We start from the raw sequence: 57,671 nt of genomic DNA on the forward strand, positions 1-57,671 counted from the left end.
TGGGGGCGACGCGCAACGAGGCTCCGCTGTGCCGGTACGCGGCTCCGCCGCGGGGCTCGTGGCGCTCGTACCAGACGACGTCCCATTCGGAGCCGTTGGCGATCCGCTCCGCCACGTCATGCACGCTCTCCACCGAGGCCAGCGCCTGTTTGCGGACCGCGTCCTCGTCCTGGACGGACTTGTCGCGGGTGTTCCCGATGGCGGAGATGACGGTCCGGCAGGCGTCGCGCAGCGCCATCAGCGCGTATCCGAGGTCCTCCGGGATCTCCTCGAGCCGGCCGGGGAGGGCCAGCTCCATCAGGCGTTCGAAGCCCTCGGCCGCGGTCTGCAACTGGTCGGCGGCCTTCTCGTCGACGAGTTTCGCGGCACGGCGCACCGCCCGGTTGACCTGGCCGGGGGTGAGTTCCCCCGTGGCGACCCCGGTGACCCGGGAGACCAGCTCATGGGCCTCGTCGACGATCAGCACCTCGTGCTGCGGCAGCACCGGAGCGCCCTCGATCGCGTCGATCGCGAGGAGCGCGTGGTTGGTGACGACGACCTCGGCCAGTTTGGCCCGCTCACGGGCCGTCTCCGCGAAGCACTCCGCGCCGTAGGCGCACTTCGTGGCGCCCAGGCACTCCCGGGACGACACCGACACCTGGGACCAGGCCCGGTCGGAGACGCCCGGCGTGAGGTTGTCCCGGTCGCCGGTCTCCGTCTCGTCCGCCCAGTCACGCAGGCGCAGCAGGTCCTGGCCCAGCTTGCTGGTGGGGGCGGCCGCCTCGAACTGGTCGAAGAGGCCCTCCTCCTCGTCCTGCGGTACTCCTTCGTGGAGACGGTGCAGACACAGGTAGTTGGACCGGCCCTTGAGCATCGCGAACTCCGGGCGGCGGCGCAGCAGCGGATGCAACGCCTCCACCGCGCGCGGAAGGTCGCGCTCCACGAGCTGGCGCTGCAGGGCCAGCGTCGCCGTCGCCACGACGACTCGCTCCCCCTGGGCGAGCGCGGGCACCAGATAGCCGAGCGACTTTCCGGTGCCGGTGCCGGCCTGGACCAGCAGATGAGAGGCGCCGTCGATCGCTTCGGCGACGGCTTCGGCCATGGTCACCTGGCCGGGGCGCTCCGTGCCGCCGACGGCGGTGACGGCGGCCTGCAGGAGTTCGGGGAGTGAGGGCTTCGTCATAGCGCGACCACCCTACGGCCCGGCACCGACAATCATGCCCTCCGTGACCACCGGAGAGGTGCCGACGCCGGGCCGGGCGGAGCGATCCCACCGCGAAGTCCGGGTAACCCGGCGGTCGTTGCTCATCGCACGGGGGACGGCAGACCGTGCCCGGTAAGACGTCACAGTGGTGGGTCCCGAAGACCGGCCAGGTCAGAATGCTCGTAGCGAAACCGTTGCCGTTCCGTCGGCCGCCCCTCACGGCGAGCGCATAGTCTGTGGTGCCGTTCCCGGTGGTCGTGTGTTCGCTCCGTACTCCGCTCGAGTCCAGGATGTGAGCACGGCCGAAGCACCACGTTCGTCCTCAGCAGGGGGAGTCAGATCATGCGATCCATACGGCCGTCGTCCACCATTCGCCGAAACGGGAGGGCGCGCCGCGGAACCTCCCCCGTACTGACCGCCGTCGCGCTCGCCTCGGTGCTCGCGCTCACGGCGACCGCCTGCGGTGCGGGCGACGACACCGCGGGCGGCGACGCCTCCGCGACCGCCGCGGCCGGCGACGGCAAGATCACGATCCCGGACGACATCAAGGACCGGCTCAAGGAGCACGGGATCGATGTCGACAAGTGGCGTGACGGCGAGTGGAAGAACTGGGACCAGGACGACTGGCTGCGTGAGGCCAACGACTACATCAACCCGATCATCGAGGACCTGTGGGACCCGGACCGCATGCGGGAGGCGGAGGAGCCGGAGCAGGAGGTCGACGAGAGCGACATCTCCGGTGACCAGGGGGTGACCGACCCGACGCCGGAGCCGGTGCAGGCGCAGGCCGTGCCGCCTTCCTACCACGCCAACGCCCCCACGGCCGGCAAGGTGTTCTTCGACTCCCCGGAGGGCACCATGGTGTGCTCCGCCACCGTGGTGCAGGACCCCGCCAACCCGGGCAAGTCCAACATGGTGTGGACGGCCGGCCACTGTGTGCACGCCGGCAAGAAGGGCGGCTGGTACCGCAACATCGCCTTCGTGCCGTCGTACAACGACGCGGGCAAGCCGACGGCGGAACTCGAGGGCGCCGCCAAGGAGGAGGTCGCTCCGTACGGTGTCTGGTGGGGGGACTGGGCGCAGACCTCCGACCAGTGGATCGAGCAGGGCGGTCCGACCGGTGGCGACGGCGCCTCGTACGACTTCGCGGTCATCCATGTGACGCCGGAGAAGGGCGGTGACGGCAAGTCGCTGGAGGAGACGGTCGGTTCGGCGCTGCCGGTGGACTTCGACGCTCCGGCGGTGCCCGACACGGAGAGCGTGACCGCGATCGGTTACCCGGCCGGAACCCCGTACGACGGCCAGAAGCTGTTCCGTTGCGAGGACCGGCCGGGCCGGCTCTCGCTCCACACGTCCGAGCCGACGATGTACCGGATCGGGTGCAGCATGACGGCCGGTTCGTCCGGTGGCGGCTGGGTCGCGGCGGGCTCGGACGGCCGGCCCGCTCTGGTGTCCAACACCTCCATCGGCCCGGTGACCTCGGGCTGGCTGGCCGGTCCCCGGCTGGGCGACGATGCCAAGGGCGTCTACGACGCGGTCAGCGACAAGTTCGCCGGACAGTGACCGACGGGCCCGTTCCCGGGTGCGCGGCGCATCCGGGAACGGGCATCGGTCCGATCGACGGCACCTGGCTCGCGGGCCCGCGGTCGGGCCGGGACGCCGAGTCGCTGTGCCGGAACCCGGGCAGGAGCCACGGCGGCCGGTGACCGCCCACGCCGACGGCCCGCCCCCTGCCGGAGCAGGGGGCGGGCCGTCGGCGTCACACTGCGGGTGGCCGGCTCAGTGGGCGGCCGACGTGAGCAGGTACGGCGTGAGTTCCGCCGCCAGTTCCTCGTGCACCCGCACCTTGAGCAGGGTGCCCTCCGGGGTGTGCTCCTCGGAGATCACCTCCCCCTCGTCATGGGCGCGGGCGACCAGCTTGCCCTGGGTGTACGGCACGAGTGCCTCGATCTCCACCGCCGGGCGGGGCAGCTCGTCGTCGATGAAGGTGAGCAGTTCCTCGATGCCCTGACCGGTGCGGGCCGAGACCGCGATGGAGTGCTTCTCCGTCCGCAGCAGCCGCTGGAGCGTCAGCGGGTCGGCCGCGTCGGCCTTGTTGATCACGACGATCTCGGGTACGTCGGTGGCGCCGACATCCCTGATCACCTCGCGCACGGCAGCCAGCTGCTCCTCCGGGGCGGGATGCGAACCGTCCACCACGTGCAGGATCAGGTCGGCGTCGCCGACCTCCTCCATGGTGGAGCGGAACGCCTCGACCAGATGGTGCGGCAGATGGCGGACGAACCCGACGGTGTCGGCCAGCGTGTACAGCCGTCCGCTCGGCGTCTCGGCCCGGCGCACGGTCGGGTCGAGGGTCGCGAACAGGGCGTTCTCGACCAGTACGCCCGCGCCCGTGAGGCGGTTGAGCAGGGAGGACTTGCCCGCGTTGGTGTAGCCCGCGATGGCGACGGACGGCACCTTGTTGCGCCGGCGTTCCTGGCGCTTGATGTCGCGGCCGGTCTTCATCTCCGCGATCTCCCGGCGCATCTTCGCCATCTTCTCGCGGATCCGGCGCCGGTCGGTCTCGATCTTGGTCTCACCGGGGCCACGGGTGGCGAGCCCGCCGCCCGTGCCGCCGCCCATCTGCCGGGACAGCGACTGACCCCAGCCGCGCAGCCTCGGCAGCATGTACTGCATCTGCGCGAGCGCGACCTGCGCCTTGCCCTCTCGGGACTGGGCGTGCTGGGCGAAGATGTCCAGGATCAGGGCCGTGCGGTCGACGACCTTGACCTTGACGACGTCCTCGAGGTGGATCAGCTGGCCGGGGCTCAGCTCACCGTCGCAGACGACCGTGTCGGCGCCCGTCTCGAGGACGATGTCACGCAGCTCCCCGGCCTTGCCGGAGCCGATGTAGGTCGCCGCGTCGGGCTTGTCCCGGCGCTGGATCATGCCGTCGAGCACGAGGGCGCCCGCCGTCTCCGCCAGGGCCGCGAGCTCCGCGAGGGAGTTCTCGGCGTCCTGCGCGGTTCCCGATGTCCACACGCCGACGAGCACGACCCGCTCCAGACGGAGCTGTCGGTACTCGACCTCGGTGACGTCCTCGAGCTCGGTGGAGAGGCCTGCGACGCGGCGCAGGGACGCGCGCTCGGAGCGGTCGAACTGGTCGCCGTCCCGCTCTCCGTCGTTCTCGGGGCTCCAGGCGACGTCCTCTTCCATCAGGGCATCGGCCCGGAGGCCCTCGGGGTAGGTCTGCGCGAGGCGCTTGGTGTCCTGGGAGGGGGAAGAAGAGGAGGTCATTGGGTCCTTACGTCGATGGGATGTCGCGGGTGGCGGCGGAACGCGGCCGTCACCCCTCACAACGCACGAGCCTGCCGGGAGATTCCCGTCACCCGTGCCGCGGCGACCTGACGATGGTGACACGGCACGGGGCGTCTCGTCATCGTGTTTGTTCCCGGCTCCCACCCGGTCGATGCGCCATCGGCGCGAGGAGTTCCGTGGACCGGGAGCCGGGCTCGGTCGTGGACTTCCAGTCCGGGTGGCCGGGCATCGGCGGGGTCCTGGAGTCGTAGAGCCAGGGCTCCAGGAATTCCGTCAGGTCCCGTCCCGCGACGTCGGAGGCGAGCCGGACGAAGTCGGCGGTGGTGGCCGTGCCGTTCCGGTGGTGGGTCACCCAGAGACGTTGCAGGCGTTCGAAGGCGGTGCGGCCGATCTCCTCGCGCAGGGCGTACAGCACGAGCGCGGCTCCGGCGTAGACGTTCGGCCTGAAGATGCTGATCTTCTGGCCGGGTTCCGGGGCCTTGGGGGCGGCGGGGGGCCCGCCCTGCGCGCGCCAGCGGTCGGATTCCTCGTAGGCGGCCTTCATCCGGGCGTCGAGGGACGGGCCGGACCTCTCCTGCGCGTACAGCGCCTCGTACCAGGTGGCGTGGCCCTCGCCGAGCCACAGGTCGGACCAGGTGCGAGGGCTGACGCTGTTGCCGAACCACTGGTGGGCGAGCTCGTGCATCATGATCGACTCGACGTACCACGCGGGGGCGCCCGGCTCGGTGAACAAGTCCCTCTCGAAGAGGGACAGCGTCTGGGTCTCGAGTGCGAAGCCGGTGGAGGCGTCGGCCATGAGCAGGCCGTACGTCTCGAAGGGGTAGCGGCCGACCCTGGCCTCCATCCAGGCGATCTGGTCGGGAGTCCTCGCCAGCCACGGTTCGAGCCCCTCGCGGTGCTTCGTGGGCACGACGTCGCGCAGCGGCAGCCCCTGCGGACCGGTGCGGTGCAGGACCGTGGAGCGGCCGATGGACACCTGGGCGAGTTCGGTGGCCATGGGGTGCAGGGTGCGGTACGTCCAGGTGGTCGCTCCGCGTGTGCGGTCCACACCGGCCGGCCGGCCGTTGGCGACGGCCGTGTGCCCCTCGGGGGTGGTGATGCGGAAGGTGAACATCGCCTTGTCGGACGGGTGGTCGTTGCATGGGAACACCAGGTGCGCGGCGTCGGCCTGGTTGGCCATGGCGAGGCCGTCCGCGGTGCGCACCCAGCCGCCGTCACGGCCCTCGGCCGGCGCCGGATCGCTGGTGTGCCGCACGGTGACGCGGGTCCGTTCGCCCGCGTCCAGGCCGCCCTCGGGCGTGATCACGAGGTCCTCCCCGGCGGTGGTGAAGGCGGCCGGGGCCCCGTCGACCTCGACCGACCGGACCGTGCCGTGGGCGAAGTCGAGGTTGATCCGGTCCAGGTCCGCGGTCAGCCGGGCGACGATCGTCGTGGTGGCCTGGAGCGCCTTGTCGTTGGTCCCGGGATAGCTGAGGGCCAGGTCGTACGACGCCACGTCGTACCCGGGGTTGCCCAGATGCGGGAAGAGGCGGTCGCCGATGCCCAGCGGCGTGGCCGGGGCACTCGCGGCGAGGAGGCAGACGGAGACGGCCGACGCGAGCAGCGCGGCGGACGTCCGCCGTCGACGGCCCCGGGGCACCAGCGCTCGGGCGGACGGACCGGGGACGGACGGCCGGCCGGAAGCCGGACGGTCGGAGGCCGGGACAGGAGCGGCCGGGACGGAAGCGGCCGGGACGGGAGCGGCCGGGACGGGAGCGGTCGGGACGTGAGGAGCGGTCGGCATGGCCCACGGCTACCAGCGCGCACGGGCGCCCCGGCGACGGCGCGCTCCCGGCCCACCCGATCGAGTGGACCTGCGGAAGGGCGTTCGGACGGTGGGGCCGCCGCGCGGCGGGCGCTCACGGCCGGGCGGTGCTCCGCCCGCGCGTGTGCCGTCAGGCGCCCTGGGTCTGCGGCTTGGCCCGGCTCACGTCGTACACACCGGCCACGTTGCGCATCGCGCGCATGAGGGCGGGCAGGTGCGCGGCGTCGGGCAGCTGCACGGTGTACGTGTGCCGCACCTGCTGATGGGTCGGGGGCTCGACGGTCGCGGAGACGATCTCGGCGCCTTCGAGAGCCATGGCCTCGGTGAGGTCCGCGAGCAGGTGAGGCCGGACGAACGACTCGGCGACGAGCGTGACCCGGCATTCGGCTCCCTCCCCCCAGTGCACGCCGACCTCCGCGCGCCCCGCGTTCTTCATCCGCGTCACCGCGGCGCACTCGACCCGGTGCACGGTGACCGCTCCCCCGCGCACGGCGAAGCCGGTCACCCCGTCGGGCGGTACGGGCGTACAGCAGCCGGCCAGCCGTACGGTCGCGCCGGGCCGGTCGGCCAGGACCTGGGCGCCGGTGGAGGGGCCGGGCGCCGCCCCGGGTGCCTGGCCGGCGGGCTCGTCGGCGGGGCGGGGGGCCCACCGGGCCTCCTCGGGCCGGGCGTCCTCGGGACGGACGGCCGGCGGGTCGCTCCGCTCGGGGTGGGCGGTCAGCCAGCGCTGGATGGCGATCCGCGCGGCGGGCGTGTGGGCGTGATCCAGCCACTGTCTGGAGGGCTCGGAGGCGGGGTCCTGTCCCATCAGGAGCTGGACGGTGTCCCCGTCCCTCAGGGTGGTGCTCAGCGTCGCCAGGCGACCGTTGACGCGGGCGCCGATGCACGCGTGCGCGTCCTCCCCGTACTGCGCGTACGCGGCGTCCACGCAGGTCGCCCCGTCGGGCAGGCCGATCGTGCCGCCGTCGGGGCGGAACACGGTGATCTCGCGGTCCTGGGCGAGGTCCTCGCGCAGGGTCGACCAGAAGGTGTCGGGGTCGGGTGCGCCGCGCTGCCACTCCAGGAGCCGGGAGAGCCAGCCGGGCCGGGTCGGGTCGACGCGCTCGCCGTCGCTCGCGGACTGCTCCTCGGCCGGGACGGCGTACGGGTTGCCCAGGGCGACGACACCGGCCTCGGCGACCTTGTGCATCTGGTGGGTCCGGATGAGGACTTCGACGACCTGGCCGTCGTCCCGGGCGACCGCGGTGTGCAGCGACTGGTACAGGTTGAACTTGGGGACGGCGATGAAGTCCTTGAACTCCGAGACGACCGGCGTCAGGCAGGTGTGCAGTTCGCCCAGGACCCCGTAGCAGTCGGCGTCCTCGTTCACCAGCACCAGCAGACGGCCGAAGTCGGCGCCGCGCATCCGGCCGCGTTTGCGGGACACCCGGTGCACGGAGACGAAGTGGCGGGGGCGGATGCGGACCTCGGCGGGGATGTCCGCCTCGCGCAGCACCGTGCGCACCTCGTCGGCGACCTCGGCGAGCGGGTCGTCCGGGCGGGAGGCGTTGCGGAGGATCAACTCGCGGGTGTGCTCGTTCTCCTCGGGGTGCAGGATCGCGAAGACCAGGTCCTCGAGTTCCGTCTTGAGCGCCTGGACCCCGAGCCGCTCGGCGAGGGGGATGAGCACGTCCCGGGTCACCTTGGCGATGCGCTCCTGTTTCGCGGGGCGCATGACGCCGAGGGTGCGCATGTTGTGCAGCCGGTCGGCGAGTTTGATCGACATCACGCGGACGTCGTTGCCGGTGGCGACGAGCATCTTGCGGAAGGTCTCGGGTTCGGCCGCGGCGCCGTAGTCGACCTTCTCGAGTTTGGTGACGCCGTCGACGATGTAGCTCACCTCCGCACCGAACTGCTCCCGGACCTGATCGAGCGTCACTTCCGTGTCCTCGACGGTGTCGTGGAGCAGGGATGCCGTCAAGGTCGTCGTCTCGGCGCCGAGTTCGGCGAGGATCAGGGTCACGGCGAGCGGGTGGGTGATGTACGGCTCGCCGCTCTTGCGCATCTGGCCGCGGTGCGAGGACTCGGCCAGGAGATAGGCCCGGCGCAGGGGGTCGAGAGCGGCGTCGGGATGGTGGGCGCGATGGGCGTCGACCACATGGCCGATGGCGTCGGGGAGCCGGTCGCGGGAGGCTGGGCCGAGCAGCGCGGCACGGCCCAGTCGGCGCAGGTCGAGCCGGGGGCGGGCCTTCCTGCGGGTCCCTGTGGGCGCGACATGACCCGATGTCGCAGGACCTGGGGTCGCAGGATTCGCGGCCTCCGCGTTCATGGGCACCTCCGGCTGCGTCGACCGGCGGACGGGCGTGTCCCAGGGCGGACTCGGGCTCAGGGGACGGCGTTCGTCCCCCGTCCGGGCCGGTGCTTGATGCTACCGACCCCGACACGTGCGACCGACCGCCTCCCGCCGAGCGTGAAACGGATCACCCCATCGAGCGAAGCCCCGCACTACGGCGGTTTCACGCCACGGGACCGGCGGTGCGCCGTGCTCTCGAAGCCGAAACCCGCCCCGCACCCCGCGGATGCCGGTCTCCCGCCCCCGCGCGTCTGGGATACCGAGCCGGCCCGGACTTCAGCGGGGCAGGTTCTCCAGCCACTGCTCCTCGATCACTCCCTCGGCGACGATCACCGCGGGTCCGGTCATCTCGATCTCGCCGTCGGGCCGTTCGGTGATCACCAGGGTGCCGCCGGGCACCTCCACGGTGTACGTCACCGGGGTTCCGGTGACGCTCGGGTCGACGCCGTCCCGGCGGGCGGTGGCCACCGCGACCGCGCAGGCACCCGTGCCGCACGAGCGGGTCTCACCGGCCCCGCGCTCATGGACGCGCAGCGCCACGTGCCGCGGGCCCCGGTCGGCCACGAACTCGACGTTGACGCCGTCCGGGTAGGCCGAGGCGGGACTGAAGGAGGGTGCGGTGAACAGGTCACCGGCGTGCGCGAGGTCGTCCACGAAGACCACGGCGTGCGGGTTGCCCATGTTCACGTTCCGCGCCGGCCGGCTGCGCCCGTCGACGCTCACGGTGACCTCGCCGTCGGGGAGCAGCGCCCGGCCCATGCCGACGGTGATGTCACCCGCGGCGGAGCCGCCGTCGGCCCCGGTCTTGGCGATGTGCACCGTCTTCACGCCCCCGCGCGTGGCGACCGCGACGTCCCCTTCGGCCACATGCCCCGCCCGCTGGAGGTAGCGCGCGAACACCCGCACTCCGTTGCCGCACATCTCGGCGATCGAACCGTCGCCGTTGCGGTAGTCCATGAACCACTCGGCCTCGGCGGCCAGGTGCCGTGCCTCGGGATGCGCCGCGGACCGCACCACGTGCAGCAGTCCGTCGCCACCGATGCCCGCGCGGCGGTCGCACAGGGCCGCGACGGCGGCGGGGGGCAGGTCGATGGCGTTCTCGGGGTCCGGGACGATCACGAAGTCGTTCTCGGTACCGTGCCCCTTGAGGAAGGCGATCCGCGTGCTCATCCCTCGATCGTACGGGGTGGCCACGACGGCGCGTCCCCGCCGCGGCCCCGCGCGGGCGTCAGCGGAGGCGGGCCACTCGCCAGACGGCCAGTGCCACCACCGCGGCGACCATCACGGCGTAGGCGGTCACGACCCGCCAGTCGGGTCTGCGTCCGGCGCCCCGGGCCGGCAGTCCCGGCCAGGTGTGGCCCACCCTGCGGGCGGCCATCATGCCCCAGCCGGCCGCGCAGGAGCAGATCAGCAGGCCCAGCATGGCGATCACCGCGCCGCTGTCGCCGAAGTCGAAGGCGAGCGGGAACGCGAACATCAACGAGCCGAGCGCGGCCAGGCCGACGATGGGCGCGAGCTGCCAGAGGCGCAGCCGCCGCTGCGGGCGCAGCTCGACCTCGACCTCGTCGCCGCCCGCGAACATCTCGTCCGGCTCGGGGCCGTCGTCGGTCACTCCGCCCTGCGTCTCGTCCGGCCCGTCGGGGCTGAGACGGTCGGGGTCGAGACGCTCGGGTTCCTGCTCCGGTGCACCCCGCTCGGTGGTGAGGTGTTCGGTGCCGTGTGCGGTGTCGCGAGGGCCGGCCTCCATCGCCACGCGCCCTCCCAACTTGGACTCCACTTGGTCGATCGAAGCTCGATGATGGCACGGTGTCAGAGGCCCGGATGACGGCCTGGGCGTCCCGATGCCATGACGTGATCAGGCTGTAACCGGTCGTTCGACCAATGACAGCGCGAGCTGCGGAAGTTCCCTGAGGTCCGCCGCGGCCCCACTCAACCAGTGCACCCGCGGATCGCGCCTGAACCATGAATCCTGACGGCGCGCGAAGCGCTTCGTGGCACGCACGGTCTCCGACCGCGCCTCCTCCAGGGTGCACTCCCCGGCGAGCGCCGCGAGGACCTGCTGGTAGCCGAGCGCGCGCGAGGCCGTACGCCCCTCACGCAACCCCTGCGCCTCCAGTGCGCGCACCTCGTCCACCAGACCCGCCTCCCACATCCGGTCGACCCGCCCGGCGATGCGCTCGTCGAGTTCGGGGCGGGCCACGTCGACGCCGATCTGAAGGGTGTCGTAGACCGAGTCGTGGCCGGGAAGGTTGGCGGTGAAGGGCAGGCCGGTGATCTCGATCACTTCGAGCGCCCGGACGATACGGCGGCCGTTGCTCGGCAGGATGGCCCGCGCGGCCTCGGGGTCCGCGGCGGCGAGACGGGCGTGCAGCGCGCCGGAGCCACGCAGGGTGAGTTCCTCCTCCAGGCGCGATCTGACGTCGGGGTCGGTGCCCGGGAACTCGAGGTGGTCGACGGCCCCGCGGACGTAGAGGCCGGACCCCCCGACCAGGACGGGCCAGCGCCCGTCGGCGAGCAGGGCGTCGATCCGCTCCCGGGCCAGACGCTGGTACTCGGCGACGGACGCGGTGACGGTCACGTCCCAGATGTCCAGGAGGTGGTGCGGGACGCCCCCGCGCTCCTCGGGCGTCAGCTTGGCGGTGCCGATGTCCATCCCCCGGTAGAGCTGCATGGAGTCGGCGTTGACCACCTCACCTCCGAGTTGCCGGGCCAGGAACACGCCCAGATCGGACTTTCCTGCTGCGGTGGGACCGACGACGGCGATGACCCGGGGGCCGGAGGATGCGCTGCTCACCGGTCCAGTCTCGCAAACGCCGCAGCCGGGCGGGACAGCCTCCACCCGAGTACCGTATGGAGTGGATATGGGCGTTTTCGCGCATGGACCGCACCGCGAGGGAAGGTGGACCATGGGTCTCCGGGACAGCATGAAGGCCAAGCTGGGGCCTGCCAAGGACAAGGTCTCGCACCTCGCGCAACAGCACGAGGGCAAGATCCAGCACGGGCTGGACAAGGCCGCGAAGACCGTCGACAAGCGGACCAAGGGCAAGTACAGCGACAGGATCCAGACGAGCACGGGCAAGGCCAAGCACGCCATGGACCGGCTCGCCCACAAGAACGACCCGGGTCCGGACACGGGTGGCACCACGCCGCCGGCCGGGCCGCCGCCCACTTCCTGAGCGCGGTACGGCAGCGGACGGCCGGGAGTGCCAGGCGCACCTGACGCGCCTGGCACTCCCGGCCGTCCGCTGTTTCAGGCCGTTCGTTGTTTCAGGGTCCAGGGGTCCTGGGATTCAGGCGTTCAGGACCTCAGGCCGGCGTCGCACCCGGTCGGCGGCTACGACCAGGTGGCCACGATGTAGCCCACCCCGTACGGGGCGTCCTCGTACAGCAGGCGGCCCTCCAGGGCGGTGCCCTCGGCCGCGCCCGCGAGGACCTGCCAGGGCGCCCGGCCGGACACCATGAGGTCGCGCGCCAGGCCGCTGTCCAGTGCCCGCAGGGCCGCCGTGTCGACCGCTCCCAGTGCCCGTGCGGCCTCCGCGTCGAAGGGCGCCGCCCGCTCGTCGAGGTAGCCGGGGGCCTTGAGCGTGCGGCAGGCACTGGCGTCGCCCATCACCAGCAGCGCCACCCGCTCCGCACCGGCGGCGATGTCCCTTCCCTCCTGGACGCACCGCTCGGCCGCGAGCGGCTCCCCCACACCGAGCCCCTCGACCGGGACGTCCGCCCAGCCGGCCCGCTCCAGCAGCCAGGCACCCACCGCGAGCCCGGGGGGAAGTTCCCGTCCGGCCGCCGTGCCCCGGTCCGCGCCGAGCCGTACGCCGAGATCGACCCCGAAGCCGCGGAAGGACCCCGTGCTGCCCTCCGGGTGGTGCTCGGGCCCCGCGTCGCCCGGCAGCGGACCGACGACCACGAGCCGGTCGGGACGGGCGGCGGCGAGCACACCGACCGCGTCCGTGCACGCGGCCCGCGCGGCGTCCAGTTCGTGGGCGGCGCCCACGGCGACCTCGGACACGAGGAGCGGCGGGCAGGGGCAGACTGCGGCGGCGACCATCATGATCGGCAGCGTAGCCCGGGCGGGCCGCCCGCGAGCCCCCGGCCGGTCGCCGTCAGTCGCAGCCGCAGCCGCTCGCCGCGACCGGCTGGGGTTCGGGCGCACCGATCTTCGGCAGGCCCAGCATCACGCCCGCCGGCCGGGCCGCCTTCTCCGCGTTCCGCTTCTCCCAGGCGTCACCGGCGCGCGTGCGGCGCACGTCCAGGGTGGGGCCCTCGGCGAGAAGGTGGTGGGGGGCCGCGTACGTGATCTCGACGGTCACGACGTCGCCGGGGCGGACCTCCTGCTCCGGCTTGGTGAAGTGCACCAGACGGCTGTCCCGGGCGCGGCCGGACAGGCGGTGGGTGGTGTCGTCCTTGCGGCCCTCCCCTTCGGCCACCATCAGTTCCAGGGTCCGGCCGACCTGCTTCTTGTTCTCCTCCCAGGAGATCTCCTCCTGGAGGGCGACGAGCCGCTCGTAGCGCTCCTGGACGACCTTCTTGGGGATCTGGCCGTCCATCTCGGCGGCCGGGGTGCCCGGCCGCTTGGAGTACTGGAAGGTGAAGGCCTGCGCGAAGCGGGCCTCGCGCACCACCTGCAGGGTCTGCTCGAAGTCCTCCTCGGTCTCCCCGGGGAAGCCCACGATGATGTCGGTGCTGATCGCCGCGTGCGGGATGGCGGCGCGGACCTTCTCGATGATGCCGAGGTAGCGCTCCTGCCGGTACGAACGGCGCATCGCCTTCAGCACCGTGTCCGAGCCGGACTGGAGCGGCATGTGGAGCTGCGGCATCACATTGGGCGTCTCGGCCATGGCGGCGATGACGTCGTCGGTGAAGTCGCGCGGGTGCGGAGAGGTGAAGCGGACACGCTCCAGGCCGTCGATGCCCCCGCAGGCCCTCAGCAGCTTGCTGAACGCCTCCCGGTCGCCGATGTCGGAGCCGTACGCGTTGACGTTCTGGCCGAGCAGGGTGATCTCCGAGACGCCCTCCGCGACCAGGGCCTCGACCTCGGCGAGGATGTCGCCGGGACGCCGGTCCTTCTCCTTGCCGCGCAGCGCCGGGACGATGCAGAAGGTGCAGGTGTTGTTGCAGCCGACGGAGATGGACACCCAGGCCGCGTAGGCGCTCTCGCGGCGGGTCGGCAGCGTGGACGGGAAGGCCTCCAGCGACTCGGCGATCTCGACCTGCGCCTCCTCCTGGACGCGGGCGCGCTCCAGGAGGACCGGCAGCTTGCCGATGTTGTGCGTGCCGAAGACGACGTCCACCCAGGGGGCCCGCTTCACGATGGTGTCGCGGTCCTTCTGCGCGAGGCAGCCGCCGACCGCGATCTGCATGCCGGGGCGCTGCGCCTTCTTCGGGGCGAGGTGGCCGAGGTTGCCGTAGAGCTTGTTGTCGGCGTTCTCCCGCACGGCGCAGGTGTTGAAGACGATTACGTCAGCGTCGCCGTCGGCGCCCTCGGGGGCGCGGACGTAGCCCGCGTCCTCCAGCAGCCCGGACAATCGCTCGGAGTCGTGGACGTTCATCTGGCACCCGTAGGTGCGGACTTCGTAGGTGCGCGTGCCGCCCACTGACTGGCTCCGGTCGATGCTGCTCATGCCCTACAGGGTATGCGCTCGCCACGACACGCCGGGACGGCGGAGCCGGGCCCCGTCCGGGCCCCGGCTCAGGCCTCCGCGGCCGGCGTCCATCCCTGCCGGCGCAGCACCCGGGACACGTCCGGGGCCTCGTAGTGGTCCCCCTTGAGGACCTTGCCGTCGAAGCGGCGGCTGATCCGGCCGTCGGGGCCGCGCTTGGTCATGTTGGAACGGTGGATCTCGGCGATCACCGCGTCGAGGTCGATGCCGTGGACGAGTGCCGTGCCGTAGGCGACGTAGACGACATCGGCCAGTTCGTGCGCGAGCCGGTCGAGCGGGCCGTGCACCGCCACCTCCGCGACCTCGGCGGCCTCCTCGGCGAGCAGTTCGCCGCGGTGGGCGGCGAGTTCCGGGGAGACCTCGGTCGGTGTCCCGCGCGCCTCCAGCCCGAAGGCGCGGTGGAACTCACGGACCAGATCGGCGGGCGAAGCGCTCATGCCGTGACTTTAGCGGCCGCCCCCGACAGTCCCGGCGGTCCCGGCTGCGTCGTCCGGTCCGTCGCGCTGCCCGCCTTCTCGCCGGGTATGTGCGCTCTGCCCTGGTCAGCGGGGCGTACGGGCTGGCAGGATCGCGCCCATGTCCAACGCGCTGTCCCGTATCGGCAGGCGCCGGGTCCTGCGGGGCGCGGTCGCCGGCTTCGTGGCGCTCGGACTGCTGCTGTGGTGGCTGGCCCCCTGGAGCGAGGAGCCGCCCCGTGGGACGGTCACCCTGAGTACGGGGACACGCGCGGGGGTGTACCAGAAATACGGTGAGCTGCTGCGCACCTCGCTCAGCAGGAACATGCCGGACCTCGAGGTGCGGCTGCTGACGAGCGACGGGTCGCAGGAGAACGTGCGCCGGGTGGCGACCGGAGAGGCCGACTTCGCGATCACGGCGGCCGACGCGGTGGAGGCGTACAGGCTGAGCGACCGGCACGGTGCCGACCGGCTGCGCGGAGTCGCCCGTCTCTACGACGACTACGTGCAGCTCGTGGTCCCGCCCGGTTCCGACATCCGTTCCGTCGCCGATCTGCGGGGGAAGAGGGTCGCCATCGGGCCGCCCAAGTCGGGCGTGCGGCTCATCGCGAACCAGGTGCTCAGGGCGGCGGGCATCGATCCGGAGCAGGACATCAGACCCTCCGCGGACGGTATAGACACCGGCCCTGGACGGCTCGGGCGAGGGCTGGACGCGTTCTTCTGGTCGGGCGGGCTGCCCACGGACGGCCTGCAGACGCTGTCCGAGGACTCCGGTCTGCGGTTCGTGCCGATCACGGCCGACCTGGTCGCCCAGCTCCATCGGCAGAGCGGTGCCACGCGCCACTACCGGGCCACCAACATGCCGGAGTCGGCCTACACCGGCAGCCAGCACGATGCGCCCGTCCCGACGATGGCCGTGTCCAATCTGCTGATCACACGGGCGGACACGGACCCGCGGCTCACCGAATGGCTGACCCGGATCGTGCTCAAGAGCCGGGACCGCATCGGGAAACGCGTCCACTCCGCCCAGTTGGTCGACGTGCGCACCGCCATCTACACCGATCCGCTCCGGCTGCACGACGGCGCACGCCGGTACTACCGGTCCGTCAAGCCCTGACCGGTGGTCGCCCCCGCAGGGGCGCTCCGCGGCACCGTCACCGTCACCGTCAGCCCGTGCGGCTCGTGGCGGTCGTACGCGATCGAGCCGCCGCCCGCCGTGAGCAGGGCCCGGGCGATGGACAGGCCGAGGCCCGAGCCCTTGACGTTCTGGTGCCGTCCGCTGCGCCAGAAGCGGTCCCCGACGCGGGTCAGCTCCTCACCGTTCAGTCCGGGACCGTGGTCGGTGACGACGACGGTGGAGGTGTCACCGTTGGAGGAGACGGCCACCTCGACGTTCTCGCCCTCCGGCGTGAACTTCACCGCGTTGTCGATGACCGCGTCCAGCGCGCTGGACAGGGCGACCGGGTCGGCCCACGCCGTGGTCGGCGGGCAGTCCCCGGCCAGCAGGACCCCCTTGGCCGCGGCGGTGGGCGACCACGCCGCCACCCGCTCGGCGGCCAGGGCACCGATGTCGGTGACCTGGAGCTGGGCCTCACTGTGCTCGGCCAGCGCCAGGTCGAGCAGGTCGTCCAGGACGTGCGCCAGCCGCCTGCCCTCGGCCTGGACCGAGGCGATCTCCTCGTTGCCCTCGGGCAGCTCCAGGGCGAGGAGTTCGATGCGCAGCAGCAGCGCCGAGAGCGGGTTGCGCAACTGGTGCGAGGCGTCGGCGACGAAGGCGCGCTGCTGTTCCAGCACGCCCTCGACGTTGTCCGCCATCTCGTTGAACGACCGGGCGAGCCGCCGGAGTTCCGGCGGTCCGCCGGCCACCGCGACCCTGGACTTCAGCCGCCCGGTGGCGATGTCGTGGGTGGTGGCGTCCAGGACCCGTACGGGCTTGAGCACCCAGCCGGTCAGCCGCAGGGCCGCGCCGACGGCCAGCAGCATCGCCGCCCCCTCACCCACGGCGATGACCAGCCAGCCCTGGAGGATGCGTGAGCGCATCTGCCCGGTGGGAGAGTCGGTGACGACGACCGCGACGACGTCGCCGTCCCGGATGACCGGTGAGGCCACCACCAGTCTGCGCCGCTCCCAGGGCCACACCTGCTCGGGGTCATGGCTGCGGCGGCTGAGCAGCGCCTCCCGGAAGGCGTCGCGCACCTCGCCCGTCCGGGGCAGGAACCAGTCGTCCGGCGCGTGCGCCATCGGGACGCCGTTGCGGTAGAAGACACCGGCCCGGATGCCGTACACCTCGTGGTAGCTGCGGAGCTCGCTGCTGAGGGTCTCCCGGCGCTCGTCGATGTCGCCGGTCACGGGGTCGACCGGCTCGGTGACGAACTGGGCGAGGGCCGCGAAGCGCGCCGTGTCGTCGATCCGGTCGACGACGACCTGTTGCTGCTGCGCGCCCGCCAGACTGACGGCGAGCGGAACCCCGAGCGCGAGCAGTACGGCCGCCATCAGGACGATGAGCAGCGGCAGCAGACGTGTGTGCACCCGGCCACGCTATGCCGCGGGCTCGACGAGCCGGTAGCCGACTCCGCGTACCGTCTCGATGAGGGCCGGCAGGCGCAACTTGGCGCGCAGGGAGGCGACATGCACTTCCAGAGTGCGCCCCGTCCCCTCCCAGCTGGTGCGCCACACCTCGCTGATGATCTGCTCGCGGCGGAAGACGACCCCGGGTCGCTGGGCGAGCAGGGCCAGCAGATCGAACTCCTTGCGGGTCAGCTGGACGACCGAACCGTTCACGCTGACCCGCCGGGTCGGCAGCTCGATGTGCACGGGGCCGAGACGCAGCTCGGCCTCGCCGGCGGCGCCGGCGTCCTCCTGGACGGTGCGCCGGCTGACGGCGTGGATCCGGGCGAGCAGTTCGCCCGTGTCGTACGGCTTGACCACGTAGTCGTCGGCGCCGAGGTTGAGTCCGTGGATGCGGGAGCGCACGTCGGCGCGGGCGGTGACCATGATCACCGGAGTGCCGGTGCGTTTGCGGATCTTGCCGCAGACCTCGTAGCCGTCCTGGTCGGGCAGGCCCAGATCGAGGAGGACGACGCCGAAGCCGTCGGGCTCGGGGACGAGCGCCTGGAGTGCTTCCTCGCCGCTGCGCGCGTGGGTGACGTCGAACCCGTGCCTCGCCAGGATCGCCGACAGGGCGGCGGCGACGTGGTTGTCGTCCTCGACGAGCAGCAGTCTCATCCGGTCCCCCTTCGGTTCATCGGCCGTACGGTCTGCCTGTGCACGAAAACGTCTGAGCACGAAAACGTCTGAGCACGCGCGCACCTTGCAGTGACGCCGATGAACGAGGACGGCGTCAAGAGGGTTCCGGTTGCGCTTCGGTACCGTTACCCGGCCGAGATGAGCCCTGCTCACAAGTGCTACGACATGTATCCGATTGCTACCGGATCGTGATGCTCAGATTCCCCTCAGATGTGATGACGTGGATCTGAGGGATCACTACTGTCCTGCCAAACCGAGGAGGACGGAGCCCGAGAGCGATGACCGAAGTATCGGCGGCCAAGGAAGATGTGGTCGCGACCGACGAGCTGGTCGTCCTGAAGAGCGTCAACAAGCACTTCGGCGCGTTGCACGTACTCCAGGACATCGACCTGACGGTCGCCCGCGGCGAAGTCGTCGTGGTCATCGGGCCCTCCGGGTCCGGAAAGTCCACCCTGTGCCGCACCATCAACCGCCTGGAGACGATCGACACCGGTTCGATCACGATCGACGGGAAGGCCCTGCCCCACGAGGGCAAGGAGCTGGCGCGGCTGCGGGCCGACGTGGGCATGGTCTTCCAGTCCTTCAACCTCTTCGCGCACAAGACGGTGCTCGAGAACGTGACGCTGGGCCAGGTCAAGGTGCGCAAGAAGGACAAGAAGCAGGCCGAGGAGCGGGCCCGTACCCTGCTCGACCGGGTCGGCGTGGGCGCGCAGGCCGAGAAGTACCCCGCGCAGCTCTCCGGCGGCCAGCAGCAGCGTGTCGCCATCGCGCGGGCTCTGGCGATGGAGCCCAAGGTCATGCTCTTCGACGAGCCGACGTCGGCTCTCGACCCGGAGATGATCAACGAGGTTCTGGAGGTCATGCAGCAGCTCGCCCGCGACGGCATGACCATGATCGTCGTGACCCACGAGATGGGATTCGCCCGGTCCGCCGCCAACCGTGTGGTGTTCATGGCGGACGGCCGCATCGTCGAAGCCGCTTCGCCGGACCAGTTCTTCAGCAATCCGCGCAGCGACCGTGCCAAGGACTTCCTGTCGAAGATCCTGCACCACTGACGGCGCCCTCGCGCCCTGACGACTTGCGTCACCGGATGAACCGGTCCGCATCACTTCACCAGTCAAAAGGAAGTGCACCATGAAGCTTCGCAAGGCCACCGCCGCCTCGGCCGCCGTGTTCGCCCTCGCCCTGACCGCCACCGCCTGCGGGGGCGGCGGTGACAAGGACAGCGATTCGTCCTCCTCCGGGGGCGGCGGCGACAAGATCAAGATCGGCATCAAGTACGACCAGCCCGGCCTCGGCCAGAAGACCCCGCAGGGCTACGCGGGCTTCGACGTGGACGTCGCCACGTACGTCGCCAAGAAGCTCGGCTACGACGAGAAGCAGATCGAGTGGAAGGAGTCGAAGAGCGCCGACCGCGAGACCATGCTGCAGCGTGGTGACGTCGAGTTCATCGCCGCCACCTACTCGATCACCCCGGAACGCGAGGAGAAGGTCGACTTCGCCGGCCCGTACCTGCTCGCCCACCAGGACGTGCTGATCCGCGCCGACGACGACAAGATCAAGTCGCCGGAGGACCTGAACAGCGCGAAGCTGTGCTCGGTCACCGGCTCCACCTCGGCGCAGAACGTCAAGGACAAGCTGGCGCCCAAGGCCCAGCTGCAGCCGTACCCGACGTACTCGGCCTGCCTGCCCGGCCTCCAGAACGGTGCCGTCGACGCGCTGACCACCGACGACTCGATCCTCGCCGGTTACGCCGCCCAGGATCAGTTCAAGGGCAAGTTCAAGCTGGCCGGCTTCAAGATGACCAACGAGAACTACGGCATCGGCGTCAAGAAGGGCAGCGACCTCAAGGCCAAGATCAACGACGCGCTCGAGGCCATGGTCGCCGACGGCTCCTGGGAGAAGGCCGTGGACGCGAACTTCGGTCCCGCCAACTACAACAACGAGCCCGCGCCGAAGATCGGCGACATCAAGAGCTGAGGCCTCGCCTGACAGAGCGCGCCGTCCCGAAGTGCGGGGCGGCGCGCCGGGGCGGCACACCTACACGCGGAAGCGCGGGAGATCGTGTTCGACTTTCTTGAAGATTACGACCTGCTGGGGGCCTTCTGGACGACGGTGCAGCTCGCTGTGCTCTCCGCCGTCGGCTCCCTGGTCTGGGGCACCCTGCTGGCCGCCATGCGCGTCGGCCCGGTGCCGCTGATGCGCGGTTTCGGGACCGCGTACGTGAACATCGTGCGGAACATCCCGCTGACCGTCATCATCCTGTTCACGTCGCTGGGTCTGAGCCAGACGCTGGGCATCAATCTCGGCGCGGACGACTTCGAGACGATCAACTTCCGGCTCGCCGTCCTCGGCCTGATCCTCTACACCTCGGCTTTCGTGTGCGAGGCGTTGCGCTCCGGCATCAACACGGTGCCGGTCGGCCAGGCCGAAGCCGCCCGCGCGCTCGGCCTCAGCTTCAACCAGGTCCTGGGCCAGGTGGTGCTGCCGCAGGCGTTCCGCTCGTCCGTCGGCCCGCTGGCGAACGTGCTCATCGCGCTCATCAAGAACACCACGGTGGCCGCCGCCATCGGTGTTGCCGAGGCGGCCCTGCTGATGAAGGAGATGATCGAGAACGAGGCGCAGCTGCTGCTGATCTCCGCGGTCATCGCCGTCGGTTTCGTGATTCTGACGCTGCCGACCGGCCTGTTCTTCGGCTGGGTGGGCAAGAAGGTGGCGGTGAAGCGATGAGTTCCATCCTGTACGACGCCCAGGGACCTCGCGCCAAGCGGCGGAACATCGTTTTCACGGTGGTCTTCCTGGCTGCCTTCGCCGCCCTGCTGTGGTGGGTGCTCAGCACCCTCAACGACAAGGGCCAGCTGGAATGGTTCCTGTGGAAGCCGTTCTTCACCAGCGGCGAACCGTGGTCCACGTACATCTGGCCGGGTCTGCAGAACACTCTGAAGGCCGCCGCGCTGTCGGTGATCATCGCGCTGCCGCTCGGTGCCCTCTTCGGCATCGCCCGGCTGTCGGACCATGCCTGGATCCGCGTCCCGGCCGGGATCGTGGTCGAGTTCTTCCGGGCCATCCCCGTCCTGGTCCTGATGATCTTCGGTCTCGCCCTGTTCGCCGAGTACACCAGCGTCAGCTCCGACGACCGTCCGCTGTACGCGGTCGTCACGGGTCTGGTGCTGTACAACGCCTCCGTCCTCGCGGAGATCGTGCGCGCCGGCATCCTGTCCCTGCCCAAGGGCCAGGCCGAGGGAGCGATGGCGATCGGCCTGCGCAAGAACCAGGCGATGCGGCTGGTCCTGCTGCCGCAGGCGGTCACCGCGATGCTCCCGGCCATCGTCAGCCAGCTCGTCGTCATCGTGAAGGACACCGCCCTCGGCGGCGCCGTCCTCACCTTCCCCGAGCTGCTCGCCGCGGCCAACACGATGAGCGGCTACTACGGCGCCAACGTCATCGCCAGCCTCACGGTGGTGTCCGTGCTCTTCATCGCGCTCAACTTCGCCCTCACCTCCTTCGCCTCCTGGCTCGAGGCACGGCTGCGCCGCAGCAAGCGCAGCACGGGCGCGGTTCTCGGCGCCGACGACGTCGACGACCTCAACGCAGGCGAGGTCGGTGGCGCGCAGAAGACCGGCACGGGCGGCACCGCCTGACGCACACCCTGCTGTACCGACATGGCTGTGGCCCGCCCTTCCGGCGGGCCACAGCCATGTCGGAGTGCGGGACGGCACCGTCGGCGCGCGAAAATCATCCCGGTACGGGCCGGGCCTGTGTGACGAGCAGTCAAGTGGTGTGGCGGAACCGGACCGGTTTCATGATCGCCGCTCGCGCCCGTCACTTGACGCAAGCACCGGCAGTAGGTTGCATACGTTCTGTGATCGCGCACCCTGCTCCACCGTCCTGTTCCTTCCTGTCCCCCGGGACGTCACTTCGAGCAGGGAGCGCCGCGCCGTGGACCCGGTGATCATCGTCGGAGCGGGGCCCGTCGGGCTCACGCTCGCCCTGGCGCTGGCGCGTCAGGAGGTGCCGTGCGTGGTCCTCGACGAGGGTCCGGGCAAGGACGAACCGCGTCCTGCCCGGTCGGTGGTGCTGCGCGAGGACACCACGGCGCTGCTGGAGCGGCTGACCGGTGCGCCACTGGCCCGGGCCGGCTCCCGTTGGGCCGGATGGCGGTCGATGCGGCGCAAGCAGGTGACACACGAGGTCGTGTTCGACGCCACCGCTCCCGCACCCCTGCACATCGCCCAGCACGTCCTCACCGGCGCCCTGCGCGCGGCCCTCACCCGTGAACGGCTCGTCGAGGTCGCCGTGGACAGCCGTCTGGACTCCCTGGAACAGGAGCCCTCCGGTGTCACCGCGCACACCCGCGGTCCCAGGAGCACGTGGTGGCGCGGCAGTTACCTGGTCGGCTGCGACGGCCCCCGCTCCACCGTGCGCAAGCTCCAGGACATCCGCTTCCCCGGGCGCACGGCGGTGGAACGTCACGCCGTGGCCGCACTGCGTACGGAACTTCCCCGGCCCGGCGAAGCGTTGCTGCACCGGATGCCGCCGTGGCGCGCCTCCGGCCCCTTCGCCGGGGAGGTCACCGCGCGTCCGCTGCCGGACAGCGTGTGGCGTCTGGACTGGCTGCTGCCGCCGGGCAAGGACCTGGTCACCCCCGAGCTGCTGCTGACCCGGATCCGGGAGACCCTCGCCGGCTGGGCCGGCGGCCCGACTCCCCCGTACGAACTGCTCGACACCGGGGTCCACACCGTCCACCACCGGCTCGCCCGGCGCTGGCGGGCGGACCGTGTGTTCCTCGCCGGGGACGCCGCGCATCTGCTCGGCTCGCTGGGCACGCACGGGCTGGACGAAGGGCTTCGCGACGCCGACAACCTCGCCTGGAAGCTGGCTCTGGCCTGGCACCACGGCCACCACGAAGCGCTGCTCGACAGCTATCAGGCCGAGCGGCGCGCGATCGTCTCCGCCCGGCTGCGCGCCGCCGATCAGGCGCTGCCGCTGCTGCGGGGCGGTGGAGGGCTGCGTTCCTACGTGCCCGGTTCCGGCCGCGGTCATGACGCGCTCCTGGTGGACGGCCACCTGGGGCAGGGGCCACTGGGAGCGCCGGGCGGGCACCCCGGATCACCCCTCGCGCCCCGGAACCTCGAGGGCGCGGTCCCCGTCGACACGCCCCTCGGGGCGCCGGTCACCGATGTGCGGGTCACAGCGGAGGACGGCACCTTCGTCCGGCTGCGGGACCGGCTCGGCCGGGGTGCGCTGCTGGTGGTGCTGATCGCACCGGGTACCGGGGTGTGGGAGCGCAGGCACTGGGTGTCCGCCGGGATCATGCCCCGGCTGGCGGCGGCCGTGGCGGCGCTGCCGCATCCGGCCGAGCTGCTGGTCGCGGAGAGCTACCCGGGGGCGGCGGCCCACACCGTGCTGCTGGTACGTCCCGACGGTCACCTGGTCACGGCGCTCGGTGGGGTCCGTCCGGCGGACCTGTACGCGGCGGCCGAAACGGTGCTCGGCGGACCGGCGGACGCGGAAACGGCGGGAACAGCAGAGACGGCGGGAACGGCGGAAACAGCGGGGACGGAGGCCCGGACGGCGGCCGGAGCCGGATCGCGCTGAGGCGCCGGGCCCGGACGATCCGTCTCCGCATGCTCCCGGGTGGGCCCGCATGGTGACGGCGAGTTGATCCCGTGTGCGTCGTCGTGGTGTACTCCGGTCCGTGACCGACACCTGTGTGCGCCTGTGGCGGAGGGTCCATATGGACCTCGTCCGCTACGCGGGCTGCGTGTGTCGCCCGTCCTGCTGAACTCGCGTTCTCCCTTTCCCGCGCGCCGCTCGCCGCTTCCACGCCGCTGCCGTGCGCGCTCCGCGAACCTTTCTTCAGGACGGTGCACGTGTCTGCCTCCCCTGTTCTCCCCTCGTCCCCTGCGGGCTCCCCCTCTGCGGGCTCTCCCTCTGCTCCCGGCCCTTCCCAGGCAGAACTCCTCGACTTCGTACGGCACGTCGCCGCCGACGCCGAGCTGGTCGCCTCGCTTCCGTTCGATCCGGAGGGCCGCACCTGGGTACGGCTCGACGGACCCGGCGGCAGTGAGGCCTGGTTGATCGGCTGGCCGCCCGGCACGGGCACCGGCTGGCACGACCACGGAAAATCCCTCGGTGCCTTCATGACCGCGGCGGGGGAGCTGCGGGAGAACTCGCTCGCGGTGCGGCTGCCCACCGACGGCTGGAAGACGCTGGAACTGAACGCCGGCGTGGACCGGGAACGCCGGCTGACGGCCGGTGCGGGCCGCGCCTTCGGCCGGTATCACGTGCACGAGGTGCTCAACGAGTCCCCCGTCCGGCACGCGGTCTCCGTCCACGCCTACTACCCGCCCCTGCCCCTGATGCGCCGCTACAGCCGCAGCGGCCAGACCCTGCGTCTGGAGCAGGTCGAGCGCCCGGCGGACTGGCAGTGAGCGGGACACCCGAGCGGGCTGCCGGTGCCCCCGGGATCGACGCACTGCTGGAGCGGGTACGCGCGGGCTACACGCGGATCGAGGCGGTACCCGCGTACGAGGCCGCCCGCGACGGGGAAGCGCTGCTGGTCGACATCCGGTACGCGGCCCTGCGCGACCGGGACGGCCTCATCCCCGGCGCCCTCGTCGTCGAGCGCAACGAGCTGGAGTGGCGTCTCGACCCGCGAGGCAGCCACCGCCTCCCCGAGGCCACCGGTCACGATCTGCGCGTTGTCGTGATCTGCGACGAGGGGTACGCCTCCAGTCTGGCCGCGGAGTCCCTGCACCGGCTGGGGCTGCACCGGGCCACCGACCTGATCGGCGGTTTCCAGGCCTGGCGCACGGCAGGTCTGCCGGTGCGGGCGCCGGGCGGGAACCCTCAGTAGCCCCCGTCGTCCAGGAATTCGGTGTTCTCGCCCTCCTCCTCCAGGGCCTGGCGCACCACGCGCAGGGCGAGGCCCTCGGGGTAGCCCTTGCGGGCGAGCATGCCGGCGAGGCGGCGGATCCGCTTGTCGCGGTCGAGACCGCGGGTGGAGCGCAGCTTGCGGGCGACGAGTTCGCGCGCGGTGGCCTCCTCCTGCTCGGGGTCGAGCTGGGAGACGGCCGCGTCGATCAGGGTGGCGTCGACGCCCTTGGTCCGCAGCTCCCGGGCGAGGGCACGCCGGGCCAGGCCCCGGCCGTGGTGCCGGGACTCCACCCAGGCGTCCGCGAAGGCACTGTCGTTGATCAGTCCGACCTCCTCGAACCGGGACAGCACCTCCTCGGCGGCCTCGTCCGGGATCTCCCGCTTGCGCAGGGCGTCGGCGAGCTGCTTCCGGGTGCGGGGGGTCCCGGTGAGCAGCCGCAGGCAGATGGCCCGCGCCCGCTCGACCGGGTCCCCCTCGGGCTCCTCCCGCTCGGCCCTCGAAGAGGAGGAGACGTCCCCGTCCGCCGCGGTCGCCTCGCCGAAAGCCCGGCGTCCGCGCCCACCGCGCGGCCCGCCGTCACGCGAGCCGCTCCCCCGTGCGTCGCCCGCACGGCGGGACCCGGCACCGCCTCGGCGCCGGCCACCGCCCGGGACCTCACCGGGGACGCCGGCCGTACCGCCGGTGTCCCCGTCCGCCCCGTCCACGCTCGCGGCTGGGTCTGCGCCGTCACCGGTGCCTCTCCCCCATGAGGCTCCGGAGGCGGCGAACTCGTACTCGGCCCAGTCGGTTCGTCGCGTCACGGGTCAGCTCTTGGCCGCGGCGGCCTTGGACTTGGTGGTCTTGGCCGCCGGGGCCGGGCCCGCGGTCGCCTCGGCCGGAGCGGTGCTGCCGACGGCGTCCGCGCCCTGCTCGGCGGCCGACTCCTCGGGCTGGACACCGATGCCGAGCTTCTTCAGGATCTTCTTCTCGATCTCGTCGGCGAGGTCGGGGTTGTCCTTGAGGAAGTTGCGGGCGTTCTCCTTGCCCTGGCCGAGCTGGTCGCCCTCGTAGGTGTACCAGGCGCCGGCCTTGCGGACGAAGCCGTGCTCCACCCCCATGTCGATCAGACCGCCCTCGCGGCTGATGCCCTGGCCGTAGAGGATGTCGAACTCGGCCTGCTTGAAGGGCGGCGCCACCTTGTTCTTGACCACCTTGACCCGGGTGCGGTTGCCCACCGCGTCGGTACCGTCCTTCAGGGTCTCGATCCGGCGGATGTCCAGACGCACCGAGGCGTAGAACTTCAGCGCCCGGCCACCGGTGGTGGTCTCCGGCGAGCCGAACATCACACCGATCTTCTCGCGCAGCTGGTTGATGAAGATCGCCGTGGTCTTCGACTGGTTGAGCGCGCTGGTGATCTTCCGCAGCGCCTGGCTCATCAGCCGGGCCTGCAGGCCCACGTGGCTGTCGCCCATCTCGCCCTCGATCTCCGCGCGCGGCACCAGCGCCGCCACGGAGTCGATCACGATGAGGTCGAGGGCACCGGAGCGGACCAGCATGTCCACGATCTCCAGCGCCTGCTCGCCGTTGTCCGGCTGGGACAGGATCAGGTTGTCGATGTCGACGCCGAGCTTCTTCGCGTACTCGGGGTCCAGGGCGTGCTCCGCGTCCACGAAGGCGACCTGGCCGCCGGTCTTCTGCGCGTTGGCCACCGCGTGCAGGGTCAGGGTCGTCTTGCCGGAGGACTCCGGACCGTAGACCTCCACCACCCGGCCGCGCGGCAGACCACCGACACCCAGGGCCACGTCCAGCGCGGTCGACCCGGTGGGGATGACCTCGATGGGCTCGTTCGTCCGGTCACCCATGCGCATGACCGCGCCCTTGCCGAATTGTCGTTCAATCTGCGCGAGCGCGGCGTCGAGCGCCTTCTCGCGGTCGGTTCCTGCCATGGGTTCCACCCGATTTGCTTGGTTCGATCGCTTCACGTCGACGACGCTAGCGCCTGCCACTGACAACGCGCTCCGGTGCACCTCCGGCCTGTGGACAACCGGCACCCTTTCCCGCACGAACCGGGCCATAACACCCGCCGTCGGGCCTCACCGGCGCACCCATAAGAATAGATGTTCGATTTTGGTGTCAAGCGCACCACGCTGCACCCGCACAAGGCGTTCACCCCTCGGCGACGGCCCCGCCGTCGCTCAGCTGTCCTCGGTGTTCCCGGTGTCCTCGCTGCGGGGTGGCGTCGTACCCTGTCGCCGGCTCCGGAGACTGCGGGCGCGGGCTGCGAGGCTCTCCCGGCCGTCGGAGCGGTGGTGGCCGTGCACGCGGGGGTCGTCCGTGACGTCGTAGCGCTTCACGTACGCGACCAGGAACGCCTGGAGGGTGGCGACCGCGGGGATGGCTATCAGCGCGCCGACGGCACCGAGCAGGGCGGTGCCCATGACGACCGAGCCGAAGGCGACCGCCGGGTGGATGTCGACGGTCCGCGCGGTCAGCTTGGGCTGCAGCACGTAGTTCTCGAACTGCTGGTAGATCACCACGAAGATCAGCACCCACAGTGCGTACCAGGGGTCGACCGTGAAGGCGATCAGCATGGGCAGGGCGCCCGCGAGATACGTGCCGATGGTGGGGATGAACTGCGACACCAGGCCCACCCACACGGCGAGCACGGGCGCGTAGGGCACCTCGAGTATCTCCAGCAGCACGTAGTGGGCCAAGCCGGAGACCAGCGCCATCAGCCCGCGCGAGTACAGGTAGCCGCCGGTCTTGTTCACGGCGATCTCCCACGCGCGCAGCACCTCGGCCTGGCGCGCGGGCGGCAGTACGGAACAGACGGCTCGCCGCAGCCGCGGACCGTCGGCGGCGAAGTAGAACGAGAACAGCCCGATGGTCAGCAGCTGGAAGAGGCCTCCGAGGACCTGCGCGGAGACGTCCAGGACACCGGTGGCGCTGTTCTGCACGTAGTTGCGCAGCCAGTCGGAGCGGAGCAGGCCCTCCTGGATGTCCACCCGCCGCAGTTCGGTGCGGAAGTGGGTGTTGACCCAGTTGATGACGGAGTCGAGGTACTCCGGGAAATCCTCGACGATCTTGATGATCTGTCCTGCGAGCATGGATCCGAGCAGCGTGACGAAGCCCGCCGCCACGATCATCACCCCCAGGAAGACCAGGAAGGTCCCCAGCCCTCGGCGCACCCCCCGCGCGGCCATCCAGCTCACCGCGGGCTCGACGGCGAGCGCCAGGAAGAACGCGATGAGGATGTTGATCAGCAGCCCGGTGAGTTCGTGGAAGGCCCAGCTGCCCAGCTGGAACAGCGCGATCAGCGCGAGCGCGAGCACCATGGCCCGGGGCAGCCAGCGCGGCATGCGGGCGCCGGGCGGGGCAGCGGGACCCGGCGGGCCGGGGGGCGGCGGCGCGCCGGGCGCCGAGGAATACCGGGCCGCCTGCCCGGTCTCGTCTGTGGATGCCACGGAGTAAGTTTGGCGCACGCCACCGGCAGCCGTCCGCCCTGTGGCCGTCTCTGTGACGATCAGCGCTTTTCCCGCGGCACGTCCATCACCGCGCAGACCACCTGCCAGACGTCCTTGGCGTCCCAGCCGGCCCTCAGCGCCTCGTGCACGGTGCGCCCGCCGAGTTCCGACATGACGTGATCGCGCGCGAAGGTGTCGGCGTAGCCCGTACCGAAGTACTCCGCCATCCGTTCCCAGAAGACCGTCAACCGCATGCCCTCAGTATCCCGCCCGAGAGCGCGGGCCCGAGCCGGGGCCGCCGGCCGACAGTCCGCTCGCCCGCGCGGAGCGTTTCGTCCGGCTGACCGCGCGGGCGCTCGAACGGCGTCTGTTCGCCCACGGGTTCCACATGGTCGCCCACGAGTTCCACAGGGCGGTGCCGGCCCGGTGGAGCGGGCGCCGGCCCCGGTGGCGCGGTGACCATCGACGCGCTGCGCACGCTCAGGGCGTACGGCCGCCCGGTCGGCCGGCCCGGCGCCGGTCTCAGCCGCCCAGGGCCCGGACCCCCGCCGTCACCACCACGGCCGCCCCGACGACGACCAGGAACGGGGCGCGCAGCATCAACGCCACGGCGGCGGCGGCGAGACCCACCCCCCGCGCGTCCAGCACCAGCGTCTGCCCGTCGGCGAAGGTCTGCTGGGCCGTGAGGGCGGCGAGCAGGGCGACGGGCAGCAGCGCGGCCAGACGCCTGACCAGCGGCCGTTCGAGGACACCGGCGGGGACCAGCAGCCCGGCCAGCTTGACGGCGTAGCACCCGAGGACGGTCACCCCGATCGCGATCCAGATGTTCAACGGTCCTCCCTCGATACGCCGTCGTGCGGTACACCGTCGTGCGGTGTGCCCCTGCGGCGGCCCTGGGCCCACAGGACCGCCGGTGCCGCGAGCGCGGCCACCAGGACCGGTACGCCGGCGGGCAGGACCGGCAGCAGGCCGAGTCCCAGCAGGACGGCGAGCCCGGCGACCATCCGTTCGGTGCCGGTGCGCAGCATCGGCGCGAGCAGGGCCAGGAAGACCGCGGGGCCGGCCGCGTCCAGGCCCCACGCGCCGGTGTCCCCGATGGCTTCGGCGCCCAGCGCGCCGAGCAGCGTGGTGAGGTTCCACAGGACGTACAGGCTGAGCCCGGTCACCAGGAAACCGATCCGCGCGCTGCGCCGGGTGGGCTGGGCGAGGGAGACCGCGGCCGTCTCGTCGATGACCCACTGGGCCGCGAACGGCCGCACCGCGCGCGGGAGGGCCAGCAACTGGGACAGGCGCAGCCCGTAGAAGGCGTTGCGCACTCCCAGGAAGAAGGCTCCGGCGGCGGCCGTGAACGGGCTCCCGCCTGCGGCGAGCGCCCCCACCAGCGCGAACTGGGACGCCCCGGTGAACACGAGAAGGCTGAGCACACACGTCTGGAGCAGCGTGAGCCCGCTGCCGGCCGAGGTCACCCCGAAGGCGAATCCGGAGAGTCCGACGGCTGTCCCCACGCCCAGGGCGTCCCGGACGACGGCGCCGTCCGGTTTTTCTTCCCGGGCGTCCCCGTCCCGGACGTCCGCGAGTGTTGTCTGTTCTGTTGCCACACCCCGGACGGTACGTGGAGCGCTCTTCGGATGTCTTGTACGTTCTTGCGCTCGCGCTGGTAGGCGCCCGGCGGCACTCCCACGATCCGGCCGAAGTGCCGGTTCAGGTGCGGCTGGTCGGTGAATCCGACCACGACGGCGGCCTCCGACGGCACGGTCCCGGCGTCCAGCAGCCGACGCGCCCGCCGTACCCGCGCGTCGGTGAGCCAGGCGTGCGGCGGCATTCCGTAGGTGTCCCGGAAGGCCCGCAGCAGCGCGAACGGGCTGGTGCCCAGCTCGTCGGCCAGCTGCTCCAGTGTCGGCGGGGCAGCCATCCGCTCCTCCAGCAGGGCACGGGCGCGCGCGGCGGTCCGGGCGCCGGCCGTACGCACCTCGCGCCGGGGCAGCGAGCCGCCGTTCAGCCTCAGCAGCCGGGTCACGGCCGCCCGCAGCAGGGTGTCGGCGGCGAGCGCGTTGCCCTCGTCGGTGGCCCGCAGTACCTGGTGCACCAGGCGGACGGTGTACGGATCGTCGAGCACCGGCCGCACGAAGCCCGGGGTGCCGCGCAGTGTGGTGGTCTCCGCGGCGATCGCCGCGACCACCTCGGGCGACGGGTACACCGCGCCGTACCGCCAGCCCTCCGGCACCCCGGCCCGCCCGGTGTGCGGGGTGTCCGGGTTCACCAGCGCCAGTGCCCCGGCCCCCGCGTACTGGTCGCCGCCGCCGTGGTGGAAAACCTCCACACCGTCGGCGATGGCGGCGATCACGAAGTGCTCGTGGGTGTGCCGTACGAAGGCCTTGTGGATGTAGCGGGCCCGGAGCAGATCGACGCCGGGCAGGTCGGCGTACTGCCAGTGCCGCGCCCGTTCCTTGCCCTGTTCCGCCATACGGTCATTGTCACTCTTCCCCCGAACCGGCCTCGCCGGGGCCGTCCTGCCTGCTCAGGCCCGTTGTCAGTGCCCGGGTGCAGGATGTACGCATGGTCAGCACTGCGCACCGAGCTCTGGACGGCTTCTCCGCCGCGACCCGCGGCTGGTTCACGGGGGCGTTCTCCGCGCCCACCGCGGCCCAGTCCGGCGCCTGGCGGGCCATCCAGGAGGGGGCGGATGTGCTGGTCGTCGCTCCCACCGGCTCCGGCAAGACGCTGGCCGCGTTCCTCGCGGCCCTGGACCAGCTGGCCGCCGCGCCCCCGCCCGCGGACCACCGAAAGCGCTGCCGCGTCCTGTACGTCTCCCCGCTGAAGGCCCTGGCCGTCGACGTCGAGCGCAATCTCCGCAGCCCGCTGACCGGCATCCGCCAGGAGGCCCTGCGCCTGGGGCTGCCCGAGCCCGAGGTCAGGGTCGGGATCCGCTCCGGCGACACCCCGCCCGCCGAGCGCCGGGCCCTGTCCACCCGCCCGCCGGACATCCTCATCACCACTCCGGAGTCCCTGTTCCTGATGCTGACCTCGGCCGCGCGGGACGCGCTGACGGGCGTGGAGACGGTGATCCTGGACGAGGTGCACGCGGTCGCCGGCACCAAGCGCGGGGCGCACCTCGGGCTCTCCCTGGAGCGGCTGGACGAACTGCTGCCCCGGCCGGCCCGCCGCATCGGCCTGTCGGCGACGGTCCGCCCGGTCGACGAGATCGCCCGTTACCTGTCCCCGCGCGGCAGGGTGGAGATCGTCCAGCCCGAGGCCGGCAAGGAGTTCGACCTCTCCGTCGTGGTCCCGGTCGAGGATCTGGGGGAGCTGGGCGGCTCTCCGGTGGCCGAGGCGTCGGAGGGGGCGGAGCGCCCGTCGATCTGGCCGCACGTCGAGGAGCGGATCGCCGATCTGGTCCAGTCCCACCGCTCGACGATCGTGTTCGCGAACTCCCGCCGGCTCGCGGAGCGCCTGTGCAACCGGCTCAACGAGATCGCCCACGAGCGGGCCACCGGGGAACCGCTGGGTGAGCACCACTCCCCGGCCGAGCTCATGGGCGGTTCCGGGGCCGCCCGGGGCGCGCCCGCCGTCATCGCCCGCGCGCACCACGGCTCGGTGTCCAAGGAGCAACGGGCCCTGGTCGAGGAGGACCTCAAGGCGGGCCGGCTGCCCGCGGTGGTCGCCACCTCCAGTCTGGAGCTGGGCATCGACATGGGCGCGGTCGACCTGGTGGTCCAGGTCGAGTCGCCGCCGTCGGTGGCCTCGGGGCTCCAGCGCGTCGGCCGCGCGGGCCACCAGGTGGGGGCGGTCTCCACGGGCGTGGTGTTCCCGAAGTACCGGGGCGACCTCGTCCAGGCCGCCGTGGTCACCGAGCGGATGCGGACCGGCGCCATCGAGTCGCTGCGGGTCCCCGCGAACCCGCTGGACGTCCTGGCGCAGCAGATCGTCGCGATGACGGCCATGGACACCTGGCGGTTCGACGATCTGCTGGCCCTGGTGCGCCGGGCGGCCCCCTTCGCCTCGCTGCCCGAGTCGGCCTTCACGGGCGTGCTGGACATGCTCGCCGGCCGCTATCCGTCCGACGCGTTCGCGGAGCTGCGCCCGCGCGTGGTGTGGGACCGGGTCACGGGCGAGATCACCGGCCGTCCCGGTGCCCAGCGCCTCGCCGTCACCTCCGGGGGCACGATCCCCGACCGGGGACTGTTCGGGGTGTTCCTCGCGGGCGCCGACCCCAAGAAGGGCGGCGGGCGGGTCGGCGAGCTCGACGAGGAGATGGTCTACGAGTCCCGGGTCGGTGACGTCTTCACGCTCGGCACCACCTCCTGGCGCATCGAGGACATCACGCGCGACCGGGTGCTGGTCTCTCCGGCCCCGGGCGTACCGGGGCGGCTCCCGTTCTGGAAGGGGGACCAGCTGGGCCGCCCGCTGGAACTGGGCCGCGCGGTGGGCGCGTTCCTGCGGGAGGTCGGCTCGCTGTCCCCGCGGGAGGCGCGGCCGCGGCTCCTGGCCGCCGGGCTGGACACCTGGGCCGCCGACAACGTGCTGTCCTACCTCGACGAACAGCGCCGGGCCTGCGGCCACGTCCCGGACGACCGCACGATCGTCGTGGAGCGTTTCCGGGACGAGCTCGGCGACTGGCGGGTCGTGGTGCACTCCCCGTTCGGGGCCCAGGTGCACGCCCCGTGGGCGCTCGCGCTCGGTGCCCGCCTCTTCGAGCGGTACGGCATGGACGCCCAGGTGATGCACGCCGACGACGGCATCGTGCTGCGCCTGCCGGACGCCGACCTGATGGGTCTGGACCTGCTCGACCAGGAGCCGGCGGGCACGGGCACCGAGTACGACGCGGACCGGGCGCCGCTGGGCGCGGCGGACGTGGTCTTCGACAAGGGGGAGGTCGACCAGGTCGTCACCGACCAGGTGGGCGGCTCGGCGCTGTTCGCGTCCCGTTTCCGCGAGTGCGCCGCCCGTGCGCTGTTGCTGCCGCGCCGCAACCCCGGCAAGCGCACCCCGCTGTGGCAGCAGCGTCAGCGTGCCTCCCAGCTGCTCCAGGTGGCGGGTGAGTTCGGCTCGTTCCCGATCGTCCTGGAGGCCGTCCGCGAATGTCTCCAGGACGTCTTCGACGTCCCTGGGCTCGTCGAGCTGATGGGCGATCTGGAGTCCCGCACGGTGCGGCTCGTCGAGGTCACCACTCCGGAGCCGTCGCCCTTCGCCCGCTCGCTCCTGTTCGGGTACGTCGCCCAGTTCCTGTACGAGGGCGACTCCCCGCTCGCCGAGCGCCGCGCGGCGGCCCTGTCGCTGGACTCGCGGCTGCTGGCCGAGCTGCTCGGCCGGGCGGAGCTGCGTGAGCTGCTCGACGCCGAGGTGCTGGCCGAGCTGGAGCGCGAGCTGCAGTGGCTCACCGAGGACCGGCGGGTCAAGGACGTGGAGGGCGTGGCCGACCTGCTGCGCGTGCTCGGACCGCTCACCGGGGCCGAGCTGGCGGAGCGGGGCGCCGAGCCGGGGTGGGCCCAGGAGCTGGCCGCGGCCCGCCGCGCGATCCGGGTCCGCGTCGCCAGCGCCGAGCACTGGGCGGCGGTCGAGGACGCCGGGCGGCTGCGCGACGCGCTGGGCACGGCGCTGCCGGTCGGCGTGCCGGAGGCGTTCACCGAACCGGTCAAGGACCCGTTGGGCGACCTCCTCGCACGGTACGCCCGGACCCACGGCCCGTTCACGTCGGCCACCGCCGCGGCCCGTTTCGGGCTGGGCACGGCGGTCACCGAGGGTGCCCTGCAGCGGCTCTCGGCGGCGGGCAGGGTCGTCCAGGGCGAGTTCCACCCGGCCGGGATCGGCCAGGAGTGGTGCGACGCGACCGTGCTGCGCCGGCTGCGCCGCCGTTCCCTGGCCGCCCTGCGGCACGAGCTGGAGCCGGTGCCGCCGGCCGCGCTCGCCCAGTTCCTGCCCCGGTGGCAGCACATCGGCAAGGGGCACACGCTGCGCGGCGTCGACGGCCTGGTGCGCGCCGTCGAGCAGTTGCAGGGTGCGTCCGTGCCCGCGTCCGCCCTGGAGAAGCTGGTCCTGCCTTCCCGGGTCGCGCACTACTCCCCCGCGATGCTGGACGAGCTCACGGCCGCCGGGGAGGTGGTGTGGGCCGGTGCCGGTTCCCTCCCGGGAAAGGACGGCTGGGTCTCCCTGTACCTCGCGGACGCGGCCCCGCTGCTCCTGCCGCCCGCGCACCCTCTGGAGACGACCGCCCTGCACCGGTCGGTGCTGGACGCCCTCGCCGGCGGCTACGGTCTGTTCTTCCGCCAGATCGCCGACCAGGTCCGCGCCACCACCCACCCCGAGGCCACCGACCCCCAGCTGGCCGACGCCCTCTGGGACCTGGTCTGGTCCGGCCTGCTGACCAACGACACCCTCGCCCCCATGCGCTCCCTGCTGGGCTCGGGCCGTACCGCGGGCTCGACCGCCCACCGCGCGAAGCGCCCGGTGCCGCGCGGCCGCTACGGCTCGCTCACGGCAGCCGCCCGCGGTACCTCCCGCACCGGCCCACCGACCGTCGCCGGACGCTGGTCGCTGCTCCCGGACCGGGAGGCCGACCTCACGGTCCGTGCCCACGCACTGGCCCGCACCCTGCTCGACCGGCACGGCGTGGTGACTCGGGGCGCCGTCTCGGCGGAGGGTGTGGAGGGCGGTTTCTCCGCGGTCTACCGCGTCCTGTCCGCCTTCGAGGAGACCGGGCAGGCCCGGCGCGGCTACGTGGTCGAAGGGCTGGGGGCCGCCCAGTTCGCCATGGACGGCGCAGTGGACCGCCTCCGCGCGGCGGCCAACGCCCGCGAGCGGGGGGAGCCCCTCCCCGGCCCGGGCCGGGGCGGCCCGGACGCCACGGACTGGAACGGCCCGGGCCGGGGAGGCTCCGGCCTCCTCGACGGCGACCCCGCTCCCTCCGCTCTCCATGGCTTCGCCCCGCCCCCCGACGGCTCCCGCGACCCTGCTCCCGGTCTCCGGCAGCACGGGGGGCGCCCCTCGTACGACCCCTTCGCGGGCCGCCGCACCGGCCCGGACCCCGCCCTGCGCACCGTCGTCCTGGCCGCCGCCGATCCCGCGAACGCGTACGGTGCCGCACTGGGCTGGCCAGAGCCTCCGACGGGCGCCGGACACAAGCCCGGCCGCAAGGCGGGCTCGCTGGTGGTGCTCGTCGACGGTGAGCTGACGCTCTACGTGGAGCGCGGCGGCAAGACGGTACTGGCCTGGCCCGCGGACCCGGGCGGGGAGCCCGCCGACGACCCCCGCCTCCCGGCCGCGGCGGAAGCGCTCGCGGCGGCCGCGCGCGCGGGTTCCCTCGGCACGGTCACGGTGGAGCGCCTCAACAGCGCTCCCGCCCTGACGTCCCCGCTCGGGGCACTCCTGGAGGCCGCGGGCTTCGTCGCGACCCCCCGAGGCCTGCGCCTGCGCCCCTGACCAGCGGGCCTGCCCGCCGCACGAGAGCGTGCGACCCTTGCCCCATGCCCGAAGGAGACACCGTCTGGCAGGCCGCGCGGCGGCTGCACGACGCCCTCGCCGGCACGGTGCTGACCCGCAGCGACCTGCGGGTGCCCCGGTTCGCCACGGCCGACCTGACCGGCCGCGCCGTCCTGGACGTCACCCCGCGCGGCAAGCACCTGCTCACCCGGGTCGAGGACGGTCTGACCCTGCACTCGCACCTGCGGATGGACGGCTCCTGGCGGGTGTACGCGCACGGGCAGCGCTGGAGCGGCGGCCCCGCCCACCAGATCCGCGCGATCCTGGGCAACACCGGCCGCACCGCCGTCGGCTACCGTCTGCCCGTCCTCGAACTCCTGCGCACCACCGACGAGGACCGCGTGGTCGGCCACCTCGGCCCCGACCTGCTGGGCCCCGACTGGGATACCGCCCTGGCGCTGGCGAACCTTCTCCGGGACCCGGCCCGCCCGCTCGGCGAAGCCCTGCTGGACCAGCGCAACCTCGCCGGTATCGGCAACGTGTACAAGAGCGAGCTCTGTTTCCTGCTCGGTGTCACGCCCTGGCTCCCCGTCGGTGACCTGTCCGCCGAACGCGCAGCGAAGCTGCTCAAGTCCGCCAGGAAGCTGCTGGGGCACAACCGCGACCGCCCGGTCCGCAGCACCACCGGCCGTCGTGGCCAGGACCTGTTCGTCTACGGTCGTGCGGACCGCCCCTGTCTGCGCTGCCGCACTCCGGTCCGCCGGGCCGACCAGGGCGACGGTTCCCGCGAGCGCCCCACCTACTGGTGCCCCGCCTGCCAGCCGGGCCCGGTCCCCACGGCGGCCTTCACCACCAGCCGGATTCCCCGTCCGGACGGGGGCGCGGCGATGCCGTGGTGACCGCGGACGTGGTGACCTCGGATGTGGTGACCTCGGATGTGGTGTCGGCCGCTGTGCCGGTCACGGGCGCGGCGGCCGCGCCCGTGTTCCAGGCCCGACGCCAGCGCCCGGGCGCCAGGGCTCCTTCGGCCCGCGCCTTCGGCATGCAGTGCACCGGAAGTACGCTCAGCCCCCATCCTCCGGCCGCGACCGTCGCCTCCAGCGTCCCCGCCTCGGGCACGAGCAACAGCCTCGCCACGGCCCACCACCACAGCGCCCCGAGCCCCAGCGCCGCACCCCAGCGAACCGCCCGCACTCTCATGGCCCCCACCTCCGGCACCTCCAGCCGGACGCTATAGGGGCGCTCACCCGGGCAGCCAGGGCGCACCCCCGGCACACGGGCGCACCACCCCCGGCGCCGGCCACCGCACCGCCACCGCCGTCACAGGCCGTTTACGCCCCGTGTGCCCCGTGTGCCGCACGTCCACCCCACCGCTCGGCACAGCGCCCGGGGCCACATCACCCGTTCTCGGCCTGGAACATCCAGTGCTGCTTCTCGAGATCCGCCGTCGCCGAGATGAGGATGTCCTGGCTCACCGGGTCCGGCTCGGCGGTCGCACCGACCCGCTCGCGCATCCGCTCGATCACCGCGCCCAGGGCGTCCACCATGGCGCCCACCGCGGCCGTGTCGTCGACCCAGCCCTCGGGCGTCACCCCGATGCCGCTGCCGACGGCCACCGTCGCGGCGCGCCCGTCGGGTGAGACACCCAGGGCCGCGGAACGCTCCGCCACGGTGTCGGAGTGGGTCCGCGCGAGGGCCACCACCTCGTCGAGCTGTAGGTGCACGGAGCGGAAGCGCTGCCCGACGACGTTCCAGTGGATCTGCTTCGCCACCAGAGCGAGGTCCACCAGGTCGACGAGGGCCCCCTGGAGCGCCTCGGACACGGTCTTCAGGTTCTCGTCGGACAACGGGCTCTTCACGACGTACATCCGCGCCTCCAAGGCCGGTCACCGCGTGTGGATTTCTCCCTCGTTCCCTCAACCATCGCCGCCATGCACCGGACCGGCAAACGCACGCACCGGGAAGCAGCGGGCAAGCGAAAACCCCGGCGACGCCCCTCCGGATCTTCCGGAAGGACCCCGGCCGGGGCCTCTCACACCTTCACGCCGCTCAGGCGGCGACGACGTCGACCGCCTCGGCGGGCGCCTTGATGGTCACCCGTTCCGGTGGCACGCCGGTCACCGAGACGGAGCCCAGCATCGGACGGACCGACGCGGGCACGGGTTCGCTGGGGGTCGCCGCAGCCGACCGGGCCAGCTCGGCGAGGGCGAGCTCGTCGCTCACTTCCCGCATGAGCTCGGACATCCGTACGTCCAGCGCGTCGCAGATCGCGGAGAGCAGCTCGGAGGAAGCCTCCTTCTGCCCCCGCTCCACCTCGGAGAGATAGCCGAGTGAGACTCGGGCGGACGAGGAGACTTCGCGCAGAGTACGGCCCTGACGTTGGCGCTGCCGACGCAGCACGTCACCCAGCAGGCGACGGAGCAGAATCATCGGTGGCTCCCTCCTCGGGCCGTGTATCCGGATCCTTCTCGCCCCACCGTACCGCCTTGTGCTGCGGCCGTGCGGGGAGCGATGTCGTGTTCACTCTGGGCTGCAAACATCAAAACCCCCCGTTCCGTTCCGTATCCTGTGCCCGCTCATTCCCGGTCTGTTCGCCCGCAAGCTCCCCGAGAAGCAGTGCGAGTACGCTCCGTACACTCTCCATACGAATTTCCGCCCGGTCGCCGTTCAATCGCAGATGCTTCACTTTTCCGCCACCGGCAAAGACGGAATCCGTCACCGACGGCCCGGACACCGCCACATAGACGGTCCCGACGGGTTGGCCGTCCTGGGGGTCCGGGCCGGCGACACCCGTGGTCGCGATGCCCCAGTCGGCGCCCAGCGCCTTGCGGACGCCGGCCGCCATCTCGGCCGCCACCTGCGGATCCACCGCCCCGCGCTGCGCCAGCAGAGTGGCGTCGACGCCGAGCAGTCCGTGCTTCAGCTCGGTGGCGTAGGCCGTCACCGAACCTCGGAAGACCTTCGACGCTCCGGGCACGGAGGTGATCTCCGCCGCGACCAGGCCGCCGGTGAGCGACTCGGCGACGGCGAGCGTCTCACCCTTGACGGTGAGCAGTCGCACTGCTTCGGCGGCCCGGGAACTCAAGCTTCCGGCTCTTTCAACGCCGCTTCGCGCTCGATGATTCCCTTCCTGCGCAGCACCATGGCCTGTCTCACGTAGTCGAGTCCGGTCACGACCGTGAGCACGACGGCCGCCGCCATCACCCAGAACCGCAGGGTGGCCAGCCACCCGGTCAACGCCAGCACGTACATGCCGACGGCCACGCCCTGGGTGAGGGTCTTGAGCTTGCCCCCGCGACTTGCCGGGATCACACCGTGGCGGATGACCAGAAAACGCAGCAGCGTGACGCCGAGTTCCCGGCCGAGGATGACACCGGTGACCCACCAGGGGAGGTCGCCCAGCGAGGAGAGACAGATCAGCGCCGCTCCCATGATCGCCTTGTCGGCGATGGGGTCGGCGATCTTGCCGAAGTCGGTGACGAGGTCGTAGGTGCGCGCCAGATGACCGTCGAACAGGTCGGTGATCATGGCGACGGCGAAGGCCGCCCACGCGAACGCCCGCCAGGCCGGGTCGTATCCGCCGTCGGCGAGCATGAGGGCGACGAATGCCGGTACGAGCACCAGCCGGAGCATGGTGAGCAGGTTGGCGACGTTCCAGACGCTGGCCTGGTTCACGGCCGCCGCCGTGATCTTCCCGCCCCGCGCCGACTGCCCGTCACGGTCACGGTCGTCACCGCCACGGCCGTTGCCGCTGCTGCCGGGGACCCGGTCGGTCATGCCGCCGGAAACCGAGGTCCGGGAGGCGTCACCGCCCGCGGTCCCACCGGCCCTCGGGCGGCCCGCCGGACTCGCCGACGCCCTCCTCGCGCCGGAGGGGCCTCCCGCCGCGGATGCCGGGACACCCGTCATCTGCCAGCCTCCTGACTCAACGCGGGCGAACCCTGGAAGAGCGGCTCGGCCACCAGGTCGACACCCTCCGTGCCGACGACCTTCGCCTCGACCATACGGCCCGGACGCAGACCCGTGCCGCTCGTGAGCAGCACCTGACCGTCCGTCTCGGGGGCCTGGTGCGCCGCGCGCCCGTACACGCCCTCCTCCTCGTCGACGGACTCCACCAGCACGTGCACGGTCTCGCCGACCCGCTCCTCGGCACGCTGCGAGACGAGTTCCTCGGCCATCCGGGAGACATGTGCCAGCCGCTCGGCGACGACGTCCTGGTCCAGCTTGTGCTCGTACGTCGCCGCCTCGGTGCCCTCCTCGTCGGAGTAGCCGAAGACGCCGATGGCGTCCAGCCGGGCATGGTTCAGGAACCGCTCCAGCTCGGCGAGGTCGGCCTCGGACTCGCCGGGGAAGCCGACGATGAAGTTGGAGCGCACACCGGCCTCGGGCGCCTTGCCCCGGATGGTGTCGAGGAGCTCCAGGAAGCGGTCGGTGTCGCCGAAGCGGCGCATCGCGCGCAGCACACCGGGCGCGGAGTGCTGGAAGGACAGGTCGAAGTACGGGACGACCCCCGGTGTGGAGGTCAGTACGTCGATCAGGCCGGGGCGCATCTCGGCGGGCTGGAGGTAGCTGACGCGGACCCGCTCGATGCCGTCGACCTCGGCGAGTTCGGGCAGCAGGGACTCCAGAAGGCGGATGTCCCCGAGGTCCTTGCCGTAGGAGGTGTTGTTCTCGGAGACCAGCATGATCTCCTTCACCCCCTGCTCGGCCAGCCACCGCGTCTCGTTCAGCACATCGCTGGGGCGGCGCGAGATGAAGGAGCCGCGGAAGGACGGGATGGCGCAGAAGGAGCAGCGCCGGTCGCAGCCGGAGGCGAGCTTCACCGAGGCGACCGGGGTGCCGTCCAGCCGGCGCCGCAGGGGCGCGCGGGGTCCGGAGGCCGGGGCGAGGCCGTCGGGGAGGTCCACCGGGCCGTGCCCCGGGAGGGCCACGGATGTGGCGGACTCCTGGCGCTCGGCGGGGCTGATCGGCAGCAGCTTGCGCCGGTCACGGGGGGTGTGGGAGGCGTGGATGCCGCCGTTCAGGATGGTCTGGAGGCGGTCCGAGATGTCGGTGTAGTCGTCGAAGCCGAGCACGCCGTCGGCCTCGGGGAGCGCCTCGGCCAGTTCCTTGCCGTACCGCTCGGCCATGCAGCCCACCGCCACCACGGCCTGCGTTCTTCCGTGACCCTTGAGGTCGTTGGCCTCCAGGAGGGCGTCGACGGAGTCCTTCTTGGCGGCTTCGACGAAGCCGCAGGTGTTCACGACGGCGACGTCCGCTTCTCCGGCGTCCTCCACGAGCTGCCAGCCGTCCGCCTCCAAACGGCCTGCGAGCTCCTCCGAGTCCACCTCGTTACGGGCGCAGCCAAGGGTGACGAGTGCGACGGTGCGGCGTTCAGGCATGGGCTCAAGACTACTTCGTCCCGTCGGCACCCCCCATCGACGGGGTTCGCCGAGGGGGGCCGACCCGTCCGGGACGGCCCCGCCGGCGAGACATCACCCGCATCCCGCTATCCGGCCTGCGGGTCGCCCTTCGTGTACGTGAGGCGCTCCACGGCCCCCGGCTGCCAGTCGTCCTCGATCTTCTTGCCGTTGACGAAGAGGTCGATCGCGCCGGCGTCACCGAGCACCAGGTTGATCTTCGTGCTGTCCTGGAAGGTCTTGGAGTCGCCCTGCTTGAGCAGCCCGTCGAAGAGCAGCCGGCCGCTGTGGTCCTTGGCGGAGATCCAGCTGCGCCCGTCGGGGGCGCTCACCATGACGGTCACCTTGTCCTGCGGCGCGGCCGCGATGGCGCTGTCCGAGGGTTCCGGCTCGGGGACGGCGGGCTTCTTGGACTTGGGGGTGGACGGGGCGGACGTGCTGGGGGTGGCGCCGTCGGCGACGTTCTCCTGGCCGCCGTCGTCACCGCCCTTGACCATGGTGAATCCGACGAAGCCGACCACGACGACGATCGCGGCGACCATGGCTGCGGTCCAGTTGGGTCCGCGCCGCTCCGGGCGGATGCGTTCCGCCTCGAACAGGGGTGCGGCCGGGGTGGGGGCCGGGCGGCCTCCGTGCTCGGCCTCGTACTGGGCGATCAGCGGGGCGGGGTCGAGCTGCACGGCCCTGGCCAGGGTTCGGAGGTGCCCGCGCGCGTAGACGTCACCGCCGCAGAGCTCGAAGTCGTCCGCCTCGATGGCGCGCACGATGGCGATACGGACCCGGGTGGCGGTGGTGACGTCGTCGACGGTGAGGCCGGCGGCGATGCGTGCCTGCTGCAGCGCACGGCCGACGGAGGGGCGGGCTTCCTCGGATACGTCTTCGAACGGACGCTCGTCTTCAGGAGAGTTGCCGATGGACACGGGGGCGCCTTTCGAGCGTGTAGCCGCCTGTGCTGGAGGTTCAGTCTAGGGGGATGACAAAAGGGTGGGGCAACCGGGCGGTAGTACTTTGTACGCCATCGGAATGGCCCGACACACCGATGGTGGACCTGCGTTCTGACACTTCCCTCACGTTGACGTACGTCGAAGGGAAACGGTTGCGCGGTGATCCCTCACGGGTGGGTCACGATCCGCCGTCCGACTGCTGCGGAGCAACGGCCGCGTCCCTCCTACCCTTCAGACTCCCCCCGGATCAGCGCGAGCACTCCATCCAGCTCGTCGGCCTTCACCAGAACGTCACGCGCCTTCGAACCCTCGCTCGGCCCGACGATGTTCCGGGACTCCATGAGGTCCATGAGCCGGCCGGCCTTCGCGAAGCCCACGCGCAGCTTGCGCTGGAGCATGGACGTCGACCCGAACTGGGTGGAGACGACCAGTTCGGCCGCCTGGCACAGCAGGTCGAGGTCGTCGCCGATGTCCTCGTCGATCTCCTTCTTCTGCTTGGTCCCGACGACGACGTCCTCCCGGAAGACGGGCGTCATCTGGTCCTTGCAGTGCTGGACGACACCGGCGATCTCTTCCTCGGTCACGAACGCGCCCTGCATACGGGTGGGTTTGCTCGCCCCCATCGGCAGGAAGAGTCCGTCGCCCTTGCCGATCAGCTTCTCGGCGCCGGCCTGGTCGAGGATGACCCGCGAGTCCGCGAGGGACGAGGTGGCGAACGCGAGCCGGGAGGGCACATTGGCCTTGATCAGACCGGTGACGACGTCGACCGAGGGCCGCTGGGTGGCGAGCACCAGGTGGATACCGGCCGCCCGCGCGAGCTGCGTGATGCGCACGATGGCGTCCTCGACGTCGCGCGGGGCGACCATCATCAGGTCGGCCAGCTCGTCCACGATCACCAGCAGATACGGGTACGGCTGGAGCTCGCGCTCGCTGCCCTCCGGCGGCTTGACCTTGCCGGCGCGCACCGCGCGGTTGAAGTCGTCGATGTGCCGGTACCCGTAGGCGGCCAGGTCGTCGTAGCGCAGGTCCATCTCGCGGACGACCCACTGGAGCGCCTCGGCGGCCCGCTTGGGGTTGGTGATGATCGGTGTGATCAGGTGCGGGATGCCCTCGTAGGCGGTGAGCTCCACGCGCTTGGGGTCGACCAGGATCATCCGGACGTCCTCCGGCGTCGCCCGCATCATCACCGACGTGATCAGACAGTTGATGCAGGACGACTTGCCGGAGCCGGTGGCGCCGGCGACCAGGATGTGCGGCATCTTCGCCAGCGAGTGCATGACGTAGCCGCCCTCGACGTCCTTGCCGAAAGCGACCAGCATCGGGTCGTCGTCCTCGGCGGACTCCGCGAGCCGCAGTACGTCGCCGAGGTTGACCATCTCCCGGTCGGTGTTCGGGATCTCGATGCCGACGGCGGACTTGCCGGGAATGGGGCTGATGATGCGTACGTCGGGGCTGGCGACGGCGTACGCGATGTTCTTCGTCAGCGCGGTCACCCGCTCGACCTTGACGGCCGGTCCGAGCTCCACCACATAGCGGGTGACGGTCGGGCCGCGGGTGAAGCCGGTGACGTCGGCGTCCACCTTGAACTCGGTGAAGACCTTCCGCAGAGCGTCGACGATGACGTCGTTGGCCGCGCTGCGCGCCTTGCCCGGGCCGCCGCGCTGGAGCAGGGCGAGGGAGGGCAGCGAGTAGGTGATGTCACCGGAGAGCTGGAGCTGCTCCGCGCGGGCGGGCAGGTCCCGGGGTTCGGCGGGCGGCGCCTTCGTCATGTCCAGGATGCCCGCCCTGGGCCTCTCCGGCTCCGGCTCGTCCTCCCTCGGCCTCTCCTGCCGGGGACGGGCGGCCGGGACCGGTCTCGGCGTGGTCGGCTCGCGGTCCCCCACGCGTACGCCCTGGGTGAGGTCGGCGACGATCGGTGAGGGCGGCATCCCGTGCAGCACCGCACCGTCGAGCGCGGCGGCGGCAGCGGCGGCCACGTCCACGGCGTCCATCGGCCGGTTCGTGTCGGGCTGCGGCACCGCGGACCGGCGCGGGCGGGAGCGCCGCCGGGAGAGCGCTTCCTGCTCCGCGCTGTCGGGGATGCCGGGTTCGTGCCCCTGGGACGCCCGACCGCGGCCGCGGCGGCTCGCGGGCAACGCCTCGCGCCACTGCTCCTCGTAGCGCGCGTCGTCATCGCCGTACTCGCCGTGCTCGCCGTGTTCCTCCGGTGTCCGGTCGTGGACGAGCCCCAGCCTGGTGCCGAGCAACCGCAGCCGCTGCGGGACGGCGTTGACCGGGGTGGCCGTGACGACCAGCAGACCGAAGACGGTGAGCAGCACCAGCAGGGGCACGGCGAGCACATCGGTCACGGTGTACGACAGTGGCGTGGCCGCGCCCCAGCCGATGAGCCCGCCGGCGTCCCGTACGGCGTGCATGCCGTCGCGGGCGGGCGAACCGCAGGCGATGTGGATCTGGCCGAGCACCCCGATGAGGAGGGCCGACAGGCCGATGACGATGCGGCCGTTGGCCTCCGGCTTCTCCGGGTGCCGGATGAGGCGCACGGCGACGACCCCGACCAGGATCGGCACCAGCAGGTCGAGCCGGCCGAAGGCACCGGTGACCAGGATCTCCACGAGGTCGCCCACGGGCCCCTCGAGGTCGGCCCAGGTGCCCGCGGCGACGACGAGGCCGATGCCGAGCAGCAGCAGCGCGAGGCCGTCCTTGCGGTGGGCGGGGTCGAGGTTCCTCGCGCCCTGTCCTATGCCGCGGAAGACCGCCCCGACGGCATGTGCCAGGCCGAGCCACAGGGCGCGCACCAGGCGGTAAACGCCGCCCGTCGGGCTGGGAGCCGGTTTGGGCGCGGGCTTCTTCACCGCGGCCTTCTTGGCCGCGGGGGCTTTCCTGGCCGTGGTCTTCTTCGCGGGCGGCTTCTTGGCAGCGGCCTTCTTCGCCGGAGCCTTCGCGGAAGCAGCCGCCTTCTTCGCGGGTGGCTTCTTGGCGGCGGAGGGACGTGAGGCCATGGGGGTGAGGTTACCGGTGGAGACGCCTGTGGACACGCGTGCCAGATGCTTCACCCGTTCGTGTCGCTTCGACAAAGGCGCCGAACTGACGCCGCCTCACCCCGGGACCGCACCGGGTGAGCGGCAAGAGCCGTACCCTGCTGGTCAGTTCTGCGACGGCAACGGCGACACGGGGCCCGTGCCCGGCTCCAGCGCGTCCAACGCGCGCCGCAACCCCGTGAGCTTGCGCTCCAGGTGGGCCGCCGTGGCCACCGCGGCCGCGTCGGTGGATTCGTCGTTGAGCTGCTTGGTCAGGGCCTCGGCCTGTTCCTCGACAGCCGCGAGCCGCGCGGAGAGTTCGGCGAGCAGACCGACGGGCTCCTTCTGCTCCCCGGCCTCCTTCTCGTCGCCCTCCAACTGGAGCCGCAACAGCCCCGCCTGCTCCCTCAGCTGGCAGTTCTTCATGTAAAGGTCGACGAAGACCGAGACCTTCGCACGCAGCACCCACGGGTCGAACGGCTTGGAGATGTAGTCGACCGCACCTGCCGCGTAGCCGCGGAAGGTGTGGTGCGGGCCGTGGTTGATCGCGGTGAGGAAGATGATCGGGATGTCCCGGGTCCGCTCCCGCCGCTTGATGTGCGCCGCGGTCTCGAAACCGTCCATGCCCGGCATCTGGACATCCAGCAGGATGACCGCGAAGTCATCCGTGAGCAGTGCCTTGAGCGCTTCTTCCCCGGACGATGCCCGTACCAGCGTCTGATCGAGCGCCGAGAGGATCGCCTCCAGCGCCAGCAGATTCTCCGGCCGGTCATCGACCAGGAGGATCTTGGCCTTCTGCACCATGGCCCGCCCTCCTCGCCCCGGCTTGGGGCCTCCCCTGTCCGCAGGACCTGGATGGGCACCGACGGGTGCCGCCCCAGGGGACGACTCCCTTGCGCCGCCCGTCCTCGTGCCGGTCATCGTAGCCGCACCCCGCCTGTCGCCACACCCTGTCACCGTGATGTCACTGTGTACGTAGCGGAAACGCGGCAGGAGACCAGAAGGTTCCCCGGATCACGTACTCCTACACAACTTCGCGCACACCACGACAACGGTTCCCCGTGCGCGGCGTAGCCTTCCACCACCATCGCACGCCGGGAGGGCGCCGCCCACGCGCCCCCCTTCCCGTGGTGTCGCCCTCAGGCCCGCCTCATGCCCCTCATGCCTCCTCGGGCCCCTTCGTGCCCCTCATGTCCCTCACTCCCCTCATCCATTCCTGCATCACCGACAGCAGGTGATCGGGGTCGACGGGCTTCGTCACGTAGTCGGAGGCTCCCGACTCGATCGCCTTCTCCCGGTCGCCCTTCATCGCCTTCGCGGTGAGCGCGATGATCGGGAGCCCCGCGAACTGCGGCATCCGACGGATCGCCGTCGTCGTCGCGTAACCGTCCATCTCGGGCATCATGATGTCCATCAGGACGACCGCCACGTCGTCATGCTGCTCCAGCACCTCGATGCCCTCGCGGCCGTTCTCCGCGTACAGCACGGAAAGGCCGTGCTGCTCCAGGACGCTGGTCAGCGCGAACACGTTGCGGATGTCGTCGTCGACGATGAGCACCTTCTGCCCGCCGAACCGGATACCGCGGTGCGACCGGGCCGCCGGCTCCAGCCCCTGCTCCGTGTCGGTCCCCTGCTCGGCGGCCTGCGGCGCGGGCCTCCGATCCAGCTGGGGCAGCGGCCTGCGGCGCCGCCGGAACAGCGCGGCCGGACCGTTCTGGATCTCCCGGTACGACGTCACCTCGGCCGGTGCCACGACCGCGGGGGCGGCAGACACCGCCGGACCGCCGCTCTCCAGCGTCGGCATGGTCTGCTGGTAACCGTGCGGAGGCAACTCGCTGGGGTACAGCGGGAGATACAGCGTGAACGTCGAGCCGCGGCCCGGCTCGCTCTGTGCGTGGATCTCACCGCCGAGCAGTTGCGCGATCTCCCTCGAGATGGACAGCCCGAGCCCCGTACCGCCGTACTTGCGGCTGGTCGTGCCGTCCGCCTGCTTGAACGCCTCGAAGATCACCCGCATCTTGCTGGCGGCGATCCCGATGCCCGTGTCGGACACCGAGAACGCGATCAGGTCGGCGTCCGGGTCGGTCAGCGAACCGGCCTCCAGCAACTGCTCCCGGATGGCCTGCGGAACGTCGTCCCGGGCGGGCCGGATGACCAGCTCGACCGACCCGGAGTCGGTGAACTTCACCGCGTTCGACAGCAGGTTGCGCAGCACCTGGAGCAGCCGCTGCTCGTCGGTGTGCAGCGTGGCCGGCAGCTCCGGGGAGACCCTGACCGACAGGTCCAGGCCCTTCTCCGCGGTCAGCGGCCGGAAGGTGGCCTCCACGTAGTCCACGAGCTGGACGAGCGCGATACGCGTCGGGGAGACGTCCATCTTGCCCGCCTCGACCTTCGACAGGTCGAGGATGTCGTTGATCAGCTGCAGCAGGTCGGAGCCCGCGCCGTGGATGGTCTCGGCGAACTCGACCTGCTTCGGGGAGAGGTTCCCCTCGGCGTTGTCGGCGAGCAGCTTGGCCAGGATCAGCAGGGAGTTGAGCGGCGTCCGCAGCTCGTGCGACATGTTGGCCAGGAACTCGCTCTTGTAGCGCATGGAGACCGCGAGTTGCTCGGCGCGCTCCTCCAGGACCTGCCGCGCCTCCTCGATCTCGGTGTTCTTCACCTCGATGTCGCGGTTCTGCCGCGCCAGCAGTTCGGCCTTCTCCTCCAGTTCGGCGTTGGACGCCTGCAGCGCCTTCTGCCGCTGCTCCAACTCGGCGGAGCGCTCACGGAGTTGTTCGGTCAGCTCCTGCGACTGGGTCAGCAGCAGCTCCGTCTTGGTGTTCACCGAGATGGTGTTGACGCTCGTCGCGATCATCTCGGCGATCTGGTTCAGGAAGTCCTTCTGGATGTGCGTGAACGGCGTGAAGGAGGCCAGTTCGATGACGCCCAGCACGGTCCCCTCGAACAGCACCGGAAGCACGATCACCTGGGCCGGCGGCGCCTCCCCGAGCCCCGAGGAGATCTTCAGGTAGCCGCTGGGCGCGTCCGCCACCAGGATCGTGCGCTTCTCCATGGCGGCCGTCCCGATGAGCCCCTCACCGGGCCGGAACGACGTCGGCATGGAGCCCAGCGAGTAGCCGTACGAACCGAGCATGCGCAGCTCGTACTGGTCGTCCTCGGCGACGCTCACGTCCTCCCCGTCGACCAGCGGCATCGAGAGGAAGAACGCGCCGTGCTGCGCGGAGACCACGGGCGTCAGCTCGCTCATGATCAGCGAGGCCACGTCCTCCAGGTCCCGGCGGCCCTGCATCAGCGCGGAGATGCGGGCCAGGTTGCCCTTCAGCCAGTCCTGCTCCTTGTTGGCGATCGTGGTGTCGCGCAGGTTGGCGATCATCTTGTTGATGTAGTCCTGGAGTTCCTGGATCTCCCCGGACGCGTCCACGTCGATCTTCAGGTTCAGGTCGCCGCGGGTCACCGCGGTCGCCACGCGCGCGATGGCACGCACCTGCCGGGTCAGGTTCCCGGCCATCTCGTTCACCGACTCGGTCAGGTCCCGCCAGGTGCCGTCGACGTCCCGCACGCGTGCCTGGCCGCCGAGCTGGCCCTCGGTACCCACCTCGCGGGCCACCCGCGTGACTTCCTCGGCGAACGAGGACAGCTGGTCCACCATCGTGTTGATGGTGGTCTTCAGCTCCAGGATCTCGCCCCGCGCGTCGATGTCGATCTTCTTCGTCAGGTCACCCTTGGCGATGGCCGTGGTCACCATGGCGATGTTGCGTACCTGGCCGGTCAGATTGGACGCCATCCGGTTCACGGACTCGGTGAGGTCCTTCCACGTACCGGCCACCCCCGGTACGTGCGCCTGACCGCCGAGGATGCCGTCCGTACCCACCTCGCGGGCCACCTTGGTGACCTGCTCGGCGAACGAACTCAGCGTCCGCACCATGATGTTGATGGTGTCGGCGAGCTGCGCCAGCTCCCCGCGCGCCTCGATGGTGACCTGCCGCGTCAGGTCACCGTTGGCGACCGCGGCGGAGACCTCGGAGATGTTCCGCACCTGGGTGGTGAGGTTCTTGGCCATCAGGTTGACGTTGTCGCTCAGGTCCTTCCAGATGCCCGTGACCCCGGGCACGTGGGCCTGGCCGCCCAGGATGCCCTCGGTGCCCACCTCACGCGCCACCCTGGTCACCTGCTCGGCGAACGACGACAGCTGATCCACCATCGTGTTGACGGTGGTGACGAGCTCGAGGATCTCGCCCTTGGCGTCGACGGTGATCTTCTTCGACAGATCGCCCCGGGCCACCGCCGTGGTGACCTCGGCGATGTTGCGCACCTGGAGGGTCAGGTTGTTCGCCATGCCGTTCACCGACTGGGTGAGGTCCTTCCAGGTGCCGGAGACGCCCTGTACCTCGGCCTGACCGCCGAGGATGCCCTCCGTCCCCACCTCACGCGCCACCCGCGTGACCTCCTCGGCGAACGACGACAGCTGGTCCACCATCGTGTTCAGGGTGTTCTTCAGCTCCAGGATCTCGCCGCGCGCGTCCACCGTGATCTTCTGCGACAGGTCACCCCGGGCCACCGCCGTCGCCACCTGGGCGATGTTGCGCACCTGCGCGGTGAGATTGCCGGCCATGCCGTTCACGGAGTCGGTGAGGTCGCGCCACACCCCGGCGACCCCGGGCACCTGCGCCTGACCTCCCAGACGGCCCTCCGTCCCCACCTCACGGGCCACCCGCGTGACCTGGTCGGCGAACGAGGACAGCTGGTCCACCATCGTGTTGACGGTGTTCTTCAGCTCCAGGATCTCGCCGCGCGCGTCCACCGTGATCTTCTGCGACAGGTCACCCCGGGCCACCGCCGTCGTGACCTGGGCGATGTTGCGCACCTGGCCGGTCAGATTGGACGCCATCGAGTTGACGGAGTCGGTGAGTTCCTTCCAGGTGCCCGACACGCCGTCCACCCGGGCCTGACCGCCCAGTCGGCCCTCCGTGCCCACGTCCCGGGCCATGCGCGTGACCTGGTCGGCGAAGCTCGACAGCTGATCCACCATCGTGTTGACGGTGTTCTTCAACTGGAGCATCTCGCCGGAGACGTCGACGGTGACCTTCTGCGACAGGTCGCCGTTGGCCACCGCCGTCGTGACCTGGGCGATGTTCCTCACCTGACCGGTGAGGTTGCGGAACGCGGTGTTGACGGAGTCCGTCAGGTCCTTCCAGGTACCCGCCGCCCCCGGCACCTGCGCCTGCCCACCCAGCTCACCCTCGACACCGACCTCGCGCGCCACCCGCGTGACCTCGGCACCGAAGGAGGACAGCTGGTCCACCATCGTGTTGACGGTGTTCTTCAGCTCCAGCATCTCGCCGGCCACGTCCACGGTGACCTTCTGCGACAGGTCGCCGTTGGCCACCGCCGTCGTCACCGCGGCGATGTCCCTCACCTGAGTGGTCAGGTTCCGGAACACGGTGTTGACGGAATCCGTCAGGTCCTTCCAGGTACCGGCGGCCCCCGGCACGTTCGCCTGGCCGCCCAGCTGCCCCTCGGCCCCGACCTCGTTGGCGACCCGGGTCACCTCGTCGGCGAAGATCCGCAGCGTCTCGGTCATCTGGTTGATCGTCTCGGCGAGCTGGGCGACCTCGCCGCGCGCCGGTACGGTCACCTTCCGCGACAGGTCACCGTTGGCGACGGCGGTCGTCACCTCCGCGATCCCGCGCACCTGGGCCGTCAGGTTCCCGGCCATGGTGTTCACCGAATCGGTGAGCTCCTTCCACACGCCGTCCACCCCGGGCACCTGCGCCTGCCCGCCCAGCGCGCCCTCGGTGCCCACCTCGCGTGCGACACGCGTCACCTCGGAGGAGAACGCCGAGAGCTGGTCCACCATCGTGTTGACGGTGTTCTTCAGCTCCAGCATCTCGCCTTCGACATGCACGGTGACCTTGCGCGACAGGTCGCCGCGGGCCACCGCCGTCGTCACCAGCGCGATGTCGCGCACCTGCGCCGTCAGCCGCTCCGCCATGGTGTTGACCGAGTCCGTGAGGTCCTTCCACGAACCGGACATACCGCGCACCCGGGCTTGACCGCCCAGCTTGCCCTCGGTACCGACCTCGCTGGCCACACGCGTGACCTCGTCGGTGAAACTCGACAGCTGGTCGACCAGATTGTTGACGGTACGGCCGACCTTCAGGAACTCTCCGCGCAGCGGCTGCCCCGATCCGTCGGTGACCTGCGTCCGCAGCTCCATCCGCGGCGACAGATCACCCTCGGCCACCGCCGACAGCACCCGGCTGACCTCGGAAACGGGCCGTGCCAGGTCGTCCACCAGCGCGTTCGAGTTGTCGATCGCGGTCGACCAGGAACCCTCGCAGGGCCCCGTCTCCAGGCGCTCGGTGAGCTTCCCCTCACGCCCCACCATGCGCCGTACCCGCGCCAGCTCACCCGTCAGATGAAGATTGCGGTCGGCCACCTCGTTGAAGACCGCGGCGATCTCCGACATCGGGCCGTCGCCGGACACCGTGAGCCGCTTGCGGAAGTTGCCGTCCCGCATCGCCAGCAGGGCCACCATCAAACGGTTCAGGGCCGCCGAGTCCACCTCGGTGGTCCCGCCCCGCGCCCTGCCCTGCCCACTCAGGGACCGTCCGCCCTTCGCGCGCGTGTCCGTGCCCCGCGTCGCTGCGCCAGACTCCACTGTGTCCCTCCCGCAGGGGTCGACCGTTACTGCTCGTGTTCGGGCACCACCGCACGGCGCACCCGTGGAAACTGTTTCTACTGTTTACTCTGCTGACTCGTGCATGTTCTTGTACTACCGCGATACCTGCCCGGACGACCGGGGTGCCATCCGAGGCCGCTGCCCGCCCGGCACGGAAGACACTCCGCCTGTCCTGACCTTCGCAACAACAAGCCTGCCCAGTGTTTCACCCCCACTGAACCAGGCGATAACTGTTCGGCAGCTTCGCACATCGTCCGTACGGCTTCCGGGCCCCGGACACCTCCGGACGGAAACACCGCAGACCGGCATCCGCTCGGACCGCGAAGGTAAGTAACCTTGCATGCGGCTGTCCAGCCACGCCGGTCCGTCCGGCCCGGGCGATGGCCGGCACGGAGTCGAGCGGGCATCGGAGGGCGGCCGCACACATGACCACCGGACTGATCCCGGGGGACCAGCCCCCGGACCCACGGCCGACGAACGGCCTGCCGCACCAGCGGGACGAACCGGTCGGCCATGGAGCCATGCCCGCAGAGAACCGGCCGAGGAGTTCTGTGATCACCGCGCGCGCGGCCGCCAGTTTCGAGCCCGTCGGGCGCTCGGTCGCGAGTGCCCGCGCCTTCGTCCGCGACACCCTCCAGGGGTGGGGGTTCGCCGACATCATCGACGACGCCGTGGTCCTCACCAGTGAGCTCGTCACCAACGCCGTGGTCCACGCCGGTACCTCCGCCGACCTCCTGTGCCTGCGCAGCGACGACGGCGTACGGATCGAGGTGGCCGACCGGTACCCGGAACGCGAAGTACCGCTCCAGGGCTCGGCCGCCACCATGGGCAGCCCCGACCGCGAGGGCGGACGCGGCCTCCAGCTCTGCGCGGCCCTGGCCGACCGCTGGGGCGTGGAGTACAGCCCCACCTACAAGACCGTCTGGTTCCAACTCGACGTTCCCGAGCGCCCGGTGGGCACCCGCACGGCCGGTCCGGCACTGCCGTCCGACCTCCTGCCCATCGCCGACACCCGGGTCCGCGTCGCCGTCGTGCAGATCGACCGGACCGGTGCCATCTCCTCCTGGAACGAGGACGCGGAAGAGCTCTTCGGCTACCGGGCCGACCAGGTCACCGGCAAGCCGCTCACCGATCTCGCGGCCTGGCCCCACACTCCCGGCACCGGCACCGGCATCGCGGAGGCGCTCCAACTCTCCCGCTGGGAAGGCAGCTACGGCATAAGGGACGCCCAGGGCCGAGTGACTCCCGTCTACGCCTCCCACCTGCGCGTCCGCGACGCGGACGGCGACCCGTCCACCGTGTGCCTCCTCGTCAGGGACCACGAACGGGCCGTCCTGCAGACCCCGTTGCGGGCCCCCGTTTCCGACACCTCCGAGAGTCAGAGCACCGACCCCTTCGAGGTGTTCATCGGCTCGCCCGCCCCCGACGACCTCGACAGCCTCCTCCAACGCACGGTGGAACGCGCCCGCGACATGCTCGACGGCGACTCCGCCTTCCTCCTGCTCGCCACCGACGACGAGACCGAACTCGAGGTACGCGCCTCTACCGGCCTGCCCTCCGCCCGACAGCGCTTCGCCCGTGTCCCGGTGGAGGCCGGCTCCGGCCGCTACGGCTCCGCCCGGATGCCGTCCGTCCACGACGACCTCACCGCCCTGCCCGGCGCGGTCCCCCTCCTCAACGGCACCGGCATGCGCTCGGTCGTCACCGTCCCGCTGAAGGTCGAGGGCCGCCTCACCGGCTCTCTCGGCGTCGCTGCGGAGGGGGCCGGCAGATACTCCAACGAGGAGGCGCTGCGCCTCCAGTTCGCCGCCGACCGCATCGCCCTGGCCGTCGAGTCGGCCCGCCTGGGCGAGTTGGAGCGACTGCGCCGCGGCTCACTGAGCTTCCTCGTCGAAGCCTCCGACCTGCTGGCCGGCACCCTGGACCGCGACCAGACCCTGGCTCTCATGGCCCAGATGACCGTCCCCACCCTGGCCACCTGGTGCGCCGTCTACACGATCGCCGACCAGGCCTCCGAGCCCTACCTCTCCTACGTCCTGCACGAGGACGAGGAACTCATCGACGGCATCAAGTCCCTGCTCTCGAAGATGGCCCCGCCCGACCCTGTCCCCACCCCCGGCGCCCGCGTATGGCCGGCGCCCGGCGAGGTGGCCCACCAGGCGGCCCTGCGCACCTCCATGCGCAGCCTCGGCCTGAGCGGCGGCCCGAGCAACCAGGTCGCCCCCGGCATCGGTCCCACCCTCACCACGGCCGCCGCGGTGGGCGGCGAGACGGTGGTCCTCCCCCTGGTCGCCCGCAACCGCGTCATCGGCATGCTGACGCTCGGCAAACCGACCGACGAACACTTCCGGCAGGAGATCCTGGAACTCGCCGAGGACCTCTCCCGCAGGGCCGCCCTGGCCCTGGACAACGCCCGCCTCTACTCCGAGCGCACGGCCATCAGCCAGTCCCTCCAGCGCAGCCTCCTGCCGCCGGAACTCCCCGTGATCGACAGCGTCGAGGTCGAGGTCATCTACCGCGCGGCCGGCGAGGGCAACGAGGTCGGCGGCGACTTCTACGATCTGTTCCCGATCAGCGACGGCGCCTACGGCTTCGCCATCGGCGACGTCTGCGGTACGGGCCCGAACGCCGCAGCCGTCACCGGGCTGGCCCGGCACGCCCTGAGACTGCTGGCCCGCGAGGGCCTCAACGGCCCGGCGGTCCTCGAGCGCCTGAACTCCGCCATCCTCGACGAGGGCGCCCGCAGCCGCTTCCTCACTCTCCTGTACGGCGAACTGCGCCCGCAGGAGGACGGCAGCGCGGAGTTGAAGGTGGTCTGTGCGGGCCACCCCCTCCCGCTGCGCCTTCGCCAGGACGGCACCGTGGAACCCGCCGCCGAACCGCAGCCCCTTCTCGGTGTCATCGAGGACCTGGACCTGTACGAGCAGACGGTCACCCTCGACCCGGGCGACGTCCTGCTGTGCGTCACCGACGGCGTCACCGAGCGCCGTGAGGGCCTGAACATGCTGGGCGACGACGGCCTCGCCGAGGTCCTGAAGACCTGTACGGGCCTGACCGCGGGCGCGGTCGCCGCCCGCATCATGCGCGCCGTGGAACGCTTCGCCTCCGACGCCCCCTCCGACGACATGGCGATCCTCGCCATGCGCGTCCCGGGCCTCCACCAGGACTGAGGACCAGGGCATGAGAAAGGCCCCGCCCTTTTGGGCGGGGCCTTTCTGTCGGAGCCCCCAAACGGAATCGAACCGTTGACCTTCTCCTTACCATGGAGACGCTCTGCCGACTGAGCTATGGGGGCCTGCTACCACTTCGCGGTGTCCCGCGGTGGCAACGGAATAGATCATACCCTGACCGGCCCTGTACTCCCAACCACGGTTCAGAGAGCCGGCTGGAGCAGCCCTCCCAGCGCGTTGCAGGCCGACGCGACACGCTGCATGTCCCGCTTGGTCAGCACGGCGTCCACAGGCAGGGCCAGCGTCTCGTCGGCGGCCCGCTCGGTCTCGGGCAGAGACACGCACCGCCGGAACCCGGGCAGCCGGTGCACGGGGGTCTTCACCGGCACCCTGCACTCGACTCCCTTGGCTCGTACGGCTTGTGCAAAAGCGTCCCGGTCCGGGCGGCCGTTCCCGGGCACTCGCACGACGTACTGCTGGTAGGTGTGCCCGTCACCACCGTCGGGCGTTCGAACACCCCGCAGTTTCGCGTCGAGATAGGCCGCCCGCTCCCTGCGCCGAGCGATCTCCTCGTACGGCCCCTCCGACTCCCCACGCTCCAGTATCAGCAAGCCGTGCCGCTGCCCGAGGAGGTGCAACCGGGCGATGTCTGCCCGCCTGCCGAAGCGGTGGACGGCAACAACGGCTGCCGTCCGCGGAGTTATGGCGGCTTCCACAGCAGCCGGCGCGAGGCAGTAGGTCACCGGATCTATCTCGGCGAACACCGGCAACGCGCCTGCAAGGGTGACAGCCTCGACGACTTCCACGTTCCCGAAGGCGGACACGACCACCTCGTCACCGACTCCGACGCCGGCGGCCCTGAGCAGTGCAGCAGTACCCATGGGATGGATGTTCGTGGCGCAATGTGAACTTCAAGTGACGCAGAACAAAAAAGGGTTGGGCCCCGAACCGAAGTTCGGGACCCAACCCTGTCACAATTTGTTCGGCGGCGTCCTACTCTCCCACAGGGTCCCCCCTGCAGTACCATCGGCGCTATAAGGCTTAGCTTCCGGGTTCGGAATGTAACCGGGCGTTTCCCCTACGCTATGACCACCGAAACACTATGAAACACTCAACCGCACCACGCCGTGGCCCGGCATGGGGTCGTTCGTGGTTTCAGAACCAACACAGTGGACGCGAGCAACTGAGGACAAGCCCTCGGCCTATTAGTACCGGTCAACTCCACACCTTACGGCGCTTCCATATCCGGCCTATCAACCCAGTCGTCTACTGGGAGCCTTACCCCATCAAGTGGGTGGGAGCCCTCATCTCGAAGCAGGCTTCCCGCTTAGATGCTTTCAGCGGTTATCCCTCCCGAACGTAGCCAACCAGCCATGCCCTTGGCAGGACAACTGGCACACCAGAGGTTCGTCCGTCCCGGTCCTCTCGTACTAGGGACAGCCCTTCTCAAGACTCCTGCGCGCGCAGCGGATAGGGACCGAACTGTCTCACGACGTTCTAAACCCAGCTCGCGTACCGCTTTAATGGGCGAACAGCCCAACCCTTGGGACCGACTCCAGCCCCAGGATGCGACGAGCCGACATCGAGGTGCCAAACCATCCCGTCGATATGGACTCTTGGGGAAGATCAGCCTGTTATCCCCGGGGTACCTTTTATCCGTTGAGCGACGGCGCTTCCACAAGCCACCGCCGGATCACTAGTCCCGACTTTCGTCCCTGCTCGACCCGTCGGTCTCACAGTCAAGCTCCCTTGTGCACTTACACTCACCACCTGATTGCCAACCAGGCTGAGGGAACCTTTGGGCGCCTCCGTTACTCTTTAGGAGGCAACCGCCCCAGTTAAACTACCCATCAGACACTGTCCCTGATCCGGATCACGGACCCAGGTTAGACATCCAGCACGACCAGACTGGTATTTCAACGACGACTCCCCCACCACTGGCGTGGCGGGCTCACAGTCTCCCAGCTATCCTACACAAGCCGAACCGAACACCAATATCAAACTGTAGTAAAGGTCCCGGGGTCTTTCCGTCCTGCTGCGCGAAACGAGCATCTTTACTCGTAGTGCAATTTCACCGGGCCTATGGTTGAGACAGTCGAGAAGTCGTTACGCCATTCGTGCAGGTCGGAACTTACCCGACAAGGAATTTCGCTACCTTAGGATGGTTATAGTTACCACCGCCGTTTACTGGCGCTTAAGTTCTCAGCTTCGCCCCACCGAAATGGAGCTGACCGGTCCCCTTAACGTTCCAGCACCGGGCAGGCGTCAGTCCGTATACCTCGCCTTACGGCTTCGCACGGACCTGTGTTTTTAGTAAACAGTCGCTTCTCGCTGGTCTCTGCGGCCACCCCCAGCTCACACTGCAAGAGTGCTCACCGGTGATGGCCCCCCTTCTCCCGAAGTTACGGGGGCATTTTGCCGAGTTCCTTAACCATAGTTCACCCGAACGCCTCGGTATTCTCTACCTGACCACCTGAGTCGGTTTAGGGTACGGGCCGCCATGAAACTCGCTAGAGGCTTTTCTCGACAGCATAGGATCATCCACTTCGCCACAATCGGCTCGGCATCGGGTCTCACCCTGGATGAGTGGCGGATTTGCCTACCACTCGGGCTACACCCTTACCCCGGGACAACCACCGCCCGGGCTGGACTGCCTTCCTGCGTCACCCCATCACTCACCTACTGCAGGTCTGGTCCGTCGGCTCCACCACTCCCCTCAACTCCGAAGAGATCGGGGCGGCTT

General features: G+C 71.0%; 44 protein-coding genes, 1 tRNA gene and 2 rRNA genes (2 of these 47 cut by a window edge). 14 read left to right on the plus strand and 33 right to left on the minus strand.

From position 1 onward, the window contains the following. On the minus strand, positions 1-1,162 hold the 5' portion of the coding sequence (locus ACTWJ9_RS07925) for an ATP-dependent DNA helicase (RefSeq protein ID WP_279333437.1). 863 nt of this gene lie to the left of the window's left edge; the window shows 1,162 of its 2,025 coding nt (coding positions 1-1,162); it begins with the start codon at positions 1,160-1,162; its stop codon lies off the left edge, out of view. A 363-nt stretch (positions 1,163-1,525) separates the two neighbouring features. On the opposite strand from ACTWJ9_RS07925, the gene ACTWJ9_RS07930 reads away from it, so the two are divergent. After that, on the plus strand, positions 1,526-2,746 hold the full coding sequence (locus ACTWJ9_RS07930; RefSeq protein ID WP_279333438.1) for a trypsin-like serine peptidase: 1,221 nt from the start codon (positions 1,526-1,528) through the stop codon (positions 2,744-2,746). 216 nt (positions 2,747-2,962) lie between these two features. Here the strand turns inward: ACTWJ9_RS07930 and hflX are convergent, their stop codons facing one another. From hflX to miaA, 6 genes are all read right to left on the minus strand, one after another. Further along, the gene (gene hflX / locus ACTWJ9_RS07935; protein ID WP_279333439.1) at positions 2,963-4,459 is read right to left on the minus strand and encodes a GTPase HflX; all 1,497 of its coding nucleotides are present in this window, start codon (positions 4,457-4,459) and stop codon (positions 2,963-2,965) included. A 139-nt stretch (positions 4,460-4,598) separates the two neighbouring features. Beyond that, entirely contained in the window at positions 4,599-6,263 is a 1,665-nt protein-coding gene (locus ACTWJ9_RS07940; protein ID WP_443295501.1) for a M1 family metallopeptidase, read from the minus strand. A 151-nt stretch (positions 6,264-6,414) separates the two neighbouring features. Further along, complete coding sequence (locus ACTWJ9_RS07945) at positions 6,415-8,592, minus strand: RelA/SpoT family protein (RefSeq protein WP_443295502.1); 2,178 nt, start codon at positions 8,590-8,592, stop codon at positions 6,415-6,417. A gap of 300 nt (positions 8,593-8,892) precedes the next feature. Continuing rightward, positions 8,893-9,786, minus strand: a complete 894-nt coding sequence (gene dapF / locus ACTWJ9_RS07950; RefSeq protein ID WP_387042363.1) for a diaminopimelate epimerase — start codon at positions 9,784-9,786, stop codon at positions 8,893-8,895. 58 nt (positions 9,787-9,844) lie between these two features. After that, positions 9,845-10,363, minus strand: a complete 519-nt coding sequence (locus ACTWJ9_RS07955; protein ID WP_279337903.1) for a hypothetical protein — start codon at positions 10,361-10,363, stop codon at positions 9,845-9,847. 108 nt (positions 10,364-10,471) lie between these two features. Next, entirely contained in the window at positions 10,472-11,410 is a 939-nt protein-coding gene (miaA, locus tag ACTWJ9_RS07960; protein ID WP_384213140.1) for a tRNA (adenosine(37)-N6)-dimethylallyltransferase MiaA, read from the minus strand. 112 nt (positions 11,411-11,522) lie between these two features. Here miaA and ACTWJ9_RS07965 point away from each other — a divergent pair, with 112 nt between their 5' ends. Beyond that, entirely contained in the window at positions 11,523-11,792 is a 270-nt protein-coding gene (locus tag ACTWJ9_RS07965; protein WP_279333444.1) for an antitoxin, read from the plus strand. A gap of 158 nt (positions 11,793-11,950) precedes the next feature. Here ACTWJ9_RS07965 and ACTWJ9_RS07970 read toward each other — a convergent pair whose 3' ends face one another. The 3 genes from ACTWJ9_RS07970 to ACTWJ9_RS07980 all read right to left on the minus strand — a co-directional run bounded on the left by ACTWJ9_RS07970 (position 11,951) and on the right by ACTWJ9_RS07980 (position 14,713). Further along, a complete protein-coding gene (locus ACTWJ9_RS07970; protein WP_388702304.1) occupies positions 11,951-12,667 on the minus strand; it encodes a class III extradiol dioxygenase subunit B-like domain-containing protein in 717 nt (238 codons plus the stop codon). Between the two features lie 52 nt (positions 12,668-12,719). Continuing rightward, the gene (miaB, locus tag ACTWJ9_RS07975; RefSeq protein WP_279333446.1) at positions 12,720-14,237 is read right to left on the minus strand and encodes a tRNA (N6-isopentenyl adenosine(37)-C2)-methylthiotransferase MiaB; all 1,518 of its coding nucleotides are present in this window, start codon (positions 14,235-14,237) and stop codon (positions 12,720-12,722) included. Positions 14,238-14,305: 68 nt separating this feature from the next. Continuing rightward, on the minus strand, positions 14,306-14,713 hold the full coding sequence (locus tag ACTWJ9_RS07980) for a MazG nucleotide pyrophosphohydrolase domain-containing protein (protein WP_279333447.1): 408 nt from the start codon (positions 14,711-14,713) through the stop codon (positions 14,306-14,308). Between the two features lie 139 nt (positions 14,714-14,852). Between ACTWJ9_RS07980 and ACTWJ9_RS07985 the strand changes: the two genes are divergently transcribed. Next, positions 14,853-15,848 carry a TAXI family TRAP transporter solute-binding subunit gene (locus ACTWJ9_RS07985; protein ID WP_279333448.1) on the plus strand — a complete coding sequence of 332 codons (996 nt, stop codon included), beginning with the start codon at positions 14,853-14,855 and terminating at the stop codon, positions 15,846-15,848. Here the strand turns inward: ACTWJ9_RS07985 and ACTWJ9_RS07990 are convergent. Beyond that, a complete protein-coding gene (locus tag ACTWJ9_RS07990) occupies positions 15,827-17,260 on the minus strand; it encodes a sensor histidine kinase (protein ID WP_279333449.1) in 1,434 nt (477 codons plus the stop codon). The genes ACTWJ9_RS07985 and ACTWJ9_RS07990 overlap by 22 nt on opposite strands. A 9-nt stretch (positions 17,261-17,269) precedes the next feature. Then, positions 17,270-17,956: a response regulator transcription factor gene (locus tag ACTWJ9_RS07995; RefSeq protein ID WP_279333450.1), complete on the minus strand. Its 687-nt coding sequence runs from the start codon at positions 17,954-17,956 to the stop codon at positions 17,270-17,272. A gap of 299 nt (positions 17,957-18,255) precedes the next feature. Here ACTWJ9_RS07995 and ACTWJ9_RS08000 point away from each other — a divergent pair, with 299 nt between their 5' ends. From ACTWJ9_RS08000 to ACTWJ9_RS08035, 8 genes are all read left to right on the plus strand, one after another. Continuing rightward, positions 18,256-19,032: an amino acid ABC transporter ATP-binding protein gene (locus ACTWJ9_RS08000; protein WP_279333451.1), complete on the plus strand. Its 777-nt coding sequence runs from the start codon at positions 18,256-18,258 to the stop codon at positions 19,030-19,032. Between the two features lie 79 nt (positions 19,033-19,111). After that, on the plus strand, positions 19,112-19,957 hold the full coding sequence (locus tag ACTWJ9_RS08005; RefSeq protein ID WP_279333452.1) for a glutamate ABC transporter substrate-binding protein: 846 nt from the start codon (positions 19,112-19,114) through the stop codon (positions 19,955-19,957). 84 nt (positions 19,958-20,041) lie between these two features. Continuing rightward, positions 20,042-20,707 carry an amino acid ABC transporter permease gene (locus ACTWJ9_RS08010; RefSeq protein WP_279333453.1) on the plus strand — a complete coding sequence of 222 codons (666 nt, stop codon included), beginning with the start codon at positions 20,042-20,044 and terminating at the stop codon, positions 20,705-20,707. Continuing rightward, complete coding sequence (locus ACTWJ9_RS08015) at positions 20,704-21,618, plus strand: amino acid ABC transporter permease (protein WP_279333454.1); 915 nt, start codon at positions 20,704-20,706, stop codon at positions 21,616-21,618. Before ACTWJ9_RS08010 ends, ACTWJ9_RS08015 begins: the two co-directional genes overlap by 4 nt. Before the next feature lie 298 nt (positions 21,619-21,916). Beyond that, positions 21,917-23,575: an FAD-dependent monooxygenase gene (locus ACTWJ9_RS08020; RefSeq protein ID WP_279333455.1), complete on the plus strand. Its 1,659-nt coding sequence runs from the start codon at positions 21,917-21,919 to the stop codon at positions 23,573-23,575. Positions 23,576-23,714: 139 nt separating this feature from the next. Then, positions 23,715-23,762 carry a hypothetical protein gene (locus ACTWJ9_RS08025; RefSeq protein WP_309506048.1) on the plus strand — a complete coding sequence of 16 codons (48 nt, stop codon included), beginning with the start codon at positions 23,715-23,717 and terminating at the stop codon, positions 23,760-23,762. Between the two features lie 88 nt (positions 23,763-23,850). Next, on the plus strand, positions 23,851-24,411 hold the full coding sequence (locus tag ACTWJ9_RS08030; RefSeq protein ID WP_443295504.1) for a cysteine dioxygenase: 561 nt from the start codon (positions 23,851-23,853) through the stop codon (positions 24,409-24,411). After that, the gene (locus ACTWJ9_RS08035) at positions 24,408-24,836 is read left to right on the plus strand and encodes a rhodanese-like domain-containing protein (protein WP_279333457.1); all 429 of its coding nucleotides are present in this window, start codon (positions 24,408-24,410) and stop codon (positions 24,834-24,836) included. Before ACTWJ9_RS08030 ends, ACTWJ9_RS08035 begins: the two co-directional genes overlap by 4 nt. Here the strand turns inward: ACTWJ9_RS08035 and recX are convergent. The 7 genes from recX to ACTWJ9_RS08070 form a co-directional block, all read right to left on the minus strand. Next, the gene (gene recX, locus ACTWJ9_RS08040) at positions 24,830-25,657 is read right to left on the minus strand and encodes a recombination regulator RecX (protein WP_279333458.1); all 828 of its coding nucleotides are present in this window, start codon (positions 25,655-25,657) and stop codon (positions 24,830-24,832) included. The two genes, ACTWJ9_RS08035 and recX, sit on opposite strands and share 7 nt — an antisense overlap. A gap of 3 nt (positions 25,658-25,660) precedes the next feature. Then, positions 25,661-26,782, minus strand: a complete 1,122-nt coding sequence (gene recA, locus ACTWJ9_RS08045) for a recombinase RecA (protein ID WP_279333459.1) — start codon at positions 26,780-26,782, stop codon at positions 25,661-25,663. 249 nt (positions 26,783-27,031) lie between these two features. Continuing rightward, positions 27,032-28,300 carry an AI-2E family transporter gene (locus ACTWJ9_RS08050; protein ID WP_279333460.1) on the minus strand — a complete coding sequence of 423 codons (1,269 nt, stop codon included), beginning with the start codon at positions 28,298-28,300 and terminating at the stop codon, positions 27,032-27,034. Between the two features lie 59 nt (positions 28,301-28,359). After that, positions 28,360-28,554 carry a DUF3046 domain-containing protein gene (locus tag ACTWJ9_RS08055; protein WP_109380094.1) on the minus strand — a complete coding sequence of 65 codons (195 nt, stop codon included), beginning with the start codon at positions 28,552-28,554 and terminating at the stop codon, positions 28,360-28,362. A gap of 268 nt (positions 28,555-28,822) precedes the next feature. Continuing rightward, entirely contained in the window at positions 28,823-29,131 is a 309-nt protein-coding gene (locus ACTWJ9_RS08060; RefSeq protein ID WP_279333461.1) for an AzlD domain-containing protein, read from the minus strand. Beyond that, a complete protein-coding gene (locus tag ACTWJ9_RS08065) occupies positions 29,128-29,811 on the minus strand; it encodes an AzlC family ABC transporter permease (RefSeq protein WP_279337904.1) in 684 nt (227 codons plus the stop codon). The genes ACTWJ9_RS08060 and ACTWJ9_RS08065 overlap by 4 nt, the downstream gene beginning before the upstream one ends. Further along, a complete protein-coding gene (locus ACTWJ9_RS08070) occupies positions 29,763-30,764 on the minus strand; it encodes an AraC family transcriptional regulator (protein WP_279333462.1) in 1,002 nt (333 codons plus the stop codon). Before ACTWJ9_RS08070 ends, ACTWJ9_RS08065 begins: the two co-directional genes overlap by 49 nt. A 92-nt stretch (positions 30,765-30,856) precedes the next feature. Between ACTWJ9_RS08070 and ACTWJ9_RS08075 the strand changes: the two genes are divergently transcribed. Together ACTWJ9_RS08075 and ACTWJ9_RS08080 are read left to right on the plus strand one after the other, a co-directional pair. Beyond that, entirely contained in the window at positions 30,857-35,716 is a 4,860-nt protein-coding gene (locus ACTWJ9_RS08075; RefSeq protein WP_443295505.1) for an ATP-dependent helicase, read from the plus strand. Between the two features lie 44 nt (positions 35,717-35,760). Next, positions 35,761-36,615 carry an Fpg/Nei family DNA glycosylase gene (locus ACTWJ9_RS08080; protein ID WP_443295506.1) on the plus strand — a complete coding sequence of 285 codons (855 nt, stop codon included), beginning with the start codon at positions 35,761-35,763 and terminating at the stop codon, positions 36,613-36,615. Here ACTWJ9_RS08080 and ACTWJ9_RS08085 read toward each other — a convergent pair. The 10 genes from ACTWJ9_RS08085 to ACTWJ9_RS08130 all read right to left on the minus strand — a co-directional run bounded on the left by ACTWJ9_RS08085 (position 36,563) and on the right by ACTWJ9_RS08130 (position 51,737). Beyond that, positions 36,563-36,916: a hypothetical protein gene (locus ACTWJ9_RS08085; protein ID WP_387038074.1), complete on the minus strand. Its 354-nt coding sequence runs from the start codon at positions 36,914-36,916 to the stop codon at positions 36,563-36,565. The genes ACTWJ9_RS08080 and ACTWJ9_RS08085 overlap by 53 nt on opposite strands. Positions 36,917-37,113: 197 nt before the next feature. Then, positions 37,114-37,584: a Dps family protein gene (locus tag ACTWJ9_RS08090; RefSeq protein ID WP_279333468.1), complete on the minus strand. Its 471-nt coding sequence runs from the start codon at positions 37,582-37,584 to the stop codon at positions 37,114-37,116. Between the two features lie 181 nt (positions 37,585-37,765). Continuing rightward, on the minus strand, positions 37,766-38,146 hold the full coding sequence (locus ACTWJ9_RS08095; protein WP_109380085.1) for a helix-turn-helix domain-containing protein: 381 nt from the start codon (positions 38,144-38,146) through the stop codon (positions 37,766-37,768). A 109-nt stretch (positions 38,147-38,255) separates the two neighbouring features. After that, positions 38,256-38,801: a CinA family protein gene (locus ACTWJ9_RS08100; protein ID WP_279333469.1), complete on the minus strand. Its 546-nt coding sequence runs from the start codon at positions 38,799-38,801 to the stop codon at positions 38,256-38,258. Continuing rightward, positions 38,798-39,625: a CDP-diacylglycerol--glycerol-3-phosphate 3-phosphatidyltransferase gene (gene pgsA / locus ACTWJ9_RS08105; protein WP_279333470.1), complete on the minus strand. Its 828-nt coding sequence runs from the start codon at positions 39,623-39,625 to the stop codon at positions 38,798-38,800. Before pgsA ends, ACTWJ9_RS08100 begins: the two co-directional genes overlap by 4 nt. Further along, positions 39,622-41,097: a 30S ribosomal protein S12 methylthiotransferase RimO gene (gene rimO / locus ACTWJ9_RS08110; protein ID WP_279333471.1), complete on the minus strand. Its 1,476-nt coding sequence runs from the start codon at positions 41,095-41,097 to the stop codon at positions 39,622-39,624. Before rimO ends, pgsA begins: the two co-directional genes overlap by 4 nt. 107 nt (positions 41,098-41,204) lie before the next feature. Then, entirely contained in the window at positions 41,205-42,035 is an 831-nt protein-coding gene (locus ACTWJ9_RS08115) for a helix-turn-helix domain-containing protein (protein ID WP_279333472.1), read from the minus strand. Between the two features lie 248 nt (positions 42,036-42,283). Beyond that, complete coding sequence (locus ACTWJ9_RS08120; protein WP_387038070.1) at positions 42,284-45,058, minus strand: DNA translocase FtsK; 2,775 nt, start codon at positions 45,056-45,058, stop codon at positions 42,284-42,286. A 144-nt stretch (positions 45,059-45,202) separates the two neighbouring features. Beyond that, positions 45,203-45,880 carry a response regulator gene (locus tag ACTWJ9_RS08125; protein WP_279333474.1) on the minus strand — a complete coding sequence of 226 codons (678 nt, stop codon included), beginning with the start codon at positions 45,878-45,880 and terminating at the stop codon, positions 45,203-45,205. Positions 45,881-46,235: 355 nt separating this feature from the next. Then, positions 46,236-51,737: a HAMP domain-containing protein gene (locus ACTWJ9_RS08130; protein ID WP_443295507.1), complete on the minus strand. Its 5,502-nt coding sequence runs from the start codon at positions 51,735-51,737 to the stop codon at positions 46,236-46,238. Positions 51,738-52,183: 446 nt separating this feature from the next. Here ACTWJ9_RS08130 and ACTWJ9_RS08135 point away from each other — a divergent pair, with 446 nt between their 5' ends. Further along, positions 52,184-54,928, plus strand: a complete 2,745-nt coding sequence (locus ACTWJ9_RS08135; protein ID WP_387038065.1) for a SpoIIE family protein phosphatase — start codon at positions 52,184-52,186, stop codon at positions 54,926-54,928. A gap of 52 nt (positions 54,929-54,980) precedes the next feature. Here ACTWJ9_RS08135 and ACTWJ9_RS08140 read toward each other — a convergent pair. The 4 genes from ACTWJ9_RS08140 to ACTWJ9_RS08155 all read right to left on the minus strand — a co-directional run. Beyond that, a tRNA-Thr gene (locus ACTWJ9_RS08140) sits at positions 54,981-55,053 on the minus strand. Between the two features lie 78 nt (positions 55,054-55,131). Then, the gene (locus ACTWJ9_RS08145; RefSeq protein ID WP_279337905.1) at positions 55,132-55,794 is read right to left on the minus strand and encodes a DegT/DnrJ/EryC1/StrS family aminotransferase; all 663 of its coding nucleotides are present in this window, start codon (positions 55,792-55,794) and stop codon (positions 55,132-55,134) included. Positions 55,795-55,908: 114 nt separating this feature from the next. Next, positions 55,909-56,025: ribosomal RNA gene (gene rrf, locus ACTWJ9_RS08150) — 5S ribosomal RNA — on the minus strand. 88 nt (positions 56,026-56,113) lie between these two features. Then, positions 56,114-57,671, minus strand: a 23S ribosomal RNA gene (locus ACTWJ9_RS08155); it runs 1,565 nt beyond the window's last position.

Origin of the sequence: Streptomyces sp. GDS52, from assembly GCF_052246875.1 — a bacterium.
Taxonomy (GTDB): domain Bacteria; phylum Actinomycetota; class Actinomycetes; order Streptomycetales; family Streptomycetaceae; genus Streptomyces; species Streptomyces cathayae.

What these genes read in the sequence shown, in the direction of transcription:
- ACTWJ9_RS07930 (WP_279333438.1), top strand. Translation starts at nt 1,526, where the DNA reads ATGCGATCCATACGGCCGTCGTCCACCATTCGCCGAAACGGGAGGGCG.
- hflX (WP_279333439.1), bottom strand. Translation starts at nt 4,459, where the DNA reads ATGACCTCCTCTTCTTCCCCCTCCCAGGACACCAAGCGCCTCGCGCAG.
- ACTWJ9_RS07940 (WP_443295501.1), bottom strand. Translation starts at nt 6,263, where the DNA reads ATGCCGACCGCTCCTCACGTCCCGACCGCTCCCGTCCCGGCCGCTCCC.
- ACTWJ9_RS07945 (WP_443295502.1), bottom strand. Translation starts at nt 8,592, where the DNA reads ATGAACGCGGAGGCCGCGAATCCTGCGACCCCAGGTCCTGCGACATCG.
- dapF (WP_387042363.1), bottom strand. Translation starts at nt 9,786, where the DNA reads ATGAGCACGCGGATCGCCTTCCTCAAGGGGCACGGTACCGAGAACGAC.
- ACTWJ9_RS07955 (WP_279337903.1), bottom strand. Translation starts at nt 10,363, where the DNA reads ATGGAGGCCGGCCCTCGCGACACCGCACACGGCACCGAACACCTCACC.
- ACTWJ9_RS07965 (WP_279333444.1), top strand. Translation starts at nt 11,523, where the DNA reads ATGGGTCTCCGGGACAGCATGAAGGCCAAGCTGGGGCCTGCCAAGGAC.
- ACTWJ9_RS07970 (WP_388702304.1), bottom strand. Translation starts at nt 12,667, where the DNA reads ATGATGGTCGCCGCCGCAGTCTGCCCCTGCCCGCCGCTCCTCGTGTCC.
- miaB (WP_279333446.1), bottom strand. Translation starts at nt 14,237, where the DNA reads ATGAGCAGCATCGACCGGAGCCAGTCAGTGGGCGGCACGCGCACCTAC.
- ACTWJ9_RS07980 (WP_279333447.1), bottom strand. Translation starts at nt 14,713, where the DNA reads ATGAGCGCTTCGCCCGCCGATCTGGTCCGTGAGTTCCACCGCGCCTTC.
- ACTWJ9_RS07985 (WP_279333448.1), top strand. Translation starts at nt 14,853, where the DNA reads ATGTCCAACGCGCTGTCCCGTATCGGCAGGCGCCGGGTCCTGCGGGGC.
- ACTWJ9_RS07995 (WP_279333450.1), bottom strand. Translation starts at nt 17,956, where the DNA reads ATGAGACTGCTGCTCGTCGAGGACGACAACCACGTCGCCGCCGCCCTG.
- ACTWJ9_RS08000 (WP_279333451.1), top strand. Translation starts at nt 18,256, where the DNA reads ATGACCGAAGTATCGGCGGCCAAGGAAGATGTGGTCGCGACCGACGAG.
- ACTWJ9_RS08005 (WP_279333452.1), top strand. Translation starts at nt 19,112, where the DNA reads ATGAAGCTTCGCAAGGCCACCGCCGCCTCGGCCGCCGTGTTCGCCCTC.
- ACTWJ9_RS08015 (WP_279333454.1), top strand. Translation starts at nt 20,704, where the DNA reads ATGAGTTCCATCCTGTACGACGCCCAGGGACCTCGCGCCAAGCGGCGG.
- recA (WP_279333459.1), bottom strand. Translation starts at nt 26,782, where the DNA reads ATGGCAGGAACCGACCGCGAGAAGGCGCTCGACGCCGCGCTCGCGCAG.
- ACTWJ9_RS08055 (WP_109380094.1), bottom strand. Translation starts at nt 28,554, where the DNA reads ATGCGGTTGACGGTCTTCTGGGAACGGATGGCGGAGTACTTCGGTACG.
- ACTWJ9_RS08070 (WP_279333462.1), bottom strand. Translation starts at nt 30,764, where the DNA reads ATGGCGGAACAGGGCAAGGAACGGGCGCGGCACTGGCAGTACGCCGAC.
- ACTWJ9_RS08075 (WP_443295505.1), top strand. Translation starts at nt 30,857, where the DNA reads ATGGTCAGCACTGCGCACCGAGCTCTGGACGGCTTCTCCGCCGCGACC.
- ACTWJ9_RS08080 (WP_443295506.1), top strand. Translation starts at nt 35,761, where the DNA reads ATGCCCGAAGGAGACACCGTCTGGCAGGCCGCGCGGCGGCTGCACGAC.
- ACTWJ9_RS08085 (WP_387038074.1), bottom strand. Translation starts at nt 36,916, where the DNA reads ATGAGAGTGCGGGCGGTTCGCTGGGGTGCGGCGCTGGGGCTCGGGGCG.
- ACTWJ9_RS08090 (WP_279333468.1), bottom strand. Translation starts at nt 37,584, where the DNA reads ATGTACGTCGTGAAGAGCCCGTTGTCCGACGAGAACCTGAAGACCGTG.
- ACTWJ9_RS08095 (WP_109380085.1), bottom strand. Translation starts at nt 38,146, where the DNA reads ATGATTCTGCTCCGTCGCCTGCTGGGTGACGTGCTGCGTCGGCAGCGC.
- pgsA (WP_279333470.1), bottom strand. Translation starts at nt 39,625, where the DNA reads ATGACGGGTGTCCCGGCATCCGCGGCGGGAGGCCCCTCCGGCGCGAGG.
- rimO (WP_279333471.1), bottom strand. Translation starts at nt 41,097, where the DNA reads ATGCCTGAACGCCGCACCGTCGCACTCGTCACCCTTGGCTGCGCCCGT.
- ACTWJ9_RS08120 (WP_387038070.1), bottom strand. Translation starts at nt 45,058, where the DNA reads ATGGCCTCACGTCCCTCCGCCGCCAAGAAGCCACCCGCGAAGAAGGCG.
- ACTWJ9_RS08125 (WP_279333474.1), bottom strand. Translation starts at nt 45,880, where the DNA reads ATGGTGCAGAAGGCCAAGATCCTCCTGGTCGATGACCGGCCGGAGAAT.
- ACTWJ9_RS08135 (WP_387038065.1), top strand. Translation starts at nt 52,184, where the DNA reads ATGACCACCGGACTGATCCCGGGGGACCAGCCCCCGGACCCACGGCCG.